Below are 54478 nucleotides of genomic sequence, written 5' to 3' on the forward strand. Positions count from 1 at the left end.
GGGATCTTGACTAATAAATGAACGTGATCTAATTGAACATTTAATTCCACTATTTCTATATGGAGCTGTTCACTCAAAATTCTTATTTGTCTGTACACCTCTTTCCCTACATTATTTTTCAATATTCGGAATCGGCATTTGGGCGTCCAGACTATATGGTATTGACAATGCCATAGCACATGCGATGCTTTTTCGAATCTACTCATGGTTAAATCCTTATCAGTTATGGGGATAACAGATTCGGATTTTCCCATGAGTAGCCTTACTGGCAGAGCCTAAAGTCGATAACCACGTCCATAGGACGTGGTATTCAGTTAGAAATCATAACGTTTCTCGCCAAAACGTTTATTATTTGACAAATAAAGCTCAATTCGTAGAATGCTGTCTTCTAAGTCTATAAGACTCGTAAGCGTTTACGTTAATCAACGCATATAACTACTGTGATACACGCAGTTATATGCTGTTGTGTATCGCAAATAAGGAGTCTTTCCCATGTCGTTCCAAGACAGAAATTACATTTTAGGTATTCCTAAACTTCCTGCCCGAGCTATGATTTTCTTAGTTCCTTTTTTCTTATCGTTTGTAATGAGCGGAATTGTTTCTTTTATCAGTACGGTTAAAGCACTAGGTTTAACACTGATAATGGTATCACCATGGATTAGTTCATGGGGGCTATCGTGGATGATTGCTTTTCCAACTGTCTTATTTGTATTGCCGTTTGCACGTAAGCTTTCATTATTATTCGTGAAGTCTGCATAAGGCCAATAACGTTAGGTAGTGGCCAAAATCTGGCCACTTATTCTTCACAAACTTTAGTTAAAAAGCATACTTCACACCCAAAACAACGCCAGTATTACTATAACCAGCATCACCAAGCTGCTGTGTGACGTTTGTCCAGATATTCAGATGACGGTTCAATTTGCCTTCCATACCCAGCTTTAATTCCCCAATATTACGCGTTCCGTCCTGATAAATATGTAACTCACCCAACTGAGCGCTGGCCTGCTTACTGTTATAAAGCCAGTTAGCCTCAGTATAAACGGTAAATAACTTATCCTGGCCTTTATCCCGTTCACTCACCCCATCCCGCGACAGTTTGATGCCTAAACGCGTTTGAATATTGTCTTTCGCATCAGCTTTAACCCTAGTGCCGTTCAATTCTATATGATTATTCGACGACTGACCGCTCCATGTTGCCTGGGCTTGCGGGGTAATAAAGACCTGACCATTTTGCCCTTGATAGACAGGCAGGCGATAGCCTGATTCAATCGCAGCATTAAAACCATTAATGTTATAGCTTTCGGTCGATAATTGATTACCATTTACGTTGGCATTAAACCAGTTGTACTGTAACCAGCTATCAATATAAACGCCATCGTGGTTTTTAGCATTTTGGTACCAGGTACCGTATACGCCTGCACTATAGCCATTTAAATCACCTTTAGATGATTGACCACTTAAGGTGGACCCAGTATGGCTGCTAATATGACCGTAACCAAACATCACACCGACACCAAGCCGATCGTTTTCAGCCAACCGAGTATCAAAAAGCTCACCACCGCCTTGAATGACGTATTTGTTAGACTGAGTCTTAAGCTGTCCGGAATTATCACGAAAACGGGTATGTGTACCCACTTGGCGTAGCCACATACTGGAGTTTTCTGCCCGCCCCTCGCGATCGGCTAAACGTAGATTAAATAATGAGCTAGCTTCGGTGATATTAGCCAAATAGCTACCGCTTTCAGGTCGTAAAGTGGAACCTTCTTTATTGCCATCAGATAGCGAGGAGCGTAAATACCAATCACCATCTTCAGTACCGAGACTATTTTTATGTAAAAAATACTCATAGGCTCCGGCAACCACGCGATTTTTTAAGGTAAAGGTACCATCGGACTGCCCCTTAACCTCAATAATGTCAATACCGTTAATCGTCTCTGCTCCCTGTCCTCCAACATTGTTGATAATAACATCGGTTTGTCCTGAGGTATCCCCATTCACGATGAGCTTATCTGTAGAAGAAGTATCATCACCAAGCTCGGTATTCAACACCAATATGCCGTGCTTACCAGTATAGTTATTGGTTACTGAGAAGGAGGAGCCTGGCATACCATTAAAGGCAATTGAACCGGCATTCACCAACTCGCCCACTTCTTGATTAAAACCGGCTAAGTCCATACTTCCGTTAGTATTAACCGTATATTGAGAGTTAGGGCTGAAGGTATTGTCATTACCAGCTTTCAAACTGCCACCATCAATGGTTGTCAAGCCACTGTAGGTATTTGGCGCAGTGAACGTGGTTACACCAGAGATAAAATCAATTGATCCATTTCCCGTCACCATAGGAGAAAAGATATAATGCTCATCACTTCCTGCCGTGTGGTTAAAGACAATATTGCCATTACCAGAACCAAACGTGATTTCAGGAGCCACTAAAGTTCCCGGGGCGGAAGCGGATTGATTCGCGGCAGCGCCAATATTCAGAGTTCCGTTAGTATCATCGAGCACAGCGATATTAACGCCAGCTAGGGCTGAAACTGTCGCCCCTTCGGCAATGGTTAAAACACCATCCCCCTGATAACTGATAACAAGTCCATTTGTATTTTCCCAGCGCGATCCTGAACCAGTGACAGTAACATCAGCTGTGGAACCTGTATATGCAGCAATAAATCCGTTATATGAAGAAACATAACCGCCATTATTAATAGTCAGTGTTCCATTACCTGCTGCTCCAATGTATAACTCACCGGAATTGTCCCAGTGCGATCCTAAGCCAGTGACAGTAACATTAGCCGTGGAACCTGAACCCGACGCAATAAACCCCGTTTTATCTTCGAGTTTACCGCCATCGCTAACCGTTAAACTTCCGTTGCCACTGAAGGCTACATTAAGCTCTTCAGCAATAGACCAGCGAGATCCCTGACCACTAATAGTGACTTCACCTTTAGAACCGACATAAGGTGAAATCAGCCCATGTTGAGTAACAATAGTACCTCCGCTGTTAACGGTTAGAATACCATGTCCTCCATAGCCAACATCAATCCCATCCGCGTTGATTATCGCACCATCACTAACCTCGACTATAGAAGTAGTGTCGTGAAAGCTAGCGTTACCACCATAGGCAAGCAGCAGCCATTGTGTAAGGTTTAGGCTCGACCCAGTACCGGTTATGGTTAAATAATCGGTTCCCCCTGGATTATTTGCCCCCATAAAAATAGTTGAAGATTTTGGTACCGCTGATAGCATATTAACGGTGGCGCCGTTCTCAATAGTAAGGGAGCCATTCCCCTCATTACCCAGAAATACGCCATTATTGACGTTCCAAACTGAGCCTCGTCCGCTGACGGTGACTGAGCCATTCTGTCCTTGACTGTTTCCTATGGTGGTAACTCCACCTGTAGTTATTAGTTCACCGCCATTGTGAATAATCAGAGACCCGTTAGCACTATCACCAAGAGATAAATTATTAATTGTAAAGCTGGTACCGCTGATGACTGGCCCCTGACTCCCGCTTTGGTTTATTCTTACAAAATCGAAACTTCCTGGTATCCTTCCTGCGTTCCAATTGACCGCACTGCCCCAATCAGTTGAACCGTTATAGTTCCAGTCAATTGTTGCTGTGGCGCCTATAGAGGGAAACATACATAACCATAAGGTTAGCGCTGAATACGAGATAGTTATTTTGGGTAATGGCTGTCTTATCTTAAATTTCACTTGCAATCCTTGTCGATAAATATAGCTCCGATAAAAGCTAACCTTCTAAAAACATTCTTGATTAAACTAACCTAGATAATGTTGTAAATTTATCCGTAAACCGTGTTTGGTTAGCCTGCTATATAAAACAGCTAACTTTTTTTGTATAAGAATAAACAAATAAAACTATATTTAAATTATAATTAAGTAAGAATATTTTAATTGCTTAACATATAAAATTCTACCTATTTTTAGTTTTTTAAGTATTAAGAGTAAGGCATAAATTACACATCAATATGAAAAAATCACAATAACATGAATTTATTTAATTTAATCACCAAAACCTTCTTAAATATTAATTGATTTTACGATTACTCCAATCAGCTAATAGCGTTGCTCCATGAAACAAAAACATCAAGAAAACCAATTAAAGAATAAAAACCGATAGTTTAAAACGATTATATTGATGAGTGAAGAATTAATTCAAATGAGTGTTTTAAGTCAATTTAGTTTAAAAAATTTATAATGGTTATTATGAATTTTATGATGTCTAATTATCATTAAAAATGAATTGACCAAAAAGGCATAATGAGAACAATTAGCTGCACTATTGTCAGATGTTCTGCACTGGACCTGCTCTACTGGTCTCAAGTTCTCGTTAGTTATCCCTTTTCTCAATGGCCATCAGCAGATAAATTGCTCCTGAATGGCCACCACGAAACTAATTAAACGTCACTAACATCTCAGCCGAAGCCGTCACGGCACCTACCGGTAAACGACTGCCGCCGGAGCACAATCGCCAAGTTAATCGGTTTGATATTGATTTATTACTGTCAGTCGCATTGATATTACCAATCTTGACCGGCGTATTATTAAACGGTAAACCAGTGGTCATGTTACAAGCTCCACCGCCGGTTGTCCCGGTATCCATTTCACCGGTAATGTAACCGCCCCCCTGATTTAACGCTAATCGGGTTGCCTGCCCATTATAAAGACCGGATATCGCTCGAAACTGTAGATTAATATTAGCGCTAATCTTATCGCTAGCTTGACCGCAGTTAACAACAATTGGATAACTCTTTTGACCCAGTTCAGCACCCGGCGTTTTACTATATGTCACCGTACTAAAATCAATATTCGCCGTGGTATTAATCGTGCATTCTAACGTCGAGATTCGTAAGGTGATATTACTCGGAAAAATTTGTACGATCCGGTCACCAGTATAGGTAGACGAATAACTGCTATAATACAGTGGCTCAAGATTTACCTCTGAACTAGTTTGAGTCCCATCGGCAATAATCACCCAAGTACCTACACCACGAGAGGTTCGATTATAAGAGATATCATAGAATTTATTGATCGCTGTCATGCGTGGCGGTAGACACCACTGATAGAGTCCGACCGGATTAGTGATGGTGGTTTTTCCTGCTGTAGCACTGGTGATCGGTAATCCAATGGTACCGTTCAGCGTTTCAACCGTGCCATTATCGGTCTTATAGTTTGCTAAAACCGTTGCTCGAGGAATAATTCCCACCCCTTGCCCAATCGGATAAACTAAGTAGCCATTCACTAATTTTAGCTCGCTTGATGAGATACACGTACTTTTGGAAGTTGAAATACTCGCCAGACCATAGCTTGTTAGCAGTGAAGAACTATCCATGGTACCGGCAAGCTTGACATCGAAAGGCATCCCTTCCCAAACAATACCGCTCCCTTTACCAATGGTGATAGTTTCAGCCTGCAACGGAGCCATCAGTCCGAAGAATAACAAATACATATAAGTAGCACAGACGATTTTTTTATGATTAATCCAATCTGACGATAAAACGTCTTGGCGATAAATAAGGTTCATGGCGTCGCTCCTTCGCACGTAACCTGAGTTTGATGAAGTGGGTTATTTTTTGACGGCACACTATTGGTTAAGTTAAAACGAGCCCGGCATTGCTGATCGATTGCTGGCCCCCATTGTGCCGTCAGACTGCCAGTTTCCGGTAACCCACTGAGATAGACCTGCCCGGCATCGCCAACAATGCTGGTATTTGGCACACTGTTAGCTTCAGGATTGTCAAATCTTGCGATAGCACCAAACGGCACTGGCGTATGATTACTTTGGATCAACGTAATCAGTGCTTGAAAACCAACTCGGGTAGCAAAATTAGCCAATATTACTGCCCCTTTGGTCGGGTAAATATTCAGACTGGATTGCGTCACATCCACATCGTCCGGTAGAGTTGATGGATCAAGGCTGATGTTATTTTTCTGATAGTCTGACAGGTAAGGCACCACGGCTTGCCCCCAATGATTGGTCCGGCTACTACCGTTGCCGACCGCAACCCCACTGGCTCCCGGCGTGCTTACAATAGCCACCGCACTACCCAGAGTTTGGCTTAGCGTCACCCCTTGCGGATGCACCACAACACCACCGGTTGCTCCCATATTGACTGACCGGTAACTATCGCCATAACTATAGCCCCCACTCACCATCCCCTGACTGCCTTGATAGCTGGAACTTAACGTTCCATTAGTCCCCTGGCTTTGATTACCGTAGCCCTGTATCACGCTATAGGCTAAATGGTCCTCCAGCGCTGTACCGGTGATCCCCGCCTGTTGCTGCTGATTACCCTGATTATTATGGCTTATTTGATAACTGGCATACATATTGCGTACCGATTCGGCATTACTAAACAGGTTAAATGGAATCTGTACATTCATGGAAATCTGTCGATTTTCAGGCCAATCGCCCCCACCGTTGCCGCTATTCTGTACACGGTCAATTCGATAGGTCAGACCATAGCTAATCCCCTTATAGCTGCTGTTATATCCGGCCGACACCGAGTTATTAACCCGACCGCTGCCCCAGTAGTTATCACGACTAGCGCTAATGAAAAGTGAGCCCCATGAAGCCATATCTTGGTTAACTTGCAGTTGAATGCTATTGCGTTGCCGCTCTAGCGCCCAAGGCAATTGGTCATCATTCAGTTGATAACCAATATTATTGGCATCTGAAAAACTGTAATAGTTCTGGGTTGAATAACGATAGGCCGCCAGATCGATAGAGGTACCGGTACTGAGTAGGCTTTTAGCATAGCGAACGCGATAAGCGTTCCCGCGTTGACGTTCAGTCAGGCCCTTTATCTGTGCGCTGGCAAGAGTGATATCCGCAGATAAGGCTCCAACATCTCCCAGAGAAACGCCGCTGCCAATCACGGCAGAATAATACTCTTGCGCCACCAGACCACCGCCGTACAGGGTAATATTGTTAGGTAAACCATACATCAGCGTACCCAAACCAAAATTCATCTGTTGAGACCCATCAGTAATACCGCCATGGTAACGACCGGTGGTCACTTCATACTTTATGCCGCCAGTCCGCTGCATTATCGGTAGCGATGAATAAGCTAACGTCTGGGTATGTACGCTACCGTCAGCTTCAGTAATGGTCATGGTCAGATCGCCCGCTTGGCCGGTTTGATACAGATCGCTAATACTGAACGGTCCCGGTGCTACGTAAGTCTGATAAATCACACTGCCGTTTTGGCTGAGGGTAACCCGGGCGTTAGTCGACGCCACACCTGAAACCAGCGGAGCAAATCCTCGCAGGCTATAGGGCAACATCTCATCATTGGAATTCAGCTTAATGCCCCTGAATGGAATGGTGTCAAACACCTCGTTACCGGTACTATTTTCACCAAATAAAATCTCTGAACGCAGAAATTGAATATCCCGCTGAAGATAAGTATTGGTAAATCGGGTATCCGTTTGGCGACTACCGAATTGGTTATTATTGGTGTTTTTCGAATTACTGTAGGTCATGTCGCTTCGCAAGCGCCAAGCATCCAGATTAATTCCACCGCGTAAATTGGCAAATAAGCTGTCCTGTCGGGAATGGCTGTTTTCCCATTGCCCTTCCTGCCAGTTACGGCTACCGTTCAGGTTATAGTTCAGTAATAACGCCGGTACCCCTTGTTCCCATAACGCCGGGTCGACGGAGCCCTGAGCATGAGACTGCATTGCTACCTGAGGAATACTTAAGTCCAACCGTAGCAATGACAAATCAGCCTTGATCTTAGATTCTGGAATCAACGCCGCTAAATCAAATATTGGCTTATCTATCGGCATCCCCGAAAATGCCGGTAATATGGTGGTATTCACCCCCAGATCGTGCAATTGCTTTGGTGTTAACGTCGGTTGAATTTTGCCATCGGAATTTTTTTTAAACTGAATGCTATATTGACCTTGTTCATACTGATTAACATACAGCGTAAAAAAATATTCCCCTTCCGGCAGTTGTCCCGCCGTCTCAAAAGTCGTTAAGTCAACCATCGCCGCCTGTTGCTCGCCGTTCAGCGACAACAGACCAGGGTCAAAATAGTCCCGCCCTAACGCCGGTAGTGCACAAGTCAGCAACAGAGATATCACATTAAAACGCTTACAGAGGCATAGATTGCCGTCATGACTAAGTTTGTTATTTTTCATATCCATTTAACTTTTCATTCGCGAAATTTAATGTGGGGTTAGCGACTGACGTTGGCCGGGCGTGTTCCAGCCCTCTTCATCGATCAATTGCCACTCAACGTCGCCGCGTGTTGCCTGCGGTAAGTGATACTGTTGCTGCCCTTTTGGAGGAACCATCAAGCGCATCTGGTCGTTATTGAGCTTGTAATTGCCAATACTCAAGTGTGAAAACGTTAGCCAGAAAGGCGTTGGGTTATCGGCAATCAGCGTATCTCCTTGCTGACTGAATTTAAGCTGTACCGCCGCTTCCTGAACACCTCGCTTAGGCAATCCTTCCGGCCGGTAAAACAGCTTCATATTAGTCACCACGGTTAAAGTCACACTGGGCGTAATTTGCTTATCTTTCGGAACAGGTTGGCCGGGGATGGCTTTCATTGAGATAAAATAGACCGACTCCCGATCGTTCGGTAACTCAACGCCGGTTCGACGGATACGCAATACCAGTTCTTCCCCGGGCTCAAAACGTTGGAGCGGCGGCGTGATGATAAATGGCATGGCCGTGGAGGTACTGTTTAGCAATCCCACATTACCGGTGTCGGTATCAACCGGTTGTATCCATGACTGCATTAGATACACGCTGGAGGTTTTGTTATAGGCACGCAGAGTAACGCCTCTTTTTTCACTTTCCGGGTATATCACCCTCAGCACATAAAACGAGATGCCAGTGGGATCTTTCTGTTCGGCAGAAACGCTCAGATTGATGGTGCTAAAGGCAAGAACCATAAGCCAGCGGGTTATTGATGGTTTCACGGCGCCTCTCTACGGGTTAATAAGGAAGATTGACAGCGCGCTGAAGCGCCACCGTAGTCAGTGATCAACTGCCAGTAGGCCTGTGATATTGCTTGAGTGATTGGATAATCCTGATAACTCATCGGCGGGATCATTGACGGATAACGTTCGAGATCGACGACTTGATAGCCCAACGTCAATTGGCTAAAGGTCAGAAAATAAGGGCCCGGGTTGGTTATTCGTACCCGATGACCGTTCTGTGACAATTGTAACTGGCAATAGGTTTGCTCTGGTGTAACGCTCAGCCCCTGCGGACGGTAAAACAGCTTGAGCAGAAAGCGCAATCCCATGGATAACCGAGACTGTTCCGCAATGGACACATCACCCGGCAATGAAGGGATGGCTAATACCGACAGATAAAATAACGACTCCCGATCTTCCGGCAGCGGAGTATCTCCCTGTCTTAAAATACGCAGTACATTGCTGCTATTGGCCGCTAATCTGGCCAATGGAGGCGTTACCATAAACGGTGCCGGGTTCGAGTTATCCAGTGACAGCTGCACGCTGGACTGAAGCAGATATAACTGCCCCCCCTGATTACCGATCGTCACATTCTGTATGCTATTCGCCCCCGAATAAATCACACGGGTTTGGTTAAGATGAATGCCACTATCTGCCCGAACTATAAAATTACAGAGCGTACTCAGACAGAGAAATAGCGCTCCCGTCAGGCCGCGTTGAGTGATGTGCATTGGCAAGATCCTCTAGGTTCAGCGATACACAAAATCAAACACGATACGCGCACTAACCCTGCCCGGCCGCATGTTGGCGTCCTGACAGTTTGTGGCTGAACCGCACGCTATACCGGCAAAAAATGTAACGTCTGTGTCCGTCGTTGCAGTTAAATTGAGATAATCCCCGTTGGTAATAGACGCCTGATTATATAGCGGTATCGTGTCGCTCTTAGCCAGCACGATACCAAACCCCTGTGATACGGAATCGGCACTGCTACGAAATAGCCATTTGCCGTCACGCGTCATTCCTTCACCCGTGATTTTAATCGCGGGCGTAAGCCCAGCTTGATAATCACCACAGCTACGGATTTGCAGGGTAAATGGCTGAGCAGAAACAAGTGTGCTCCCACGCATGGCAGACATCTCAACAGTACCTAGATGTAATGCTGTTTTATCCAGACTTATCTGGCAGGTTCCCTGATTAATCGTGGCCGAATAATTCAGAATAATCGCCTGTGCGGTGGTTAACCCCACTCCGTAGGACAGTAATATCAGGCAGGTACTAACGCACCATTTACCGAATCGCTTGTACAAATCCATTTTGAGCTCCCTGATCGGTAATCGTTTTCCAACTTACCTGCCCCCGCTTTAATCGCGTCGGATAGGTATGAGTTCCAAATGGAGCAATCATTGGTACGCCATTTGGCGGCATTAACGATAATTTTTGCCCGCCAACGGTAAGTTCCGCCAGATTGATAAAGTAAGGAGAGGAATTCGTCACTTTGAGCCCATTGCCAACCAGCTCAAATTGTAGATCCCGTTGAGCGTTGTCTGAACTTCCGCTGAGTCCTGCCGGGCGATAGAAGATTTTAATGATATTGCCAACGCCGAATTGAGCCGTTCCGCTGATGTCTTTAGATTGACTCTCTGTCGGTGAAGTCCGACTGGCGGGTATCGCTCGCGCGTTAAAATAGAACACGGATTCTCGATCTTTCGGCAGATGACTGACCTGACCAATAATTCGCATTTGATTAGTGGTATTAGGTTCAAGGCGAAATAGCGGTGGTGTTACGTTAAAAGGAGCAGTCTGTAGATTATCTGGGGCCATTGTCACCATCGCCTGAACCAAATAAGGCTGATCGGACATAGTATTACGTACCGTTACGGTAATGCTATTTACACCTTCAGGATAAATCAGGCGAGTGGTGTTAATACCAAAGCCATCAGCGAGGGCCGTTGTAACCCATACTAAACTACCGGTGACGATCAAAAATACGCGTAGAAATCCTTTCATCGATTAATTTCCGCTGTTTAAAATGGACGAGCCGCCCTCGCGGCTCCCCATAGAGAACGATCAGTTATAGGCAAAGCTAAACATGATTGGCGCACTAACGTGACCAATTTGCGCCTGAGCTGTTGCAGAAGCTAATCCCGCTTCTAACGAAATAACTTTGCCATTAAAGTCAGCGACAGCAGGCGTAGTACCCGCTGTCGCCACAGTTAGCTTATCGTTATTTTTTAAGTAGTTAGAACCACCATTTCCAAGTACTTTCAACATCACGCCCGTTGTTGTACCGGTAGTATTAAAGATATTTGGGCTACCGCCCAGCGTTTGTCCCGTCACAACCAACTTAGCCGAATCACCTGCAGCCAGCGGTGCCAAACAGTTACTCAAACCGACGGTAAATGGTTTTACGCTGGCAGCAACGGGGGTTGCGACAGCCGTAAATTGGTTTGGTGTGTAGTTACCTAAATCTAAACTATTAGCAGACAGGGACACATCACAGGTTGCAGCCACAACATCACCAGTGATGGTTATCTGGGCATTAGTTCCTGCGTTAACAGTAAAAGCTGCGCCCATCACTAACATTGTCGTTAATACGATGTTTTTTAGTTTCATATAAATAAATTCCATATACTTATTAGGATAACTATCAATACTTCATTCGGTTTAATTGCAGGAATGAAATACGATGCTGAAATATAACCAACATTAAGATTTAACTCTTAATGGTTATATTTTATTGGTATAGATTATTGGCCTTTTAATAAATTGCTTTGTCATCATTAACAGATGATGACAACTCAATGAATCTTTTTCACCTTAAAAAATGTTATTAATAAACATTTTTCATATAGGGTTATTACTCTGATTATCTAAATTTCATAAGCGTTGCTTATTATCACCTGCTCGGTGATTTTCAATCACATCATTAATTATCACATTGAGATATATAGTGTTTAACGCCCTCCTTCCCATCTAAGAAAATCAAAAAATAATTATAATTATCCATTTAAGTGATAGATGTATAAAAATCATATCAAGTTATTTTTAAAAATGTAAATCAAGAGGCCAATTCATTGCCAATAGTAGTTTTTTAAAGGTAAAGAACCATTATCAGCATACGTTAATCCATTTTTATTTAGAGGTTATTGATTCATTCATCATGAATATCATTATTCTTTAATGACTATAATGAAGCTATTTATTAATAAAAAGAGGTGGTTTCAAAAAAGTTGAATATATGGAGTAAATAACTTGTTTTTTACATTACAGATAACTTTAACGATACAATAAATTAACATAATAAGTTAATTTGATTTTTTATACCTTTAAAATGGCAATGCCAGTCAAATAACTCACATAGTTTGATTTTTTCAACATAACTAACCAAATCAACCGAAGTGGGAAGTACTCTTATAATATCAAAGTGGATGAGTTGAAGAATTAACGTCTTCAATAGTATTGCGTTAGCATTTTAAAAACTATTCTGGGCCGTCGAAAGACGTTGATATCGACACAAGGTCATGCGGATTGATACTTCCTACCCCTATGACCATTGTGGTCAAGGTTCTTTCAATAGCTAATAGCTATCTTTCTGTTTCGAACCTGATTACATCAAACGAAACTCAATCATGAACAGTTCATTCAGCCCGGGATAAATGTCTGAGATCACCTGTTTTAGCTCGTCCAATGTCATATTTTCCTGATTGGCATGCTGCTGATTTAGGTCTTTAAAGTTCAAAGGCGTCACCGCCAGCACCTGAATATTGCAAAAAAATACCTCATCTTCATAGCGTGAAACTCGTACGACATCCCCAGCAACAAATTGTGCATCGCTGGCTTCCCGCAGAGTAATGGTTTTGCGGCCGGCCAAAATGTCATTTTCAAAACGAGAATAAAATGTGATGTTTTTCATGAGCGTTCCTGCTGGTGCTATCTGATAATCAAATGATGCCTTGGTTAACGTCTGGATAAATATAACTTAAGCCCCTACATAGTATAATATTTATTGATTTCGATATAGCAGTATTAACACAGATTAGCGTTAGTCTTTATTTTTTGATTTTAAATATTAATCGAATAAAATTTATATCCCTTGCATTATGGTTAAAATTAGTCCCTTATGGTCATTACGAATATTAACAACTTGAGGTTACTATGAGTAAAGGATTAAATAAAAAAAGAGACCAAAAGAAAAAGCCATTATTAACCCCAGGAGAAAAGAAAGCAGAAAAAAAAGCCAAGAAAAATGAACGCGAACAACAAAAAGATATTTTTTCTAATCTAACCTCTCATTAATCAAGTCACTTTCATTTCTTTCTGTTTAACCTGTCAAACAGGTTAATTTATTTCTATTCTATTATTTATAATGGATATTTTTGGAGCGTCATCATTATGATAGCCTATCTTATATTAGTACATCGTTATCCTGAGCAATTTAAACGACTATTTTCAGCTATCTATAATAAAGACGATCACTATTTGATCCATGTTGATAAAAAATCAGGTACTGGATTATTGAAAAACATCCGTGATTATTTAACCCACTACCCTAATGCCACCTTATTAGAAAGTGAAAAAGCCGTTTGGGGTGGATTTAGCTTGGTTAATATTGAACTCCGCGGTATGCGAAAATTATTAGAGTCAGGTATTAAATGGACATTCTTTATTAACCTTAGCGGTCAGGATTTCCCGTTAAAATCTTCTCAGTTTATCCATAACTATTTAACCTCTCACATAGGTAAAGATTTTATCAAGTTGTCTGAACAATATAAAACCAGACCAGAGACCCGACACCGCATCGAAGAGTATGTGACAGACTCAGGCAATGAAATTATTGCTAACCCAGAAAAAAAACGAAGCTTTATGCCGGGTGTCATACCGTATATCGGCAATCAATGGTTTATTCTGAGCCGTAAATTCTGTGAATTTTTAACCTATAGCCCTGAAGTGGATCGCTTTATTGATTTTTATCGCCATACCTTGATTGCTGATGAAGGTTTTTTCCAAACGGTGATCATGAATACCAGCTATCAGGCTAGCATTATCAATGATGATAAAAGAGAAATAGACTGGATTCCCATGGGAAAGATCAAATTACGCCCCAGAGATTACACTATATTAGATGCCGATTTACTGCAAAATACGCCTAATCTGTTCGCCAGAAAATTTGATGAGAATATTGACCAAAACATTCTTTCACTATTAGAAAAACATCTTGTATTGGAAAAGCGCACTGCTAGTACAGCTTGATACCCTCTCGATAATACCGTGATTCACGATATTTTGATGTGACTTAATCTTTCACAACATTTTGCATGTATTAACTGAGCACTATGCTGCACATGTTTCTTTGACTGAGATTTTCATCTACTCCGTTAATCGGCATCGCTTATTATTAATACATGCTTTTTTGCAGTCTATTCATAGGGTAAAATCACCGCCTGCTCCATCTCTCCATGATTGATGATAAAAACAAATAACACATTCGAAAAAACAGATTTGATCATTGACAGTAAAAATAATCGTCGTATGATTACCTTTAGTGGAATTCAAGGTGATGATTATGAGCCAACTAACCCCGCTTCAACTATTTAAATGCCTTTCAGATGAAACCCGCTTAACCATTGTTTTGTTGCTAAAAGAAGCACCCGAACTGTGCGTTTGCGAATTATGCGAAATATTGGATCTCCCTCAACCGAAAATCTCTCGACATTTAGCTATGTTAAGAGAAAACGATATCCTGCTGGATCGGCGTTCTGGGAAATGGATTCATTATCGACTGTCCCACAACATACCTATGTGGGCGGGAAATATTATTGAACAAGCTTATCTCAGCCAAGAGATGAATATTAAAATGCTCTCTAAACGTTTAAAAAACGCTGCTGGAATAACAACAATTAGCCCCATGTGCTTATAAAAATTTTACCTTAACATATCTGTTTTTTCGAATTTAATAGTGAATATAAGGAGTTAGCACCATGAAAAAAATCACTGTTTATGATCCTGCCCTTTGCTGTAGTTCTGGCGTTTGTGGGACTGATGTCGATCAATCATTGGTCAATTTTTCTGCCGATATTGATTGGATCAAACAACAGGGCGTAACGTTAACTCGCTTCAACCTTGCTCAACAACCGATGGCTTTTGTTGAAAATGAATTGGTTAAAAACTTTCTTCAAAATTCAGGGGCTGAAAGCTTACCTCTCATTTTTGTTGATGATGCTTTAGTTATGGCTGGCCGTTATCCGACACGAGAGGATATGTCTCGTTGGTGTGGTTTATCGTTAGCGCCGAAAATTAAAACTATTCAAAGTTGTTGCGGTGGCAATAGTTCCTGCTGCTAGAACATAAGGACTATGACAATGAAATTTTTACAGAACGTTCCCCCCTTCCTATTCTTTACAGGTAAAGGTGGCGTAGGAAAAACATCCATCTCTTGCTCGACGGCAATTAGCTTAGCTGATAAAGGCAAACGCGTTCTTTTAGTCAGTACCGATCCTGCCTCCAATGTGGGTCAAGTTTTTCATCAAACAATTGGTAATCACATCACTAAGATAGAATCAGTATCAGGCCTGTCAGCTTTAGAAATCGATCCGCAAGCGGCGGCTCAAGTCTATCGTGAGCGCATCATTGATCCTGTCAGAGGGATTCTACCTGACGACGTTGTTCGCGGTATTGAAGAGCAGCTTTCAGGCGCCTGTACCACTGAAATTGCAGCGTTTGATGAGTTTACCGATCTCCTCACTGATACCCGTTTATTCGCGGATTTCGATCATATCATTTTCGATACCGCTCCGACCGGACACACTATTCGACTGTTACAATTGCCAGGAGCCTGGAGCAGTTTTATTAACGAAAATCCTGAAGGCTCATCCTGTTTAGGTCCCTTATCAGGATTATCAAAACAACGTGAACGCTACGCTCAGGCAGTTGCCGAATTAGGAAATGAGAGTAAAACGCGGCTAATATTGGTTGCCCGAGCACAAAAGTCAACGCTAACCGAAGTTGCCAGAACCTATGATGAATTATTTCAACTCGGTATCAAAAACCAGTATTTAGTGATTAATGGTATATTGCCTGAAAGCGCCATAGACAATGATAAATTAGCTCAGGCTGTTTACCAACGTGAACAATTAGCATTAGCAAATATCCCTTCATCAGTAGCTTCGCTCCCCCAAGATCGCATTATCCTTCAACCCGTAAATTTAGTGGGTATAGATGCAATGCGTCATTTATTTAACACTGATGAAGTACTCATCAGTAAAGAACATCATGATCTGGCGCTCCCTACCATTGCCCCCCTTTCAACACTGGTTGAACAGCTTGCGAAAGATAAGCACGGTTTAATCATGTTAATGGGCAAAGGCGGTGTCGGTAAGACCACGTTAGCTTCAGCAATCGCAGTTAAATTAGCGGAAAAAGGATTAGATGTTCATTTAACCACCTCTGATCCTGCCGCTCATTTAGAGAATACGCTTCACGGTGCATTACCGCATCTTGAAGTAAGCCGTATCGATCCCGAAGCTGAAACCGAACGTTATCGCCAGAGCGTTCTAAAAAGTAAAGGGAAAGACTTGGATGATCAGGGACGTGCTCTACTGGAAGAAGATCTCCGTTCGCCATGTACTGAGGAAATTGCTGTATTTCAGGCATTTTCCCGTGTGATTCGCGATGCCGGTAAACGATTTGTCGTTATGGATACCGCGCCAACCGGACATACTTTACTGCTGCTTGATGCAACAGGGGCTTATCATCGTGAAATTGCCCAAAAAATGGGAAGCAATGGTCACTATGTCACCCCCATGATGCAACTACAAGATCCTCAACGCACCAAAATACTGCTTGTAACACTGCCAGAAACCACACCAGTATTAGAAGCCGGTAATTTGCAAGAAGACTTACGCCGTGCAGGCATTGAACCCTGGGCCTGGCTGATAAATAACAGCCTTGCCACTACCGGTACGACATCCCCTTTGTTACACCACCGAGCTGAACAAGAAATTGAACAGATCAATCTAGTTAAAGCGCAGTATGCCACTCGACTCGCTTTAATTCCGTTACAGAAAGAAGAACCTGTCGGAATTGAACGTTTAAACAAACTGGCAAAGTAATTCAATAACAATAATGGCAGGCGTTATCTCACCTGCCTAAATGGAGGTTTTTATGTGGTTGGCCGGTTCAATTTTTGTTCTGACCATTATTTTGGTTATCTGGCAACCGAAAGGGTTAGGTATTGGCTGGAGTGCGTGCTTTGGTGCCATTTTAGCGCTGTTGTTTGGCGTGGTTCATCTTGGTGATATTCCCGTTGTCTGGCAGATCGTCTGGAATGCCACCGCAGCCTTTATCGCGGTAATTATTATCAGTCTATTACTTGATGAATCAGGCTTTTTTGAGTGGGCTGCATTACATGTTGCCCGTTGGGGAGGAGGAAGCGGACGTAAACTATTTACTTACATTGTCCTACTCGGTGCAGCAGTAGCGGCCCTCTTTGCTAATGATGGTGCAGCATTAATTTTAACCCCTATCGTCATGGCCATGTTACTCGCTTTAGGTTTTAGTCGAGGGGCAACGCTGGCATTTGTGATGGCTGCGGGATTCATTGCTGATACGGCAAGTTTGCCATTGGTTGTCTCCAATCTGGTTAATATCGTTTCGGCAGATTTCTTTAACATCGGCTTTACTGATTATGCCGCAATTATGATCCCAGTGGACATTGCCGCAATCTGTGCAACCCTTGTCATGCTTCATCTATTCTTTCGCAAAGATATTCCACAAACCTATGAGATAGGATTGCTGAAATCGCCAAAAGAAGCCATACGCGATATATCAACGTTCAAGGCCGGATGGATTGTGCTGGTATTACTCCTCGTCGGCTTTTTTGGCCTCAATCATCTTGGCGTCCCCGTTAGTTTAGTGGCGGCCGTTGGTGCAATTATTCTGTATATCGTGGCTAAAAAAGGTCGTGTCATCGATACCAAAAAGGTGATACGCGGTGCACCATGGCAAATCGTTATTTTTTCCTTAGGCATGTATTTAGTGGTCTATGGCTTACGCAATGCAGGATTAACCCACTTTCTTTCTCAAATTCTGAATTACCTTGCAGAGCAAGGTCTATGGGCCGCCACTCTGGGTACCGGATTCCTCACCGCTATTCTGTCATCTATTATGAACAATATGCCTACAGTGTTGGTTGGCGCATTGTCTATTGATGGGAGCAACGCTACTGGACTAATCAAAGAAGCGATGGTTTATGCTAACGTTATTGGTAGCGATCTTGGGCCTAAAATCACGCCAATTGGCAGTCTTGCCACCTTATTATGGCTACATGTTCTGGCTCAGAAAAATTTGACCATTACCTGGGGTTATTACTTTAAGGTCGGGATCGTCATGACGCTTCCGGTGTTATTTGTCACGTTAGTCGCGTTAGCTTTGCGATTATCATTTACCGTATAAACAAATAAATACATAGACGGCAGGATTAACACTGCCGTTCTTGATTATTCAGAGGTGAACATGCATTCAGTAACTATTTATCATAATCCTGCTTGTGGTACGTCCCGTAATACACTTGAATTGATTCGCAACAGCGGTATTGAGCCAACCGTGATCCATTATTTAGACACCCCGCCAAGCCGTGAAGAACTGATCAAACTTATTGCGGATATGGGGATAACGACACGGGCATTACTGCGTAAAAATGTTGAACCCTATGAAACGCTGCAATTGGATGACGACCAATGGAATGATGAGCAATTAATAGATTTCATGCTCAAGTACCCTATTCTGATTAATCGTCCAATTGTGGTGACTGAATTAGGTACCAAGCTTTGCCGGCCTTCGGAAGTCGTGTTAGATATCTTGCCTGCCGCGCAGAAAGGGACATTTACCAAAGAAGATGGCGAACAGGTTATTGATGCTAATGGTAAACGAATTATCAAATAACTGAATCAGCGAAGTAGACAATTCAAGCCCAGGCAGTCCGTCACTGTCGGACTGCCTGGCAAACGTGCAAATAACGATTAATCTTGCAAATTAACGATGACTCGACCTCTGACTTTCCCATCCATTAATTTAGCGATAGTTGGAATCACTTGAGTCAACGGAATTTCAGCGCTGATTTTTTCCAGCAGAGATGCGTCAACGATGTTGGCTAGACGTTCCCAGGCACTTACCCTATCAGCATAAGGACGCATCACGCTATCAATTCCAGCCAAAGTAACGCCGCGTAAAATAAATGGCGCAACGCTACAGTTCAAATCCATACCTTGCGCTAATCCACAGGCCGCAACGGTTCCACCATAGGCAGTGCTCGCACACACATTGGCTAAAGTATAACTGCCAACGCTATCAACAGCACCCGCCCAACGTTCTTTCATCAGCGGTTTACCTGGCTCAGACAGCTCTTTACGGTCAATAACTTCTGCTGCACCAAGTTGATGAATTAAATACTCTGACTCTTCAGGACGACCGGTTGAAGCAATAACCTGATAACCTAATCGGGATAGTATGGCGATAGCAAAGCTCCCCACGCCACCATTTGCCCCGGTGACCAATATCTTTCCACTTTGTGGTGCGATGCCATTTTTTTCTAACGCCATCACGGCGAGCATCGCGGTATAGCCAGCAGTACCAATTGCCATGGCCTGCTTTGGTGTTAAACCTTTAGGTAATGGAATTAACCATTGGCTATTAAGACGAGCAATTTGTGCTAATCCTCCCCAATGTTTTTCCCCAACGCCCCATCCATTAAGGACAACGTGATCGCCAACGTTATATTTTGAGGTAGCGCTCTCTATTACTGTCCCCGCCAGATCGATGCCCGGAACCATTGGAAATTGACGTACTACCGGGCTTTTACCGGAAATGGCTAAGCCATCCTTATAATTTAATGAAGAATAGTTAACCTGAACAGTTACATCACCTTCTGGCAGTTGTGATTCATCTATTTGAGAGATATTGGCGTGATAACCGTTTTCATCTTTTTGAATTAAAATACCGTTAAACATCTATTTTCCTTATTAAAATTAGTTATAAATCAGGATTGATAGTCTATCTGTAAAGTAAAAAATCATTTAACCTTTTGAAATTAATTAAAATAGTTGGCACTTTGATTTAGCGTGTTTATCTATAAAAGTAGAAAAATTGCCGTAACACATGGTAAGCAATTTAATCTTTTAAACATAAAAAGTAGGGAATTTTATCACCAGAAAATACATATCCCTCCTGACCTTGTGGATAAATATGCATATTTATCCCTCGATTACGGATCAAGAAAAAATCAGGTAATAACTGATTTAGCAATGTAATGTCTTGTTGATTAGGATTGGTATTCTCTGAAATGAGGAACATCTTATCGCCATCTTGATGATAGGAAAATTTAATATGGATCTTGATTGGTCTGGCGGGTTCACCATTATAAGGAATAAACTCCCCCTGACTTTCAACTAACCCCACTCCTGCGTTAAAGCGATAATGAACATTAAGATCTAAAACATCACGGTTATTTTTTATATAAAACCGCCCATCACAAGAAAAATTATCTTTTTGATATAACATGTAGCCGTAATAGCCCACAAGAGCAAGAGACGCTAGCGTCAAAACTAAGAGATACGCTCGAGCAATCTTATTTTTCATTTTGTCCTCGAAAGTAAAACTCTGAATCACACTGAGTATCATTGGAAATAGCGGCACTATCACATCGAATGATTGAAGTATATTCGGCAGATTTATCCATCGTAATAAATAGCGTATTCATTCGACTACCAAGACAGGTGATGTTGTTTTTTTGTAAAAACTCGACATAGCGAATCAGATTCTTATCTTTCTTGGGCGTGTAAACCTGACATCCATTCATCTCGCTATCGAGTTTATAGCTATCAAGATACTTCTCTTGTTGTTTAACAAAAAAAGGATAGCTCATTAAAAGACTCAAAAAAATGATGCTGATAACAAACATCCCTATTTTATAGCGATAACTTAGATTAAATACGCGGGTTATTCCCTTCTCTTCCTTCTCTTCCTTCTGTAAGCCAGGGGTTATCAACGGCGTAGACGCTGGTTTTTCTGATTGGCTTGCAGTCGTTGCCTGAAAAGATGGAACATATAATTCTACTTTAACGTCCCCTGATAACATCAGACCTTTTTTAGGTACTGTTTTTATGATCTCTTCCGATAATCCTGCACTTTTTAAGCCCTTACGTAATAACGATATATTTTGATAAAACGTATTCGCGGTGACATAAGTCCCTCGCTGCATCCAAGCTTTATCAAAAAAATCATCCTTACTCACAATAGAATTCTGATGTTCGATAAGCAGCAACAAACACCGGCTTACAGGAAGGTTCAATGAAGTTTCCACACCACTATGATTACCTACAGGAACGAGGCGATGCTCATCAGGGTAGAAAACAACTCTATTATCAATGAGATAGTTTTTAGTCATATATTCATATGTTAAAAATAAAAGTTCAGGCGTTAATTCCACTTAATGCAACAAGTCTATCTTATGCCAACGATTAAGGCCAAATTAAGATAATAATTAACGATTCTTTCTTATTAAGATTTTTATGGCAAACGACCAATATCATTTAAATTCCATAGAAATCAATGAATTAAAAATAAAACTTAACATATTGAATAACATTTCCTTATTTAGTTATTAATAAGTTGAAATTGAGTAACGTAAATAACAGAACATCGTTAATCTTACTACCAACACAGGATTGCAGTGCGAGAAGAAGTCAATCACGTTAATGTTAACAATACATAATGCGTAACTATCATAAAGGGCAATTATGTCATACAAATGATATTTGCATAAAAATCAATGTGTAAGTTATACATTAACGATTTATAGTCGATATGAACCACAACTTAATTGGGTTAAAGTTTTAATGGTTGTTAAAAACATAGATTATTAAACTATATAAATACACATTATGGTTTTTTATGTTGATGATAAAATGATATGGCGTTTATGGTTGTTACTGCTGCCAATCCTGTTTACTTGATTTTATGAATGGTTATATAAATAAAAAACAACACATTGTATTGTGAATATGTCTTGATAACATCGTTAACTGATTTTATTGATACATTGAAATCAATTTTTTGTTAATTATAATTGTTGCAACTTATTTATATGACTCCAGTAATAGTGATTATATACCGCAATTACGGATGATGGCTGGTGGAGAAGTTATGAATATGAAACTACACGGTTTTTTAATTGGCTCAGATATTCAAGTGGATATTGATAATAAAAGATTAATTAGAATATCGTCTGAAAATTCATATAAAATCCTAAACCTTAGCGCGGTTGTTCTTAAAGACACCGTAATGAAGTTATTAATATTTCTTTTAACACATGCTAGCGATCACATTGTTAGCAATGAAGAAATATTGCAAAAAGTTTGGGAAGAAAACAATTTAAGCTCATCTAATCAACGCTTATGGCAAGTTGTTACTGAGTTAAAAGAAAAGCTATCTTTAATCGGCATGCCACAAGATTTCATCATCAATAGGCGGGGTGAAGGATATAAAATAAACTCTACACGTATAACACCATTATATTATAAGCAATAGTGGATTTATCTGATAATAACTAATACTTATTAATAGTATTTTCGACCAAGTAACTACTCGAATAGTAAAATAATATTTTTAATTTAACGGACTATAATATGAAAATAACTTACTCAAAAAATGCTGCTTGCCAGTTTTGTGGTAGTACCGAATTTATACGTAAGCATGGTAAATCAAAAATAGGCATTCAGCGATTTTGGTGTTTGTCTTGTAATAAGACATATCAAAGAAACTATATTTACAAAACTTATGATAGTTATATGCAGGCCATCATAAAAAACTTATTAAGTAAAGGACTGGAATCTGATGGGATAGCAAAGGCTTTAGCTCTTCCATCAGGAAGAGTAGATAAAATCATTTTCAGTCTTGACCAAAATAAAAAATAATAATTTATTTAATAATATCTAAATTCGTTATTTCACAACGCTAATGATATTACGCTGATAAAACTGTAAAAATAAATAAACACAAACAGGGAATTTCATTTGTGTTTATTTATTTCTACGTTAATAACAATGCTAGAAGTAAATTACTATAAACCAAATCAGTTTATGTCTCTTATTTAAAATGTAACTCCAGAGGAATTTATGTCTGTTAAACAAAAGCTATTTTTAGCACCTATCGCAGCATTAGTTATGACCTCTTGTTCTACCCAAGCAGCGACTAACGCACAAATTACCATTACCGGCCAAATTTCATCAGCCACTTGCGACCTCAATGTCACGCAAAGCAATATTGACTTGGGTACCGTAATTTCTGGTGATGTTGCTACTGCTGGTGCAATTGCCAGTACCAGTAAAGACTTTACCTTAAACCTGACTAATTGTAGTGCCGATCAAGGTGAGTCTTCTGTCATGAGTCTCTTTGCAAAAGGCACTCCGTTAGCGGCTAATACAAGCTACTTTAATAATATTGACGGTGGAACTGTCGGTGTTCAATTAACCGCAGCAGGTCAACCCGTTAAGCCAAATAGCAATACCGCATTAACCAGCCTTACTGGGTTAAAAACAGGTGATAGCGCACAGGTTCTGATGAATGCTCAATTATATTCAACCGTTCGTAATCCGGCTTCTCAGCAAATCGAAGCCCCTATTACCTTTTCTTTAGCTTATAACTAATCAATTCGAGCAACCTCTAATGAGGTTGCTTGATAACCCATTTTTGAGAACAGTATGTTACTTCATAAAAAATTATTTTACAGAACGTTAGTTGCCTTTTTAGGCATCGGTTTTCTATCCCAATGCTTCGCTTCAGGTGTAGGTATCAATGCCACGCGCGTTATTTTTACAGAGGGAAATGAATCGGCATCAGTGACAATTAGAAATAAGAGCACTGACGAATCTTATTTGGTGCAATCTTATATGACCAGTGCTCAACAAAACGGTTCAGCACCTTTTGAAGTACTGCCACCAATGTTTCGATTAGGGCCAGACAGTCGTAATGAAGTTCGTATTGTTGAAAAGAACCATCAATTACCGAAAGATCGAGAATCCGTTTTTTATTTTCATGCGCGAGCGATTCCCGCAAGTAATGGCAAAACGGATGGAAAAGAAAATAACGGTGTTATAAAAATAGCTTTAGAGAATGTGATTAAAGTTTTTTATCGCCCTAAAAATTTACCATCATCCCCAGAAAAGGCCCAAAGTGGTTTAGTCTTTGAATCGGTTTCTGGTGGATTTAAAGTTAAGAATCCATCTCCTTATTATATTAACTTAGCCAAAATGTCAGTGAATAATAAATCTATTCCACTGAGCATTGAAAAAAACAATGCCATGATTATGCCATTTGGCGAAATTTTTTATGCAACACCTAGCAATAAGGGACAAGTAACGTGGAGCACCATTAATGATTTAGGTGGGCATAATGAATACAATCAGAAAATTTAGTTTTCTAACCATCATTACGATTTTACTTACTCTACCTACAACACATTTAATGGCTGCCGATAATAATGCAGTAGCTTTAACAGCGCAAATTGGCAAAGGTTCTTGTTCATTTTCAACGAGTACCGATACGGTTGAGTTTAAAAACTATATTGTTAACGATTTTAAGTCTGGGGATGCAGTAGGTATTTTACCCCTTAAACTTTTATATCAATGCGAAGGCTATGACGATGGACTCAAAGCAACAGTTTCAGTAAGCGGTATGACCCCACAAGATACTCGAGTTTTTCTTTCAGGGTCTTCAACCGCATCGGGCGTTGGATTCATGTTAAAAGATGGCAACATTACGGAAACCACGGGTTTTTATAACGCAGGAACAACATTGATCAATGGAAAGTTATTTTCGGTCAACGCTGTTGCTCAAGGCGAGCACATTATTTCCATTGGATTTGTTAAACAAAATACGGCCTCAAATGTAACGTCAGGTAATGCTAATGCAGCGGTAACCTTTACCTTTGAGTTCCTTTGAGACTATATCAATATGTTTTTGCATGAAAAAATTATTTTTTTATTATTTTGCGGGCTCTTTTCCCCGCTCGGTTTAAGCGCAACTAATTCCGTTAATGTGACATTTGAAGCAAGTTTTTATTCCCGAACCTGCAAAGTCTCGGTGTCAGAACCAGAAATAAACTATGGTTATGTTCAGGCTAATAACATAGTTAAAAATGATGCTGGGGTCACAAATATGTTAAATCGAGACATTATATTAACGCTCAGCGAATGTACTGGAACAGGGAATTTAGGAAATAGTAGTACTGTCGTTGTTTCAGGTAACTCCACGACGATCAATGGTAAAAAACTATTTAAAGACAGCGGTAGTTCAAGCGGTGTTGGTATCAAACTTATCTCCGATGGCTTGGCTAAAACGGCCGGAGATAGTGTTTGGACATTAACCAGCAGTTCAACAGAAAACGATCAACATACTGTAACCGCCGCCCTTTCCTGCGGAGGGTGTCAAAATACAACCGGTATTGGTGCTGGTGATTTTAAAGCTTCAATAACGTTTACCGTTGTAACAAATTAAATATAAGGTTTTAATCACAATGCGAAAAATAACGAAGCTTAATACGCGGCAGCGCGTTTTTTTGATCCCTCTATTTTTATTACCGCTTACTTCTCAAGCTAATATCAGTTTGGATCAAAGCCGAGTTATTTTTGAATCATCACAAAAAAGCCAAATGATAACGATTCAAAATGACAGTGAAAAAACATACCTGATCCAAGCCAGAGTTCAGAATAATAATATTGATGGACCAAATTCTGATTCTTTTTTAATTGTACCGCCTCTATTTCGTCTTGAGGCGAATAGCCAACATGCGATGAAATTAATACCGCAGGATACTCAGTCATTACCCAAGGATCGTGAGTCAGTATTTTATTTTAGCGCGACCGCAATCCCGGCGACCAAACAACCTACAGAGCAGTCTCAAGATACGGCAAAACTATCCATTGCAACACGTTTAGTGATCAAGCTTTTTTATCGCCCGCAAGGTCTAACCATGTCCTATGAACAAGCGGTAAGCCAGTTGCAATTCACTGCATCGCCACAGGGAACTTGCTTTATTAATCCCACGCCTTATTACATCACAGTGAATAAAGCCTGGAGCAATGGCGTCCCCCTTTCTAATATCAGCGGATTAATGCTGGCGCCTAAAAGTGCGCAGCTCATCAAAAGCACGATAAAGAGTAAGCAGATAAATCTGCAGGCCATTAATGACTATGGCGGCATAACTCAACATTACCAATATTCCATTGTTTCAGGAGAAAAAACATGCCGTTTCGTCGATTAATCACCATTATCGTCTTTTTGGTGTTAAACCAGGCTTTACCCGTTTATGCAAAAGATGCAGGCGGTTTTAAATTTTCAAATATGCGCATCGTATTTTTGGAAAAGGATAAAGCGGGCGCCTTTGTTGAATTGGAAAATGGCAACGCCTCGCCTTTTCTTATTCAAAGCTGGATTGTACCTACCGATGCACAATCTGGTTTACCTACAGAGAAAAACGCATCAGCAGTAAATCAACCCTTTGTTATAACGCCACCTCTACATCGATTAGAGTCAGGTGAGCGCTATCGTTGGAGAATCCAACAAGTCAGCAAAACCGGATTAACCACAGATCGAGAGTCCGTTTTTTATGTTGCCTTAAAAGCCATACCGGCAACGGACAAGCAGTCCGAAAATAAAGGGGAATTTGTTTTGAGTCCGATCATTTATCAAAAACTCCTTTATCGCCCATCAGCATTAGAAATGCTACGTACTGATATGATCGCAGATCAAGCAACCTTCCGGCGTGAAGGGGAGCAATTGATTGTCAGTAATCCTTCCCCGCTCTATATGACATTTGCCACCCTACAAGTCGGCAATTATACCGTGGCGGATGATGAGCTTTACAAAATGGTTCCTCCTTTTGGCGAACAACGTTATTCCTTACCTAAAAATGTCACAGGTAACGTTATGTGGCGTCTGTTGAATGAATATGCCCTTGCCACTAAAGCAGAACTAAGACCTCTTTAATTTGCGTAATAATGAAAAAATCATCATGAAAAAGTTAACGGCACCGTTATATATTTCTCAGGGAGACTTTCCCAATGCCAAGCTTCCCTATCGGATATCGCTGATTGCTTTATTGATGGGTACCGTCTCATTAGCATATGCAGAAGATTATTTTGATCCGAGTTTGCTTAATTTGCCGCAGGGTACCGATCCAAGTCAGGTTGATCTGTCGTCTTTTACCAAACGAGAGCACACGCCAGCTGGACGTTACATGGTGACATTACTTATCAATCAACAAGATTCAGGTAACAGAGAGATTCAGTTTACGCCAGATCCGCAAGGTAATGTGGTTCCAGAGATAACCCCTAAATTATTGGCAGATTTAGGGGTCAATATTGATGCATTCCCGGCGTTAAAAGCCTTGCCGCCTGATGCACATATTATGGATTTAGCCTCATACATTACTGATGCCAAAATCACTTTTGATATGCCAAAACTGCGTTTAAATCTCAGCATTCCGCAGCTTGCCATGAAGCCAGATCACCTCGGATATGTCGATCCCAGCTTACTCGATCAGGGGATTCCCGCGTTACTACTGAATTATCAATTAAGCGGCGGCAAGCAATGGCTGAAAAGCGAGAATGGGACGCCTAACACTGAGAACAATAATCTTTTTGCCAGTGTCCGGGGCGGCGCTAATCTTTCAGCCTGGCGCCTGCGTAGCAATATGACTTACAACTACTCATCTTCTCAACATCAAGGGAATACCTATAGAACGGATAAAACCAATTTCTCAAATACTTATTTAATGCGTGATATCCAACCCTGGAAGTCTGAAATTCTGGTTGGTGAAAACAGTACTCAAAATGATGTATTAGACAGTATTCCTTTCAAAGGCGTTAGGTTGGCATCGAATGAACAGATGCTACCTACTAGCCTGCGTGGATTTGCCCCGCAAATTAACGGCATTGCTCAATCGAATGCCAGGATCACCATTCGCCAAAATGGCAATATCGTCTATCAAACTTATGTGGCTCCTGGCGCATTCAGTATTAAAGATCTCTATCCTACCGGTACAGCTGGCGATCTTGAGGTCACCATTACTGAAGAAGATGGTACGGTACGCACCTTTACTCAATCATTTTCTACCCTTCCCGTGATGTTACGTTCAGGGAGTGTCAAGTATGAAGTAACGGCCGGGCGCTATGATGGTGGAATCACGACGGATTCTAAACAGTCGGAGTTTTTACAAGGCTCGCTAATTTATGGCCTTCCCCATTCTGTAACCTTATATGGCGGAGGCATTGCAGCAAAAGATTATTGGGCTGGGGTGGCGGGTGCCGGCGTTTCATTAGGCGCATTTGGTGCTTTATCATCAGACGTGACCCATGCAACAGCAACCATTAATGATGAAAAACAAGTCGGTCAATCTTACCGAGTACGTTATTCAAAAAATTTACTTACCACAGGCACATCCGTTGACTTGACGGCACTACGCTACTCGACAAAAAATTATTACAACTTTACTGAGTTTAATAATAGTGGCTATAGCCTAAAAGAAGATGTTTCTCCTTGGTTAAACGAACGTCAACGGAATAGTTTTCAAACCTCGATTAACCAATCTTTAGGCGGTTGGGGTTCCATTTATATACAGGGTTCCCGCAATGATTATTGGGGGAAAAACGAAACGATTACCAACCTCTCTTTGGGGTATAACGGCAGTCTTAAGGAAATAAGTTATAACCTAAACTACGGTATTAACCGAACAAAGGGTGATGGCGACTGGCCAGAAAATCGCCAGATTATGTTCAGTGTTAACGTGCCATTGAGTGTATTCAGTCCGGCGAAAACGTGGCAAAACATCAGTAGCAACTATCAAATCACGCATGATAATCAGGGCGGAAATAGTCAACAGCTCGGCGTTAATGGTTATGCGATGGATAACAAATTCACCTATAACCTGACACAAAGTCATGACAATCAGGATCAGGGCAATAATGGCACGGTTAACATTGGCTATATGGGAGACTACGGCGATGTTGGCGGTGGTTATAGCTATGGGCGCAATACTCGATCCATTAATATGAATACCAATGGCGGGATGGTAGCCCATTCCGGCGGTTTAACCTTAAGTCGTTATTTAGGCAATAGCATTGCTCTGATTGAAGCTCCTGATGCGGATGGTACCACCTTAAGTAATGGCAATGCCGCAATCAACCAATTTGGCTATGCTGTTAGCCCCTATTTGATTGACTATAATAAGAATACTGTCAGTTTGAATCTCAATACATTGCCTGAAAATGTCATGCCGGACAAAACCTCAGTCAATCTGTATCCAACAAAAGGTGCTGTGGTTAAGGCAAAATTTGATACTCGTAAAGGCTATCAGGCTTTAATCAATTTACAAACCGATCGACCATTACCATTAGGTGCCATTGCTTCAATTAAAAACCCTAAAAACCCGAAGGATATCAATAGCAGCATTGTGGGTGAAAATGGCCAAACTTATTTTAGTGGTATGCCTGAAACAGGTCGAATTGATGTAACGTGGGGAGCTGATGCTTACCAATCCTGCGTAGCTGATTTTGATTTTGCCAATATCCCTGAAAATCAGTATTCATCCGTGCGTCAATTCACCCTAACTTGTCATTCAATCACAGATAAATAATGACCTGATTGTAGCCTGGCAACAGGCTACACATTCGTGCTATCACGTTCCATGATTTTACCCGCCGCGATTATTTAAAATGGAGTCGTTAACGGAATATCCACACACATTCCGTTTAACCGAGATGTGGCAATACAAAAAATTACCACTTTCAGTTACACTGTCACTTATATCTTATGCGGGGGAACGTCCGATCTCCCCGATTGTTCTTTTATTTAAATGGAAAAGCATCTGTTACTCCATCAAATACATCAATAAGTTTAACAAAAACTTCTAATTAGCTTATCATTATGTTGTTTATTTCATAACAAACAGACCATCGGTTGACCCGAAAGATACTTTGGTCACAACAAATAACTGATGTTCATACTCGTCTAAACATTTAGTTGCCACAGACAAACTATGACGGTTTGACATTGATAACCTCGGCCAGTGCCAAGAGGTTTATTATTTTAGGATTAAATAATCATGGGCATAACCCGCAGAGATTTTCTTAATGGTGTTGCTTTAAGCGTAGTAGCTGGAATGGCACCCATACAAATGCTAAAAGCCTCTCCCGATCTGGCAAACAAGGCGCTTCTTTACTATCCTCCTGAATTAACAGGATTACGTGGTAATCATAACGGTTCTTTTGAGAGCGCTCACGCTATCGCCCGCAGCGGCAAAAAATATGATTATGTCGATATCCCCGTAGAGGAAGAGTACGATCTGGTGGTAGTCGGTGCTGGTATTAGTGGCTTAGCTGCCGCTTTCTTCTACCAGCAACAAATGGGTAAAGATAAAAAAATATTATTACTTGATAACCATGATGATTTTGGCGGACACGCCAAACGTAATGAATTTACCACCCCTGAAGGTACCGTGCTGGGATACGGCGGCAGTGAATCACTGCAATCACCAAAATCCATTTATAGTAAAGTCGCTATGGGACTTATCGAAGCCCTTGGTGTTGATGTCGATGGTTTAGGTAACAGCTTTCAACAAACATTTTATCCCGATCTGGGATTAAGCCGCGGCGTATATTTTGATCGTGAAAACTTTGGCATCAATAAAGTGGTTGCCGGCGATCCGGGGCGTAACGTAGCTGATGATATTCCTCCCAATCGATTAAATGGCCGCAGCTATCGAGAGTTTATCTCCGACTTTCCATTACCGGAGGCGGATAAAGAAGCACTGATTACCCTACATGAAGAAACCGTCGATTACCTGAGTGGTATGTCTCAGGATGAGAAAGTTGAATATATCGCCAGCCATAGTTATACCCACTACTTACGCGATAAAGTTAAACTTAGTCCAAAAGCCATCAAATTCTTCCAGCAAAAAACCAATGATTTCCAGGCTGTAGGCATTGACTCAACGTCATGTGAAGATGCCAGACTCTGTGCTTTACCGGGTTTTGGTGCTCTGAATCTTCCGCCACTCGATGCTGAAGAACAATCGGAGTTGGACGATCCTTATATTTATCACTTCCCTGATGGAAATGCCGGACTGACCCGATTGCTGGTTCGCCGTCTGATTCCTGCCGTTGCGCCAGGCCATGACATGTACGATGTGGTACAGGCAAAATTTGATTACTCACAGCTTGATAAACCAGACTCAGCCGTACGATTACGCCTGAATTCGGCAGTATTACATACGGAAAACGTAGCCAATAATAAGGTAGACGTAACTTACCTGTTTGAAAATATCAAACTCAGAAAAATTCGCGCCGATAAAGTCATTATGGCCGGTTATAACATGATGATTCCTTATTTGGTGCCATCCATGCCGGATGTCCAGAAGAATGCGTTAAGACAAAATGTGAAGGCACCACTGGTTTATACCAAAGTGGTGATTAAAAATTGGCAGCCGTTTGTGAAATTAGGGGTTCATGAAGTTTACTCCCCTGCGGCACCGTACAGTCGTGTGAAACTCGATTATCCGGTAAGTATGGGGGGATATGAACACGCCAAGTCACCCGATTCCCCAATGTGCCTACATATGGTCTATGTTCCGACCATGCCGGGCAGTGCATTATCGCCACGTGAGCAATCAAGAATGGGCCGAACCACGCTGTTAGCGATGCCGTTCTCTGCCCATGAAAAAATGATTCGCGAGCAGTTGCAAGGAATGTTAGGTGACGCTGGTTTCAATCATGAAAGCGATATTTTGGCAATTACCGTCAACCGCTGGTCACATGGTTACTCTTATACGGTGAATTCATTATTTGATGATGAGAATGAGGCCGAAACAATCATTCAAACCGCGCGGAAACCGTTTGGCAATATTTTCATAGCCAACTCTGATGCCGACTGGAGCCCTTATGCCCATTCCGCTATCGATCAGGGATGGCGAGCAGTCGAAGAAATTGTTGCCACAATAACCACAACCAAATCTGCTGGAGGTGCCGCATGAAGCGTACTCTCTTAACTATCCTGCTGTGCGGTGGATTACAGTTTCAGGTTCAAGCACAAGATGTAACCAAAGGCGAATATCTGGCTCGTGCTGGAGACTGTGTGGCGTGTCATACCGCCGCTGGCGGTAAAGACTTTGCCGGTGGTAGACCCATGGAGACGCCTATTGGCATGATTTACTCCACCAATATCACACCAGACCCAGAGTTTGGTATTGGCAATTACAGCTTTGATGATTTTGATCTGGCAATGCGCGAGGGAAAAACCAAAGATGGTCGTCATCTCTATCCCGCCATGCCCTACACCGCCTACGCCAAGCTTAGCGAAGAAGACATGCGGGCACTGTATGACTATTTTATGCAGGGTGTCACGCCAGAAAAAGTAGCTAATCGTGAAAGTGATATTCCTTGGCCACTCAGTATGCGTTGGCCATTAGGTCTCTGGAACGGTATGTTCCACGAAAACCAACGTTTTGTCGCAGACAGCCAGCGTGATGCAGATTGGAATCGCGGTGCTTATCTGGTGCAGGGACTTGGTCACTGCGGCGCCTGCCATACGCCGAGGGGACTGGCATTTCAAGAAAAAGCCATGACTCAAACAGCGCCCGAGTTTCTTTCCGGCGCCGAAATTGACGGTTGGTATGCCCCGGATATTCGCGGAAATAAACTGAGTCAATCGGAATTGGTTGATCTGCTAAAAACCGGCAGTAGTCAGCATCAATCGCTAGCAGGGCCAATGGCAGAAGTCGTCACCTACAGTACCCAATACCTTTCGGATGCTGATTTACAAAGTATTGCCGTCTATCTCAACGCGTTGCCCGGTGACAAAGCGCCTGAGGCCAAACCAGCAGCAACGTTAGCGAATTATGATGAAGCTCAAGGTTTATATCAGACTTACTGCTCAACCTGTCATGGTCTGGATGGTAAAGGGGTTGCCAATGTGATTCCATCGCTGGCTAATAATCCAGCCATTGTACGGGATAATGCGCTGAATTTGATTCACGTTGTTTATTCAGGCGCTGACACACCGCGTACTGAAGGGCATATCTCTTATAAAATGCCGGGATATAAAGGCGTTATCAGCAATCAGGAAATGACGGATGTCTTGAACTATATCCGTAACTCATGGGGAAACAGTGCGCCATTGGTGACTTTATCTGAGGTTAATCAAGCCACCAAAGATAAGTAATATTTTCTGGCAACATCTCAACATCCGGGGTCTCGAAGACCCCGGTTCCCATCGGTGATCCACCGCCCAACGTCTCTATCTTCTTTGCTTTTAATCACCTGAAATTTTTAAAACTAGAAAGCAAGAAACAGATAGTGAGCGAATAAGCTTTATTTTTAGAATATGAAAAACTATTTACCCTGATTGAAGGGAAGTGACATGTTTCTAATAAATAATAACTTTAAAAAAATTTCTTGGTCTAATTTATTTGCTCAGTTTGCTGAACAAATCGCGCTGTCCGCAGCCCCCCTTGTCGCAGTATTGTTACTTTCAGCAACCGCCAGTGAAACAGCCTGGATACAAACCAGTCAAACACTCCCTTTCCTACTGTTATCAATTCCTGCAGGTCTCATTGTCGACCGTATTTCAAAGCGGAATTTAATGATAGGCGCGGAAATAATGAGGGCAATATCTCTAATTACTCTATTTTTACTTTTAATCTCAAGCTCAATGTCCCTGATACTCTTATCTTTACTCGGTTTTATCGGGGCTATCGGTACCGTTTGTTATAACGTTGCCTCGCCAGCTTATGTTCCTACCCTTATTCCTAAGAGTCGTTTAATCTCAGCTAATCGTTGGCTTGAACTGAGCAGAAGTATCGCTTATTCGGGTGGCCCAGCACTCGGTGGAGCTATTGTCGGTTATATTGGAGCACCCGTCGCTTATATTGTGGCGACTACGTTGTCGATTCTGGCATTTATGCTGTTGATGTCTTTACCTAAAGAAGCACCTCAAGCCAAAGTAAACCGACATATCTTGCAAGACCTTGCTGAAAGTGCTGGTTTTATCATTCACCACAGATATCTTCGCCCTATTTTGCTCACTGCGGTGTTTTTCAATATTTCATGGTTTATTGTGCAAGGCATTTACGTGGCATATGCGGCAACCCGTCTTGAGTTGAATGCAGCTCAAATAGGTTTCACCATTGGTATTTATGGGATGGGAATGATCGCAGGTGCATTTAGCTTAAAATACTTGGTACCGATTATGCCTTATGGCCTGATGATTGTTTTAGGCCCTCTGGGAGGATTAATCGCTGCCATCATGATGCTATTAACAATTTGTTTTCCTTATGTTTATTTGGCTGGTTTCAGTTATTTCTTATTTGGTGCCGGCCCAACAATTTGGACCATCATAACCGTATCTTTAAGACAATCCGTTACGCCTGAAAATATGATGGGCAGAGTTTCAGCCTTTTTTCTCACCACAACGTTTGGAGCCAGGCCGATCGGTTCCGCCATTGCAGCGCTACTCGCCGTTAATTATGGCGTGGAAAGCTGTTTATGGGTTGCCGTTATTGGCTTCGTCATACAGCTTATTATTCTACTTATATCGGAAGTACCACGGCTTCATCACTTAAATGAGGCGGTATAAATCGCGTGATAAGATAGCGCTATGAGCGGTTCCGATTCTGAATAATTCGTTTAGTCATTGAGGTACCTGATTAATGGTCAGAAGAAAAAATAATATTCCATCGTTCGAAAACGATCCTCGTTGGTTGGACGTAAAAAACAAAAATCCAAATTCAGATGGCCATTTTGTCTATGGCATTCAAACGACTGGAATATACTGTCGGCCAACCTGCCCAGCCAGAACACCCGATCCTGATTATATTGAATTTTTCGATAGCTGTGAGCTCGCTGAACGTCATCATTACCGAGCATGTAAACGATGCAAGCCCAATGGTGAATCTAATCAGGAAAGAGACTCCCGCCTGATAACCAAGGCATGCCGGATCATTGAACAAATGGATGGGGCTATAAATTTAGAAGAGCTCTCGAAACGGGTAGCTATGAGCCCCTCATTTTTCCATCGGAAATTTAAAAAAATTACCGGGGTCACACCAAAGCAGTTTAGTACCGCTATTCGAATTAAGAATATGCAACATGAGCTGGTTAAACAGAATGAAAGCATAACCGATGCGATATATAACTCCGGCTTTAACTCTGGCAGCCGGTTCTATGCCGCAACGGATCGTTCTTTAGGTATGACGCCGGGTGCATATCGTGAAGGTGGCAAAAATACAAAAATTCAATTTGCTATCGCTGAATGTTCATTAGGCAGTATTTTAGTCGCCCGATCACCAAAAGGCATTTGCGCCATCTCATTTGGTAATGATCCGACGGAACTGCTAAATAACCTACAAGACAAATTTCCCAACGCTGATTTAATCGGTGGCGATACTGAATTTGAACATATTGTTGCCAGAGTAATTGAGTTTGTTGAAAATCCGAATACTGCGCTCGATTTGCCGTTAGATATTCAAGGTACCGCCTTTCAACAACGCGTCTGGAAAATGCTGCTCACCATACCGGCTGGGACAACCGTCAGTTATACTGAGTTAGCTGAAATGATCGGCAGTCCGCGTTCTGTTCGTGCCGTGGCAAATGCCTGCGGTCAAAACTCAATTGCCGTCGCCATTCCTTGCCATCGCGTTGTGAAACTGGACGGTAACCTTTCAGGATATCGTTGGGGCATTGAGCGAAAACGTCAGTTACTTGATAGAGAAACGGAAAAGTGAAAATGATTTACTCGTTGATTAATCACTCACGACCAACGAACAGCATTGTTTAAATACGGTCAATCATCTGAAAAGCCTACCCTATCGTTTACTCCGATAAGATAAGCTAGTCTTAAGACGATAATTAATTTTTAGAACAGGCAACTAGATACAAATCATGAACAGGCATGCTTTCATCAAAACCACGAAGGCGCTCAGAATTATCAATAGCTGGAGCAGCAAATTCCTGTGCAAGCTCTTCAGCGTTTTCCACGCTAAATGATGCATCTATCATTTTACCGCACTGGAAATACGTTCCCATTAATACCATTTTCCCTGGTGTCATATAGCTTTCTTGTTTATTAACCAAAGCAACAACACCATCCGCACGTTTAGCCGCGATAACATAGTTTTCTTGTGAGCGGTCAAAAACGTAATTATCATTATCTGGATAGGTTTGCCATATGCTGGATTTTTCAGCGAACAGTTCCGATAAACTAATAACTGGTTTTAATGCTGCTGATTCAGAGGCGGTAGCAAATACTGATGTCACGCTGCCAACATAACCAGCTAATGATACAACTAAAAAAGGCACTATTTTTTTCATTGGTTAAAATCCTTTAAAATCAATCATAACTATATAAAATATGATGAAATCCCCAAGAACGTTCTTGATTCATATTATATTTAAACCAACCAAATATAGGTATTATATTTACTCACCCCTAAGGATTAGCAATTGAAAAACACCCATTTCGATCCTATATCTTATTTTTATCAAACTCAATATGAATTTTAAATCACATATTATTAACATTTATAAATTTATTTAATAACTCCTTTGCTTTTAGAAAATATGAAATTAAATTCATTTTAATATGACTGGAATATATTTTAATAATCTGGTGAATCAATTTATTTAGGAATGAATTTTATTAATCAACATCACTTTTATCGATATATATTAAAAGATGGTTTTATATAATTTCTAATTACACCAGACTTATAATGATATATTAATTGCCTAACTTGCCATGTTTTTTATAGGTAGTATATATTAACTCAACTTGATATCACTCAATACAACGTTTTTCAGTCGAAACAATACAGCAACCTATATTTTAATGTGACGAGTTTCTCTAAATGGAAAATATAATGGCTTATCTTATCGCTTCAGGTAACTTAATGTTTCACCAAGGTTTACCCCCATGTATAATATTTAAGGATTATAGTCGCTCGCCCGTATTAAATGCGTTGCTTTCCATCAAATAAGCCCTATCTCGCCTTAGAAACCACTAAACACGGGCCAGAGCTAGATTAATACCAGAATCTAAAGTGTAAATTTGTTGGTGACATATAAGACATGATGGCGGCAAATAATTATAGAGATATTCTAATAAATTTTAAGGGAATTAAAATAGAAAAATGAATATATATCCATACTGCTCTTTAAATAAATCACTACTCGCTGTTAGCATTTTAGCCTGCTTTACCCTACCCACTCTGGCTACCACTTCAGACACTATCGAAATGACTGATTCAGCAACGCTAGGTGGCAGTTACTCTTCCGCTTCATTAATGTCTGCCGACGGCACGGTCATTATCGGAGATTCTGAAACCTCAACCGGTGCAAACCATGCTTTTAAATATACAGCGGCTACGGGGATGGTTGATCTCGGTACCTTAGGTGGCAGTGCTAATGTCTCCTTAATATCCACTGATGGTCAGGTCATTGTTGGTCAATCAGATACTCTCATCGGAGATAACCATGTTTTCAAGCATACTGATGCTTCCGGTATGGTTGATCTGGGTACCTTAGGCGGTAGGTATTCTAACGTTAACGCGATGTCTGCCGATGGTGGCGTCATCACCGGTTCTGCCGATATCGCAACCGGTGAAAACCGCGCTTTTAAGCATACCGATGCGACGGGTATGGTCGATCTGGGCACGTTAGGTGGAACTAACTCAAGTGCTATCGCCGTATCGGCAGATGGTCGTGTTATTGTCGGTCAGGCAGATATCGCAGGTGGTGGTTATCTGGCCTTTAAGCATACCGATGCTACCGGTATGCTGGATTTAGGCAGTTTAGGTGGAGACTACTCTCATGCTTCTTTAACCTCTGCCAATGGTAGTGTCACTGCGGGTTACTCGGATACCGTATCTGGTGAGCGTCATGCTTTTAAACATACTGACGCTTCCGGTATGGTTGATTTGGGTACCTTAGGTGGTTCAGACTCTTATGCTGACTTGATGTCTGCTGATGGTTCCGTGATTGCTGGTCAATCAGAAACTGCCAGCGGAGATTTCAATGCCTTTAAGCATACTGATGCTAGCGGTATGGTTGATCTGGGGAACTTAGGTGGCGGGAACTCTTCCGTTTCCCTCATGTCTGCCGACGGCCGTGTAATTGCTGGCCAGTCATATCTTTCAACCGATGACGAGCGCGGTTATAAACACACTGATGCCACCGGTATGGTTGATCTGGGGACTTTAGGTGGAATGGCCTCTACTGTCAACGCGATGTCTGCCGATGGTAGTGTGATTGTTGGTCAGGCCAATATTGCTACCGGTGAAGAACATGCCTTTAAACATACCGATACCTTGGGCATGATTGATTTAGGGACGCTAGGCGGTAGCAACTCAAGTGCCCTCGCTATATCTGCCGATGGCAGTGTGATTGCCGGTCAGTCTGATACCTCAACCGGAGAGCAACACGCGGTTATTTGGAAAATCATTAAAGCTGAAGACCCTAATCAAGGTGGTGGTACGGGCAATGGCAATGGTAACGGAAATGGCAATTCTGGTGGTGAAGAAGTGATTGCTATTGATGTTGATAATACCCGCACGGCGATGAATCAAAGTGCTAGTCGCGCTCAAAAAATATTGGATATCCAGTCCCTTCGTCTGGATAAATTAGCGGCACAAGAATGTCTTTATACCCAAGGTAATGCCTGTGTTGGTGCCTATACTGGCTATCGTCGAGCCAAGAAACTCGATCAGGCTAATGTCGGGGTGACGTTTGGCCTTAAACTCAATCAACAGCTGCGGATCGGCGCCACATTAGATCACAACTATCATAGTGATTTGGGTTCAAACTATCAGGTATCCGGTAATTCTCGCCCGGGGATGGGTATCTTTGTCGGTTACCGTGAAAATATTGATGAATCGGGCTGGAATGGTCGTTTAAGTGCCGCCTATCTCCGCGACAAAATCGATATCCGCCGAGAAATACTCAGCCATACCGAAGCCGGCAAGGGACGTTCTGAATTGAAAGGATATAAAGTAGGTGCAGAACTCGGTTACACACTCGCATTAGATAACACTTTAGTGACGCCTTACGGTAGCTTGGAATACCACAAAATTGAACGTAGTGCCTATCGTGAAACTCAGGGAGCTGTCTTTGCTGCACAATATGACCGGATGGGTGAAACTCGAACCAGCTTGGGTATGGGGAGTCGCCTGACTCAACCATTATCTTCTTCATTGAATTTTGAAGGTGATGTTGGCTTGCGTCATGACTTAAATAACCAACGTGACGGATATGTCGCCCGCATGGAGTATTTAGGGGTTTACGATTATGGTAAGGGTAACAAGAGCCGGACGCGACCTTATGCTGGGGTTGGATTAAGCTATCAAGCCACCACCAATATGAAGGTACGGATCACTACGTCTTGGGAAAAACAATCGTATGGCTCAAATGGCTTTGACAGCCAATTAAGCATGGGCTTTTCATTCTAAATTTAAAAGTGGTAAAAACGATGAAACAGAAGGTCGGCCGGGCTTACTGCTTGTCCGCCCCTTCTGCTTTTTATTGATAAAATCCGAGATGATTAAAACATATACTTAAACCCAGCGGTTACCATGTAGTTACTGTGTTCAATACCGGCTGAGTCTTTCTCGCTACCCTGCTCACCTTCTCCGTAATCATTCATTGATGTATCCCCTTTAGCATTAAGCATCCGGCTCCATGAACCTTCGACTAATACTTTGACGTTATTGGTAACGTAATAACCGGCATCAGCAGAGAAAGAATAGAACTTTTGATTTTTTACCTTCTCTTTAAATGTTGTCGTCCTTAAATAATGCTCGTCGTTATCTGTAGCTTTACCCCAGTTACTAAATTTAAATACCCCATTCACTTCATATTTTTCATAGCGATAACGGCTTGTGAGACCGACATAAGGCAATTTAAATTTCTGACTATAGCCAATAACACTGACACCTGGCTCAAACTCACCAATATCCGTCCCATTTTCATAATTAAAGCTGCCGCCTTTCGCCGTCCAGCTAAACTTACTTTGCTGATAACCCGCGATTAAACCTAAACGATAATTGGGTTCATTTAATATCCAGCCCGCTAAATTCACGTCAAATTGATTGGCATAATTCAGTTTCGTATTCGGATGGCTGCTGTGATCTGTCCAGCGTTCTTGTTCCGGACTCTCCCAGTCGTAGTCATCCATGTGTCCACTTCTGCTTCCCAGCGTTGTCCAGCCCCCAGCCCCCATCGATACCCACGGCATAACATCCCACTCTAAATTACCTTTTATGATTGCCGCATTTTTATACTTCCAGTTGAGCTGGCTTATTTTACGACCACCGTCATCCGGGTCATAAACTCGTTCTTTAGCCTCCCCGCTCAGAGACCCCATAGAAAGTCCGATAGATATTTTCTCAGGGGTAAAATAAACGCTATTAGCCAACGCTGAAAAAGCAAAGGGAATGGTAATGATTGGTACGATTATGTTTAATTTACGCATGGTCATGTCCTTATCTTTTGTTGTCCTAAATATTCCTTTCTTTTATTCCAAAGAAAAAGTTATCAGATATGATTTGATAAAGTACATATATTTTGGTGATTTTTATATAATCAATTAGGAGGATCGCATTATAAAAAGTGAGTCAAAGAACACTAACCTGGCATTTCATCAAAGCTACCTATTAATCATTAATCTGGAATTAGAAACTAAAACAATACTTGCCGTTAACCTGATATTGGTCAAATCGTTTGCCCATGAAGTTGTCTATATCCAGATAAGCGAATATTGTTAGTTAAATAGATACTTTCAACTTCAATAATTAAACATCATTAATGGGAAAAATTATTCATTTCCCTTCATTTACTTACCAAAAAGTTATAACAAAAACTTATCTACGAATTGACGCCTTGAAAAGAGTGCGGGTTTCGCATAACCCACACGTAATAAAATTTGTGGCGCTTCTTGTGCAATCGGTAGGGTTTTGCTCATCTCTTCCCGTAAAAAGGTAACTTCGCAAGGTTGGTTGATATAGGCGTGTGCCATGCCATGATACACGCTCGCTAATACTTTTATCTGCCGACTCAAATTTCTTAATCTCTGAATGACGTTGGATTTACATTGGTAACTTGACCTAATTCCATCGTTTTATGCCCTTTTGCCAGTAGTGCTGCCAATGTTTAGACATTACTCTGATCGACATACAGTAATGAATATCACTAATATCAGGAGATACCCATGAATATAACTCAAATCCGTAACGCTACTCTGTTGATTAACTATGGCAATAAAAGATTTTTAGTCGATCCGATGTTGGCTGACAAACATGCTTATTCGGGTTTTCCTGGCACAGTGCGCTCAGAACTTCGTAATCCAATGGTGGCGCTGCCCGTCAGTTTGGAAACCCTTTTGGATGTGGATGCGATTATTGTTACCCATACACATCCGGATCACTGGGATGATGCCGCCGCTCATCTCATTCCTAAAGATAAGCTAATTTTCGTACAAAATAAAAATGATGAAAAAATCTTGCTATCTCAGGGGTTTACTAACCTAAACGTACTAACAGAATTAACCACTTTTGATGGCGTTTCACTGATAAAAACCCAATGCCAACATGGTTCAGATGAAGCCTATGCTAATCCTCAGATGGCGGCTAGACTCGGTGATGCCATTGGCGTGGTGTTTAAACATCCGAATGAAAAAACATTGTATCTGGTTGGTGATAGTATCTGGACTCGTGCCGTGGAAGAGAATTTACACATATATAACCCAGGCGTGGTAATTCTTAATGCTGGATGGGCACACGTACTCGAATTTGGTCCAATCATAATGGGCTGTGAGGATATTTTGAAAACCCATCATATCTTACCGCAAGCGAAAATCATCGCGACACATATGGAAGCGATAAACCACTGTATCCTGACCCGTCAGCAACTAAAGGATTATGTTATTGTTAATCAGTTCAGTGATGCTGTGAATATACCTGAAGATGGCGAAACGATAATTTGTTAATGATCATAATTTTTGTGGAGTGATAACATGTCAGTACTCAACGTAGCTATCGTGGTTACTCCACATTTTAGCCCGTTTCATCTCTCAGTTCCGAGTATTCTGTTTGGCGATCGCATCTCGGGAAAAAAGCTATTCGACATTAAAATGTGTGCGGAAATACCGGGTGTGGTGGTATCAGACTCGGGCTTTTCATTAGTTGCCGATGCCGGGTTTGATGCGTTACCGCTGGCAGATATTATTGTCGTACCTTTTTGGCACAGTGTTTATGAACGGCCATCGGCTATCTTGCTGGACAGTTTGAATAGTGCATACCATAACGGAGCAAAAATCGTAGGACTGTGTTTAGGGGCATTTGTATTAGGATATGCGGGGTTGCTCAGTGGTAAGCGAGCTGCTACCCATTGGGAGTATGAAAAAGATTTTCAAAAACTGTTTCCTGATGCCAGTCTGGATATTAATACGTTATATGTTGAGGATCAAAACATCCTCACTTCAGCCGGCACCGCTGCTGCTCTGGATTGCTGTCTCTATATTATTCGCCAGCACTTTGGCAGTCTTATTGCCAATCAAATAGCCCGGCGGATGATTGTCCCACCTCACCGAGAAGGTGGGCAAGCACAGTTTATTGAACACCCCGTTCCACAGGATACGGCTGATGTTCGCATTAATACCCTGCTTGACTATCTACGGCGCAACATCAATCAGCCATATGATATCGAGCAATTAGCGCAGTTCGTCTCAATGAGCCGCCGAACGTTAACCCGGCATTTTATTAAGGCTACCGGCCAGACGGTGGCTAATTGGATTACTACAGAGCGACTTCGCCGCAGTCAGATACTGCTAGAAACCAGTAATCTACCCATTGAACAAATTGCCGATCATATTGGTTTTCAGTCCGCTGTCACTTTTCGCCAACAGTTTAAATCCCATTTCAATACCAGTCCCAGTGAATGGCGTAAGACGTTTCAGGGAATTAATGGGCTATCTTGATATCATTTTTTACCTATTTGTAACTAAGCTAAAATTGGCAGATAAAACGATAACTCATCGTTAATGGACAAAAAGGTTATAACAAGACCTTATCTACGGATTGACGTCTTGAAAAGAGTGCAGGTTTCGCATAACCCACACGTAATAAAATTTGTGGGGATTCTTGTGCAATCGGTAGAGTTTTGCTCATCTCTTCCCGTAAAAAGGTAACTTCGCAAGGTTGGTTGATATAGGCGTGAGCAATGCCATCTTGTGTGGTTCTCAGTAAAAAACGTTGTAGATAGCGCCCGGTGTGAATCCAATTAACAATGGTGTCGTCGCTAGAGGTTAGTAATATCAGATGGGAGGATGAATCTATTTTCTTTATATCGCTTGAATTTTGGCTTTTATCGTTTAAAAAGAAGTTAATAATCCGCTTTGAAATACATCTGGGTAAGCTGGGAGCCCCAAAGATAGCGTAACTTAACCCATCATTGTTTACTTCTACTTCTTTTTTGTTAAAGCGCATCCACTGGATTAATTCATTCTTAAAATCTGGGTCTCGCATCTGAGCGGTATTCCCTCTTAATACCAACTCGCTGATTTTTTTGAATACAATTGAATCCTTTTCCCAAAAATAGAGTTTTATACCAGCAATCGCATCAATATCTGAAACACACTGTATTAATGTCGAATCAGAAATCATCTTATATTCGTAAATATTTTTATTGGTTTGACGCTGGTGAACTTGATCGAATAAGTCATTATTTGAAGCTCGAGTATTTTTACTCAAAGCGATGGTAATAATTCCTTCTGGGCTAATGCTAACTTCAGAATCATATTGCATGGCCGATGCAGCGATACATAGGTTTTCCGTCGCACATCCCAGACTGATAAACAATTCTCTATTATGTTTATCAACAACAGGCAGTTTCTTGTCGAAGTCTGGATATATCTCTATTTTGTTATCGAATGGTTTGAACTTCCAAGGCTGGGTGTTATGTCCTGAGGGTGCTTTAGTGGCAAACTCGATCAATTGCTTAAAGCAATCATTTTGCTCCTGCATAAATATACTCCCTGATTTTGTGGCTCCATCAGGAGCCACAAGTATTTATAATGAATTAATTAGCATTGTTTTCGGCTACAGCGCCCTTCTGAACCTCATCCTTTTTCTTGAAGATTAAGTCGGTATCTTTGAACAGAATAAAGAACATCACCGAAACTACCGCAGCAACACCTGCCGGGTAATACCAAAACTCATGCCACTGGGTCAGAGCAATTTCCGGCGTTTTATCTGTGACGGTATTATTGAAGAGATAACCACAAATCGAAGAAGCAAACATCAGGCCTACGCCATTGGAAATAACAAAACGTAAGCTTTGTGCCTGAGCCTTAATATGCGGGCCGGCTTTATGGTCAACGTAGATATCACCAGAAGTAAAAAAGAAGTCCCAGCAAATTCCCTGTAGCATCAATGCAATAACAATCCACATCACGTTATCATCAATGGCTGAGTAAGAGAACAACAATGAACGGATAATCCACACTATTGCGCCACACAGAATGATCTTTTTAAAGCCAAAGCGCATTAAGAAGAACGACAACACAAACATAAATACCACTTCGGTAGCAATACCGATTTGCATCATGGTTGCCGCATTGTCGTAACCTAATGCCTTCAAGAATACCGGAACATAGGCGCTATAGGCGGTTTTTGGAATCATCAAGAATACGGTACAGATCATAAAGACGCTAAAGTTACGATCCTTAAACAGGGATAAAGCATCCAGACACAGCAGATCGCGCATCGAGAATTTTTTACCTTTAGCGTTTGGTGGCGTACTTGGCAATGTAAAGCAGTACAAACCAAGAACAATCGCAGAACCAGCGGCAATTTCGTAGGTTACGGTACTACCGGAGAAACCCATCTGCCCCATAATAAAACCGATACACATAAAACCGAAAGTACCGAATACTCGGATAACCGGGAACAGTTTTACCCCGTTGATGTGCCTGAAGCTGATGCTGTTGGCCAATGCAGTTGTCGGATAGAACAGAATACCCACGACAAACAGTAGCATCAGAAACATCGTACCGTTCTGTGCTTCAATAAAAGCAGGAATACTGAATAGCACACAAGCATTAATCAGGTGCAAAGCACCCATAATCTTCTGTGAAGAGATAAAGCGATCAGCAATCATACCAACAAACAGCGGAGAAATAATGGTCGCTAATCCAAGCAAAGCGTAAGAAGTACCAATAATCGATGACAGGCCAAAGGTACTTAAAACCAGCCCCATAGTCATATTCCATGAACCTTGTACAAAGTACTGCAGGAACATCATGATTAAGAGCCGTGGCGTTTTATTTTGCATTATTATTATTCCTTCAGATTAATTTAATTAATCCGTCATAGGCAACTTCAATAGAATGCGGCTCAAAAATGCTAACGAGATCTTCGTGCATAAAGCCGCTACTGTGGGATAAATGGGAAACAACCAACTGACTGGCGGAATGATAAGTACCATCAGCAATCATCTTTTCTTTGGTGGCGATAACGGTCTCAATACTCATATGTCCGTCAGTGCGAGGATTTTGGTTATAGCCGTAGGTGCACTCCAGCACCACCAGATCCAGCTTTTTATCTTGCAGCCATTGCCAGGTCAGTTCAGGGAACCAGCCGGAATCATGACCATAAAGCATGGTCTTGCCTTCTTTCTCAATAAAATAGATATAGCAAAATTCCCACTTGGCATGGTTCGCCAACAACGGCGTGACTTTTGCGCCGGAGCTGGTTTCAACGGTAACAAACGGCACCAAACAATTAAATTTGAACCTGTCTTTGCTATAACCTGGCAAAACGTCCAGACAACCATTTATCGCAATGTCATTACCAAACACTTCAAGTGGATGAGTGATTTCAAATCCGTACCCTTCCATACGGCTGAACAGATCCCCAACGTTAAAATGGTCTGGGTGGGTATGGGTAAACAATAAGTCCTGAATTTTGGTGACATCAACATTGTCACGCATTACCTGATAACTAAATTCAGGGGACATATCAATTTGCATGACATCATCAATCACAGCGGCTGAACGGGTTCTTATATTTTTACCTTTCGTTATCCGCGCACGCTGACAAATCTCACATTTACAATAAGGATTAGGGATACCCTCTGATGCTGACGACCCCAAAAAATGGAGCTTCATAATTTTTCCTCTCAAATATTACCAAATCGACCATGCAACGATGCGTTACCAGACAATCATCACTTAGCCATTTATCACTCATGATGATAATTGGAACGTGTCAATTATGATAGTCAGTTAAGAATGTGCGATGCAATCAAAGCGGGTTGATATAGTGATAGAGTTCATACAATTATCATTCCCAAGGTATTGTGAATTTAATTAATACAATAAAATCAATGAGGTAAATTAATATCAACATCAATGGTACGTTCCAAAAGATAGCGCGTTCACTAATTGGATACGCAGATTACTATCATCTGCATGAAATCATTGATGAAAACAAAAATTGATAGGCTATTGCACGCCCGCCAGATAGTCGTTGATTGAGGTTAACTCATCTCAAGTGCTAGAATTCAATGCAAAGATTAGCCAGGATAAATTTATGCCGACTATCAAAGATATTGCAAAAATGGCGGGGGTCTCTCATGGAACCGTTTCCAACGTTTTAAACGGCCGAGGAAATGTCAGCGTAGAGAAAATTAAAGCGGTTGAGCGCGCCGCCATGCAAGTCGGCTACCAGTTAAATGCTCAGGCAAAATCTTTGAGGGCTGGTCATACTAATACCATATCCGTCATTTTACCGGATATGACGACGACCCATTACAATAAGCTCTATCTCGGCTTGCACAATCTCTTATCCCGCCAAGGGTATGAAATAGAACTGTATATTACTAACGACCAACAACAGAACGAACTTCAGTTTATCCCCAAAATTGCCGCTAAGCGAAACTACGCAGTCATTACCGTTTCCTGCCTGGAAGACGCCAATGAGTATTACAATCAATTAAAGATTGAGCCGGAAAAAATCGTTTTTGCCTACAGAAATATTCCACATGCGCAGCAATATCTGTCATTAGATTTTCAGTTGGCTGGCCAGCAAATAGCCGAAGAAATTAAAAATAAGGGCCTTAAACATATTGGTTTATATACCGATTTAGGTAAATACAGCTGTACCAGCGAATTTAAGCAGGGGTTTGAACAATACTGGTTATCTCAACACGCTGAACGGCAGCTCACCCATATTCAAACCTTCCCTTCTCGGGCTTATAATGATGCATTCAATTTTTTTACTGATGCTGTTCCCGAGGCTATTATTACCAGCGATATCGAAAAAGCTCGCTACATTAAAAATGCGGATTTTTTAGGTAACCTTGGCAATAAACCGCTAATTTATAGCCTGTCTGATGCGGAGTTTATCGTTGAAGAACGGATACATCAGTACCACATGAATTATGAACTCTTGGGTAAACGTATTGCCGAGCTACTGCTTCATAATCCAGACCAGCCAAGCCAGCCTGAGATAAATATTAAAAACCGCGGGTTTATGTTTCGAAACCAGCCCGAGATCTTATCATCGGTTACCACCACTCGAAGCCTGAATCTACTGACTTTACCTAGCCCATCAACGAATGCGTTGAAAAAACTGTTACCTCACTTCAAGCATCAAAGCGGTATTGATGTTCGGTTAAACGTGCACCAATTTAACGATATTTATGAAATTCTGACTAATCTTGAGCATCATCAATATTACGATATTATTCGTATTGATATGGCCGGGCTCCCCTGGTTTGCCAAGTCCACGCTCAAGCCATTGAAAGAGTTAGGCAGCGACGTTTATCAGTTGCTAACAAACTACTCTCAGCAAATCGTTAAACGTTATAGTCAGGTTAACAATCAGTTTTACGCTATCCCGTTTGATCCCAGCATTCAAATGCTGTTTTATCGCAAAGATTTATTTAATGATGCCAAAATAAAACGAATGTTTTATGAAGAATATAAGCGAGAACTGGCACCGCCGACTACCTTTGCAGAATTCGACATCATTACCCGCTTCTTTTCCCGAGCCCTTAATCCACAATCGCCGTTAGAATACGGTTCTTGTGCCAGTCTTGGTAATACTGAAATTGTCGCCTCAGAGTTTCTCCTGCGTTATTACTCCTTGGGTGGACGCTTACGCCAAGAAGACTGTAGCCTAAAACTGGATCCAGTACTCGGTACACAGGCTATTCAGCAATACGTAGACAGTCTGAGCGTGGTCAAAAAGCTATCGGCGACCTGGTGGAATGAGTCGGTTTCTTTATTTGAAAGCGGCAGCGTCGCCATGATTATTGTGTATATGAATCTGTTTTCTCATACCCAGCATAGTGCTATCTCCCCGCTTGTTGGCGTAGATAACGTTCCGGATAGCAAGGCCTTGATTGGTGGTGGCTCATTAGGCATGTCAAAATTCAGTCAAAAAGAAGCTGAGGTAGCAGAATTTTTCAAATGGGTATTCTCTGATGAAATAGCAGAACAATTAGTCTTATTAGGAGGTACCTCCGCAAACAACTGCGTCTATGATAATCCGGACATTATGGAATATTACCCATGGCTGGATATACCGCATAAAACGGGTTACAACGGAGTGAGAGAAACATTTTTTCAGGACGGCAGCAGTTTGAATTTAAGAATGGTAGAAAAGGCTATTGGTCAAGCCATTGGTAACCGGATAAATGGTATTATGACCACCGAAGAAACGGTGCAATACATTAATACCCGTTTAACCGATAATGAGTTTCGAGGTTAAAACACGATCACCAAGAAAAAATAGCCCCCAATATCATCATCGGGAGGCCAGATGCTGTTAGATAAAATTCTTGGTAAATAAGGCGTCTTGCAGGTCCTCAGCCAAGAATAAATACTCTTCTTTTATACATCGAACTTTATATTCTCCGCTCTCATCAATATCAATGCCTTGTAATTCATGCTCAAAGCCCGGAAAACGTTTACCAAATTCTTCTACAGCCATCAGATAATCAATAATCGCCGATGACTCCTCATTAATGGACTCCCCGGGCATCACTAAAGGAATACCCGGCGGATAAGGTGTTACCATAACCCCAATAGTTCGATCTTTAATATTATAAAGGTCAACCAGCTCGGTATTATCATCGATCAGGCAATCATAAGCTTGTGAAGGTGTTAATACTTGCAGCGTTTCTACGGCACAAGCTAATTCCGAGAGTTTGGTGATATTTAATTCAATATTCGTTTGGTGGATAGCTTTACACAGATCGGCTAATCCCATGCCTTCATAGATAAATGAGTGTGAATAAATATCAGGAAGAATCGCTTTTATTGGTGTGTTGTTATCATGATGACGTTTAAATATCATCAGTAAATCCACCAAGCTACCCCATTTCTCTTGAGTTGCGCCTAAAGCAAACAAGATAAGAATATTATAATCGCCATTCCTGGCCGGCGTTATACGCTGTGCCTCCAGATATTTTGTGACGATTTGAGCTGGTATACCAAACTCACTCATTTCCCCCTGTACATTTAAGCCTGGGCAAATTATGGTAACTTTAATCGGATCGAGCATGGCATATCCATCGGGCATTTTTTTAAATCCATGCCAGGTATCCTTTTCATTCAACTTCCATAATGTCGAATCATGAGCGAGTACAGAGTTTGGGACATCAATAAAAGGCACGAGTTTCCCCTTCTGAAGTACGGTCTCAGGCTGCCAAATACTAAAAAACCAATCGGTTGAGTTTTCTTCAACAATCTTATTCTTTATCGTCATCATGATTTTTCTAAAATTAATTGCATCATCAATAGCCGCTGCAATTAAGGCTTTGCCATCCGTCATGGCTGTCGCGACATCGATAGAGGCGATAATAGGATAAAATGGTGAGACGGTTTCATGCATCGTAAAAGCTTCATTAAATACGGCATAATTAACCGGTGCCCGTTCAGAATTACGGATATGAATCATTGAGGTAGAGCATAATGCCGACAATATTTTGTGGGTTGACTGGACTGCATATAAAGTTGGCTGATGAGGATCGTTTTTTGGCATATCCATCGCAAAACGCTTGGTATAAATAGGATGGAATTTTGCATAAGCATACCCTGCCTCATCAAATTTAATTCTGGGCGTTGAGTTGGCTAAGTTTTTAGTAATGAGCTCTACATTATAAATAAGGCCATCATAGGTACAATTGGTAATAATGGCATAAACCGGATTGTGATTTTCCACCTGATAACTGAATAAGCTATTTTTTATTTTCTGGCGAATATTCATTTCGTTAAATTGATCGGGAGAAATTAAGCCAATGATCCCAAGACCATTTCTCGATGGCCGAAAATATATCGGATTAGCTTGCGTTATGGTCAACTCATGAGTCACGGACTGATGGCAGCTTCTATCAACTAACGTAATATTTCCTTTTAGTGGAATTGAGTGCCCTACGATCTGATTTGACTGTGAAGCACCGCCAATGACATAGAATGTTTTATCTGCGCCAAAAAGAACAGCGGCCCTTTGCTCTGATTCCCCTGGCGCTCCCTTATTCTCAAACCAATTATCTATTTCAGGTGTAACCCCCTCCACATCAGCACTTGAAATATTTTCGTCGAAAAAATTCAGAAACTCACTGCCGATTGGGTGGTTATAATAATCCACCGTCCCCTGATGCCAAGAGTTATCCCAATAACAAGGTTTATCTTCCGTATAATTTTTTAACACTCTAAAATAAGGCGGAAGTAAATTATCAAGATATTGATGTATTGCTAAATGAATACGGCCCGCAATAAAACCGGATGTATCATCATTAATATTGATACATTCATGAATCTCTTTAACTACGTCGATCGGCATCTCAGCTAAAATAGGTGATGGAGATGAAAGAAATATAGGCAAATTATTATTTTCAGAGCGTATCTCTTCAATAATTTTCTTAATGAAAACATTACAAAAATCTCGCCTCAACGAACTACAAATATTAATAATAACACAGGCGATTTCAGATTCTTGATGAATTAAAGATATTGCCTGTTCATATCTTTCTGCGTGAACAAAAATATAGTTCTGCAAAATTCCTTCTGATTTAATCTGATTTAAATTATTGCCAATATCTAATCCATTATCACTTATCGAGATAATAACAACCAACGTGTGTCTACCATTAGAGTCACTCATACTCGTCTCCATGCTATAGTTTATTTAATATAAATTCAGCTAGATGTAATTTTATAAGCTGATAATCAATAGCATACACGTGGCAGAGTGCTAATTAACTGTACTAAAAGTACAGTTAATTAAATAATAAATCACATATAAAAAACAGGAAAGATAATAATGAGATAAGAAGATAAAAATATGTTAATTATGCAACATTTTCCTTTTTTATTATATATTGTATTTTAGCAAATATAGGTGGGACATAAAACTGCCACTTATTTTGTCTGGCAAAAATGATAAAATCTCTGGTAGTCGTACATTTTGTCTTTTGTAAAATATTACTCTTATGAAATTTCACTGTGCGTATTGTTCTATTAACTTTTTTGGCAATCTCTTTTTCAGATAATCCCACTATAATAAGAAAAGCAATCTCCCATTCTTTATCAGATAACATTTCTGATGGTTTGTTAAAGGTAAACTCACCGATATCATTATTAAATAAAAAAATTTGGTGTGATCGCGTTCAATGTGCCGATATGACTAATAATACCCGACACTTTAGCGTTTCTATTATAGAAAGGCATTCGTTCACAAAAAAATGCTCTTAGTTCCTTACCATCATGTAGCGCTAAAACCCCTACCGCCTCGACCTTAAGTCCTTTAAGTCTAACCATATTGTCATGATCTTTTATGATCTCCCTGAAGGGCCTTAAAGATGACTCTTTTTTAAGGCTAATTGGGGTAATTAAGTCATGATACGATTTATTGACGTAGATGATAGTGCCATCAATACTTTTAAGGCACCATGCATCCTCACTCGCCTCCCATAATGCCAGAACTTCTATTGGCATCTTAACCGTCAAAGATTTCAGTTTCTTAGCCAAAATATCTAAATCCATACTTTCCATATCAAACTCCAAATCAACTTAATTATTAAAAAACGTTAAGGAGCAAGCTTTCCTGATGACATAAAAAATTTAATGACCAGTATTAAAATTTATCTTAAGGGAATAGATAACCTTAAGATATATATATAATTATGATTGGAGCCCAAATTATTGTCTAGACCGTAATTATTGGGTGGAATGTGATTAATCCATCCGTCACTGTTATTTGAAATATTTTTAGTATTGCATTAGACCGACCGGTCTAGTAGAGTTGATGGCATGAAACCGTATACTGAACACGATACACGTGAACACCTGCTTGCCACTGGTGCCAAACTCTGTCTCAATTTGGGTTTCACCGGCATGGGGTTAAGTGAATTATTACGCACCGCTGAAGTACCTAAAGGTTCTTTCTACCACTATTTTCGATCCAAAGAAGCCTTTGGTGTCGCTATGTTAGAACGCCATTACGAACTTTATGATCAGCAATTACAGCAGCATTTTAATCAGAAAGAGACGACTCATCGTGAACGCTTGCTTAGCTGGTTTCAGCAAAGCCTGAATTATTTTTGCCAGCACCGCCAGATGGTTAACTGCCTTATCGTCAAGCTTTCAGCAGAAGTTTGTGATCTTTCTGAAGATATGCGTAATGCGCTGGATAAAGGCGCAGCTCAGGTTATCAATCACCTGACCTCAGCTCTCCAAAAAGGGAGAGATGAAAAATGTCTGGATTTCCCAGGAGAAGCACAGGCTCAAGCACATATGATGTATGCACTTTGGCTTGGCGCCAACCTGCAAGCCAAGATTTCACGTAATGCAGTTCCACTTGAATCTGCTTTTGCCCACGTAACAAAAATTTTAGCGGAGCCTGTCTCCTGACAGGCTTTTTTATTTACCTTAATACTAGACGACCGGTCTACTCAAGGATTGCATATGCCAGCACGAAAATTGTTTACCCCACTAAAAATGGGTGCTGTTACCGTACCAAATCGTATTTTTATGGCGCCATTGACACGTCTGCGTAGTATTGAACCTGGCGATATTCCTACCCCATTAATGGGTGAATACTACCGCCAACGTGCCAGTGCAGGACTGGTTATTAGCGAAGCAACTCAAATCTCAGCACAGGCAAAAGGTTATGCAGGGGCTCCCGGTCTACATAGTCCGGAGCAAATTGCCGCCTGGAAAAAAATTACTGCCGGTGTACATGCAGAACAAGGTCATATGGCCGTGCAACTCTGGCATACCGGGCGTATTTCTCATAGTAGCTTACAACCAAGCCAACAGGCTCCGGTTGCACCGTCAGCTATCAGCGCCGAAACCCGTACCACCTTGCGAGATGAAAATGGTAAAGCGATTCGCGTTGATACTTCATTGCCTCGTGCACTAGAAACGGCAGAAATCCCGGGCATCGTAAATGACTTTCGTCAGGCTGTAACTAACGCGCATGAAGCGGGATTTGATTTGGTCGAACTACATTCTGCACATGGTTATCTGTTGCACCAGTTTCTCTCCTCCAATTCTAATCATCGTACCGATCAATACGGTGGTAGCCTTGAAAACCGTGCTCGTTTGGTGTTGGAAGTGGTTGATGCGGCGAGTAAAGCATGGAGTGCCGATCGTATCGGGATCCGTATATCCCCTATCGGAGACTTTCAGGGCGTAGTGAATGATGAAAATGCAGAAGCTGAAGCACTTTATCTGATTGAGGAATTAGGTAAACGTGGCATGGCTTATCTACACCTATCCGAACCAGACTGGGCGGGCGGTCAGCCTTATAGTGATGAGTTCCGTCAAAAAGTACGTGAACGCTTTAGCGGCGTAATTATCGGCTCCGGTGCTTACACTGCCGAAAAAGCCGAAGCACTTATCGAAAAAGGCTATATTGATGCCGTTGCCTTTGGTAGAAAATATATCGCTAATCCAGACTTAGTTGAGCGCCTGAAGCATCATGCAGAGCTTAACGAGCAACGCCCTGAATCATTTTATGGTGGTGATGCTGAAGGCTATACTGATTATCCAACGTTATAAGCATGTCTTCATTAGTAAAAATCCGCCTTCATAGAAGGCGGCATTGCTTTGGCGCCCCTGAGGGGCGTACTAAGCTCGAACCCATAGGGCCCTCGCTTCACATCCCTTTTAAGCTTAATTGATTATCTTCAAGTTCATGTTTCTCTTGATACTTAACATACTTACGAATCATTTCTGCATTTACACCTACGGTATCTACACAATAGCCCTTCGCCCAAAAATGGTTGCCCCACAGCTTTTTCTTTCTTAAATAGGGAAATTTATTAAACAGCCTTATCGCTGTTCTTCCTTTCAAGTGCCCCATTACCTCTGACACTGAGAGCTTTGGTGGGATCTTGACTAATAAATGAACGTGATCTAA

The 54478-nt window shown here is 41.4% G+C and carries 49 protein-coding genes; 27 read left to right on the forward strand and 22 right to left on the reverse strand.

Going from position 1 to position 54478, the window contains the following annotated elements:
- On the reverse strand, positions 1-206 hold a 206-nt coding region (gene tnpA, locus BMZ28_RS16120; RefSeq protein WP_139211632.1), incomplete at its 3' end, for an IS200/IS605 family transposase.
- Between the two features lie 286 nt (positions 207-492).
- Here tnpA (BMZ28_RS16120) and BMZ28_RS16125 point away from each other — a divergent pair.
- A complete protein-coding gene (locus BMZ28_RS16125; protein ID WP_074824815.1) occupies positions 493-759 on the forward strand; it encodes a DUF2798 domain-containing protein in 267 nt (88 codons plus the stop codon).
- A gap of 57 nt (positions 760-816) precedes the next feature.
- Here BMZ28_RS16125 and BMZ28_RS16130 read toward each other — a convergent pair whose 3' ends face one another.
- From BMZ28_RS16130 to yqfB, 9 genes are all read right to left on the reverse strand, one after another.
- Positions 817-3639, reverse strand: a complete 2823-nt coding sequence (locus BMZ28_RS16130; RefSeq protein ID WP_074824819.1) for an autotransporter family protein — start codon at positions 3637-3639, stop codon at positions 817-819.
- Positions 3640-4411: 772 nt separating this feature from the next.
- Positions 4412-5542: a hypothetical protein gene (locus tag BMZ28_RS16135; protein WP_248296116.1), complete on the reverse strand. Its 1131-nt coding sequence runs from the start codon at positions 5540-5542 to the stop codon at positions 4412-4414.
- Entirely contained in the window at positions 5539-8166 is a 2628-nt protein-coding gene (locus BMZ28_RS16140) for a fimbria/pilus outer membrane usher protein (protein WP_136655912.1), read from the reverse strand. Before BMZ28_RS16140 ends, BMZ28_RS16135 begins: the two co-directional genes overlap by 4 nt.
- A 27-nt stretch (positions 8167-8193) precedes the next feature.
- Positions 8194-8955 carry a fimbrial biogenesis chaperone gene (locus BMZ28_RS16145; protein WP_248296115.1) on the reverse strand — a complete coding sequence of 254 codons (762 nt, stop codon included), beginning with the start codon at positions 8953-8955 and terminating at the stop codon, positions 8194-8196.
- Positions 8952-9686, reverse strand: a complete 735-nt coding sequence (locus BMZ28_RS16150; protein WP_053007584.1) for a fimbrial biogenesis chaperone — start codon at positions 9684-9686, stop codon at positions 8952-8954. The genes BMZ28_RS16145 and BMZ28_RS16150 overlap by 4 nt, the downstream gene beginning before the upstream one ends.
- An 18-nt stretch (positions 9687-9704) precedes the next feature.
- A complete protein-coding gene (locus tag BMZ28_RS16155) occupies positions 9705-10268 on the reverse strand; it encodes a fimbrial protein (RefSeq protein WP_074824821.1) in 564 nt (187 codons plus the stop codon).
- On the reverse strand, positions 10243-10962 hold the full coding sequence (locus BMZ28_RS16160; RefSeq protein ID WP_074824823.1) for a fimbrial biogenesis chaperone: 720 nt from the start codon (positions 10960-10962) through the stop codon (positions 10243-10245). Before BMZ28_RS16160 ends, BMZ28_RS16155 begins: the two co-directional genes overlap by 26 nt.
- Positions 10963-11022: 60 nt before the next feature.
- Complete coding sequence (locus BMZ28_RS16165; RefSeq protein WP_053007585.1) at positions 11023-11568, reverse strand: fimbrial protein; 546 nt, start codon at positions 11566-11568, stop codon at positions 11023-11025.
- Between the two features lie 994 nt (positions 11569-12562).
- Positions 12563-12868 (reverse strand): N(4)-acetylcytidine aminohydrolase, encoded by a 306-nt coding sequence (yqfB, locus tag BMZ28_RS16170; RefSeq protein ID WP_047781033.1) that lies wholly within the window; start codon positions 12866-12868, stop codon positions 12563-12565.
- 242 nt (positions 12869-13110) lie between these two features.
- On the opposite strand from yqfB, the gene BMZ28_RS17550 reads away from it, so the two are divergent.
- From BMZ28_RS17550 to arsC, 7 genes are all read left to right on the forward strand, one after another.
- Complete coding sequence (locus tag BMZ28_RS17550) at positions 13111-13251, forward strand: hypothetical protein (RefSeq protein WP_164720449.1); 141 nt, start codon at positions 13111-13113, stop codon at positions 13249-13251.
- A gap of 96 nt (positions 13252-13347) precedes the next feature.
- On the forward strand, positions 13348-14205 hold the full coding sequence (locus BMZ28_RS16175) for a beta-1,6-N-acetylglucosaminyltransferase (protein WP_053007586.1): 858 nt from the start codon (positions 13348-13350) through the stop codon (positions 14203-14205).
- A gap of 313 nt (positions 14206-14518) precedes the next feature.
- Positions 14519-14872 (forward strand): metalloregulator ArsR/SmtB family transcription factor, encoded by a 354-nt coding sequence (locus BMZ28_RS16180; protein WP_074824826.1) that lies wholly within the window; start codon positions 14519-14521, stop codon positions 14870-14872.
- A gap of 61 nt (positions 14873-14933) precedes the next feature.
- The gene (gene arsD / locus BMZ28_RS16185) at positions 14934-15296 is read left to right on the forward strand and encodes an arsenite efflux transporter metallochaperone ArsD (RefSeq protein WP_074824830.1); all 363 of its coding nucleotides are present in this window, start codon (positions 14934-14936) and stop codon (positions 15294-15296) included.
- A gap of 18 nt (positions 15297-15314) precedes the next feature.
- A complete protein-coding gene (gene arsA / locus BMZ28_RS16190) occupies positions 15315-17063 on the forward strand; it encodes an arsenical pump-driving ATPase (RefSeq protein ID WP_074824833.1) in 1749 nt (582 codons plus the stop codon).
- A 52-nt stretch (positions 17064-17115) separates the two neighbouring features.
- A complete protein-coding gene (locus BMZ28_RS16195) occupies positions 17116-18405 on the forward strand; it encodes an arsenic transporter (RefSeq protein WP_074824836.1) in 1290 nt (429 codons plus the stop codon).
- A 60-nt stretch (positions 18406-18465) separates the two neighbouring features.
- Positions 18466-18894, forward strand: coding sequence for a glutaredoxin-dependent arsenate reductase (gene arsC, locus BMZ28_RS16200; RefSeq protein ID WP_074824840.1), 429 nt, complete (start codon positions 18466-18468; stop codon positions 18892-18894).
- 77 nt (positions 18895-18971) lie between these two features.
- On the opposite strand, the gene acuI is transcribed toward arsC, so the two are convergent.
- From acuI to BMZ28_RS16215, 3 genes are all read right to left on the reverse strand, one after another.
- Positions 18972-19958, reverse strand: coding sequence for an acrylyl-CoA reductase (NADPH) (gene acuI, locus BMZ28_RS16205; protein WP_074824844.1), 987 nt, complete (start codon positions 19956-19958; stop codon positions 18972-18974).
- A gap of 160 nt (positions 19959-20118) precedes the next feature.
- Positions 20119-20586 (reverse strand): YqeJ family protein, encoded by a 468-nt coding sequence (locus BMZ28_RS16210; RefSeq protein ID WP_047781041.1) that lies wholly within the window; start codon positions 20584-20586, stop codon positions 20119-20121.
- A complete protein-coding gene (locus tag BMZ28_RS16215; RefSeq protein ID WP_126467581.1) occupies positions 20576-21436 on the reverse strand; it encodes a winged helix-turn-helix domain-containing protein in 861 nt (286 codons plus the stop codon). Before BMZ28_RS16215 ends, BMZ28_RS16210 begins: the two co-directional genes overlap by 11 nt.
- 716 nt (positions 21437-22152) lie before the next feature.
- On the opposite strand from BMZ28_RS16215, the gene BMZ28_RS16220 reads away from it, so the two are divergent.
- From BMZ28_RS16220 to ada, 13 genes are all read left to right on the forward strand, one after another.
- A complete protein-coding gene (locus BMZ28_RS16220; RefSeq protein ID WP_074824849.1) occupies positions 22153-22536 on the forward strand; it encodes a winged helix-turn-helix domain-containing protein in 384 nt (127 codons plus the stop codon).
- Positions 22537-22634: 98 nt separating this feature from the next.
- Positions 22635-22922 (forward strand): IS1/IS1595 family N-terminal zinc-binding domain-containing protein, encoded by a 288-nt coding sequence (locus BMZ28_RS16225; RefSeq protein WP_074824852.1) that lies wholly within the window; start codon positions 22635-22637, stop codon positions 22920-22922.
- Positions 22923-23123: 201 nt separating this feature from the next.
- Positions 23124-23654: a fimbrial protein gene (locus tag BMZ28_RS16230; RefSeq protein WP_074824855.1), complete on the forward strand. Its 531-nt coding sequence runs from the start codon at positions 23124-23126 to the stop codon at positions 23652-23654.
- A 54-nt stretch (positions 23655-23708) separates the two neighbouring features.
- Positions 23709-24422 (forward strand): fimbrial biogenesis chaperone, encoded by a 714-nt coding sequence (locus tag BMZ28_RS16235; RefSeq protein ID WP_074824858.1) that lies wholly within the window; start codon positions 23709-23711, stop codon positions 24420-24422.
- Positions 24400-24948: a fimbrial protein gene (locus BMZ28_RS16240; RefSeq protein ID WP_074824861.1), complete on the forward strand. Its 549-nt coding sequence runs from the start codon at positions 24400-24402 to the stop codon at positions 24946-24948. Before BMZ28_RS16235 ends, BMZ28_RS16240 begins: the two co-directional genes overlap by 23 nt.
- 12 nt (positions 24949-24960) lie before the next feature.
- The gene (locus tag BMZ28_RS16245; protein ID WP_074824863.1) at positions 24961-25503 is read left to right on the forward strand and encodes a fimbrial protein; all 543 of its coding nucleotides are present in this window, start codon (positions 24961-24963) and stop codon (positions 25501-25503) included.
- Between the two features lie 19 nt (positions 25504-25522).
- Positions 25523-26269 carry a fimbrial biogenesis chaperone gene (locus tag BMZ28_RS16250; protein WP_074824865.1) on the forward strand — a complete coding sequence of 249 codons (747 nt, stop codon included), beginning with the start codon at positions 25523-25525 and terminating at the stop codon, positions 26267-26269.
- The gene (locus BMZ28_RS16255) at positions 26251-26994 is read left to right on the forward strand and encodes a fimbrial biogenesis chaperone (protein WP_074824866.1); all 744 of its coding nucleotides are present in this window, start codon (positions 26251-26253) and stop codon (positions 26992-26994) included. Before BMZ28_RS16250 ends, BMZ28_RS16255 begins: the two co-directional genes overlap by 19 nt.
- Positions 26995-27019: 25 nt before the next feature.
- On the forward strand, positions 27020-29641 hold the full coding sequence (locus BMZ28_RS16260; RefSeq protein WP_083399710.1) for a fimbria/pilus outer membrane usher protein: 2622 nt from the start codon (positions 27020-27022) through the stop codon (positions 29639-29641).
- Between the two features lie 468 nt (positions 29642-30109).
- Entirely contained in the window at positions 30110-32035 is a 1926-nt protein-coding gene (locus tag BMZ28_RS16265; protein WP_074824868.1) for an NAD(P)/FAD-dependent oxidoreductase, read from the forward strand.
- The gene (locus tag BMZ28_RS16270) at positions 32032-33222 is read left to right on the forward strand and encodes a cytochrome c (protein ID WP_074824871.1); all 1191 of its coding nucleotides are present in this window, start codon (positions 32032-32034) and stop codon (positions 33220-33222) included. The genes BMZ28_RS16265 and BMZ28_RS16270 overlap by 4 nt, the downstream gene beginning before the upstream one ends.
- 198 nt (positions 33223-33420) lie before the next feature.
- A complete protein-coding gene (locus tag BMZ28_RS16275; protein ID WP_074824874.1) occupies positions 33421-34635 on the forward strand; it encodes an MFS transporter in 1215 nt (404 codons plus the stop codon).
- A gap of 73 nt (positions 34636-34708) precedes the next feature.
- On the forward strand, positions 34709-35782 hold the full coding sequence (gene ada / locus BMZ28_RS16280) for a bifunctional DNA-binding transcriptional regulator/O6-methylguanine-DNA methyltransferase Ada (protein WP_074824878.1): 1074 nt from the start codon (positions 34709-34711) through the stop codon (positions 35780-35782).
- Positions 35783-35906: 124 nt separating this feature from the next.
- Here ada and BMZ28_RS16285 read toward each other — a convergent pair whose 3' ends face one another.
- On the reverse strand, positions 35907-36368 hold the full coding sequence (locus BMZ28_RS16285; RefSeq protein WP_074824881.1) for a hypothetical protein: 462 nt from the start codon (positions 36366-36368) through the stop codon (positions 35907-35909).
- An 818-nt stretch (positions 36369-37186) separates the two neighbouring features.
- On the opposite strand from BMZ28_RS16285, the gene BMZ28_RS16290 reads away from it, so the two are divergent.
- The gene (locus tag BMZ28_RS16290) at positions 37187-39499 is read left to right on the forward strand and encodes an HAF repeat-containing protein (RefSeq protein WP_074824885.1); all 2313 of its coding nucleotides are present in this window, start codon (positions 37187-37189) and stop codon (positions 39497-39499) included.
- A gap of 92 nt (positions 39500-39591) precedes the next feature.
- Here BMZ28_RS16290 and BMZ28_RS16295 read toward each other — a convergent pair whose 3' ends face one another.
- Positions 39592-40521, reverse strand: a complete 930-nt coding sequence (locus tag BMZ28_RS16295) for an omptin family outer membrane protease (protein WP_232036547.1) — start codon at positions 40519-40521, stop codon at positions 39592-39594.
- A gap of 735 nt (positions 40522-41256) precedes the next feature.
- On the opposite strand from BMZ28_RS16295, the gene BMZ28_RS16300 reads away from it, so the two are divergent.
- Positions 41257-42033, forward strand: a complete 777-nt coding sequence (locus tag BMZ28_RS16300) for an MBL fold metallo-hydrolase (protein ID WP_074824892.1) — start codon at positions 41257-41259, stop codon at positions 42031-42033.
- A gap of 27 nt (positions 42034-42060) precedes the next feature.
- A complete protein-coding gene (locus BMZ28_RS16305; protein ID WP_074824898.1) occupies positions 42061-43023 on the forward strand; it encodes a GlxA family transcriptional regulator in 963 nt (320 codons plus the stop codon).
- 76 nt (positions 43024-43099) lie between these two features.
- Here the strand turns inward: BMZ28_RS16305 and BMZ28_RS16310 are convergent, their stop codons facing one another.
- The 3 genes from BMZ28_RS16310 to BMZ28_RS16320 are packed head-to-tail and all read right to left on the reverse strand — an operon-like array spanning position 43100 to position 46212.
- The gene (locus BMZ28_RS16310; protein ID WP_074824904.1) at positions 43100-44068 is read right to left on the reverse strand and encodes an Acg family FMN-binding oxidoreductase; all 969 of its coding nucleotides are present in this window, start codon (positions 44066-44068) and stop codon (positions 43100-43102) included.
- A gap of 55 nt (positions 44069-44123) precedes the next feature.
- The gene (locus BMZ28_RS16315) at positions 44124-45377 is read right to left on the reverse strand and encodes an MFS transporter (protein WP_047781056.1); all 1254 of its coding nucleotides are present in this window, start codon (positions 45375-45377) and stop codon (positions 44124-44126) included.
- A gap of 13 nt (positions 45378-45390) precedes the next feature.
- Positions 45391-46212 carry an MBL fold metallo-hydrolase gene (locus BMZ28_RS16320; RefSeq protein WP_074824909.1) on the reverse strand — a complete coding sequence of 274 codons (822 nt, stop codon included), beginning with the start codon at positions 46210-46212 and terminating at the stop codon, positions 45391-45393.
- Positions 46213-46636: 424 nt separating this feature from the next.
- On the opposite strand from BMZ28_RS16320, the gene BMZ28_RS16325 reads away from it, so the two are divergent.
- Complete coding sequence (locus BMZ28_RS16325) at positions 46637-48820, forward strand: extracellular solute-binding protein (RefSeq protein ID WP_074824912.1); 2184 nt, start codon at positions 46637-46639, stop codon at positions 48818-48820.
- A gap of 57 nt (positions 48821-48877) precedes the next feature.
- Here the strand turns inward: BMZ28_RS16325 and BMZ28_RS16330 are convergent, their stop codons facing one another.
- From BMZ28_RS16330 to BMZ28_RS17265, 3 genes are all read right to left on the reverse strand, one after another.
- Entirely contained in the window at positions 48878-51217 is a 2340-nt protein-coding gene (locus BMZ28_RS16330) for an Orn/Lys/Arg family decarboxylase (RefSeq protein ID WP_074824915.1), read from the reverse strand.
- Positions 51218-51404: 187 nt separating this feature from the next.
- Entirely contained in the window at positions 51405-51653 is a 249-nt protein-coding gene (locus BMZ28_RS17695) for a helix-turn-helix transcriptional regulator (protein ID WP_053007591.1), read from the reverse strand.
- 40 nt (positions 51654-51693) lie between these two features.
- Positions 51694-52107 (reverse strand): PAS domain-containing protein, encoded by a 414-nt coding sequence (locus BMZ28_RS17265; protein WP_053007592.1) that lies wholly within the window; start codon positions 52105-52107, stop codon positions 51694-51696.
- A 258-nt stretch (positions 52108-52365) separates the two neighbouring features.
- On the opposite strand from BMZ28_RS17265, the gene BMZ28_RS16340 reads away from it, so the two are divergent.
- Positions 52366-52965, forward strand: a complete 600-nt coding sequence (locus BMZ28_RS16340; protein WP_047781060.1) for a TetR/AcrR family transcriptional regulator — start codon at positions 52366-52368, stop codon at positions 52963-52965.
- A gap of 54 nt (positions 52966-53019) precedes the next feature.
- Positions 53020-54117, forward strand: coding sequence for an alkene reductase (locus tag BMZ28_RS16345; protein WP_074824918.1), 1098 nt, complete (start codon positions 53020-53022; stop codon positions 54115-54117).
- Between the two features lie 97 nt (positions 54118-54214).
- On the opposite strand, the gene tnpA (BMZ28_RS16350) is transcribed toward BMZ28_RS16345, so the two are convergent.
- A partial coding sequence (gene tnpA, locus BMZ28_RS16350) for an IS200/IS605 family transposase (RefSeq protein WP_074824920.1) occupies positions 54215-54478 on the reverse strand: 264 nt, incomplete at its 5' end.

It is taken from the genome of Pragia fontium DSM 5563 = ATCC 49100 (assembly GCF_900112475.1).
Lineage (GTDB): Bacteria > Pseudomonadota > Gammaproteobacteria > Enterobacterales > Enterobacteriaceae > Pragia > Pragia fontium.

Bases quoted from the DNA above. Each gene is read 5' to 3' on its own strand.
- BMZ28_RS16125 (WP_074824815.1), top strand. From the start codon at position 493: ATGTCGTTCCAAGACAGAAATTACATTTTAGGTATTCCTAAACTTCCT.
- BMZ28_RS16130 (WP_074824819.1), bottom strand. From the start codon at position 3,639: ATGTTTCCCTCTATAGGCGCCACAGCAACAATTGACTGGAACTATAAC.
- BMZ28_RS16135 (WP_248296116.1), bottom strand. From the start codon at position 5,542: ATGAACCTTATTTATCGCCAAGACGTTTTATCGTCAGATTGGATTAAT.
- BMZ28_RS16140 (WP_136655912.1), bottom strand. From the start codon at position 8,166: ATGAAAAATAACAAACTTAGTCATGACGGCAATCTATGCCTCTGTAAG.
- BMZ28_RS16150 (WP_053007584.1), bottom strand. From the start codon at position 9,686: ATGCACATCACTCAACGCGGCCTGACGGGAGCGCTATTTCTCTGTCTG.
- BMZ28_RS16155 (WP_074824821.1), bottom strand. From the start codon at position 10,268: ATGGATTTGTACAAGCGATTCGGTAAATGGTGCGTTAGTACCTGCCTG.
- BMZ28_RS16160 (WP_074824823.1), bottom strand. From the start codon at position 10,962: ATGAAAGGATTTCTACGCGTATTTTTGATCGTCACCGGTAGTTTAGTA.
- BMZ28_RS16165 (WP_053007585.1), bottom strand. From the start codon at position 11,568: ATGAAACTAAAAAACATCGTATTAACGACAATGTTAGTGATGGGCGCA.
- yqfB (WP_047781033.1), bottom strand. From the start codon at position 12,868: ATGAAAAACATCACATTTTATTCTCGTTTTGAAAATGACATTTTGGCC.
- BMZ28_RS17550 (WP_164720449.1), top strand. From the start codon at position 13,111: ATGAGTAAAGGATTAAATAAAAAAAGAGACCAAAAGAAAAAGCCATTA.
- BMZ28_RS16175 (WP_053007586.1), top strand. From the start codon at position 13,348: ATGATAGCCTATCTTATATTAGTACATCGTTATCCTGAGCAATTTAAA.
- BMZ28_RS16180 (WP_074824826.1), top strand. From the start codon at position 14,519: ATGAGCCAACTAACCCCGCTTCAACTATTTAAATGCCTTTCAGATGAA.
- arsD (WP_074824830.1), top strand. From the start codon at position 14,934: ATGAAAAAAATCACTGTTTATGATCCTGCCCTTTGCTGTAGTTCTGGC.
- arsA (WP_074824833.1), top strand. From the start codon at position 15,315: ATGAAATTTTTACAGAACGTTCCCCCCTTCCTATTCTTTACAGGTAAA.
- BMZ28_RS16195 (WP_074824836.1), top strand. From the start codon at position 17,116: ATGTGGTTGGCCGGTTCAATTTTTGTTCTGACCATTATTTTGGTTATC.
- arsC (WP_074824840.1), top strand. From the start codon at position 18,466: ATGCATTCAGTAACTATTTATCATAATCCTGCTTGTGGTACGTCCCGT.
- acuI (WP_074824844.1), bottom strand. From the start codon at position 19,958: ATGTTTAACGGTATTTTAATTCAAAAAGATGAAAACGGTTATCACGCC.
- BMZ28_RS16210 (WP_047781041.1), bottom strand. From the start codon at position 20,586: ATGAAAAATAAGATTGCTCGAGCGTATCTCTTAGTTTTGACGCTAGCG.
- BMZ28_RS16220 (WP_074824849.1), top strand. From the start codon at position 22,153: ATGAATATGAAACTACACGGTTTTTTAATTGGCTCAGATATTCAAGTG.
- BMZ28_RS16225 (WP_074824852.1), top strand. From the start codon at position 22,635: ATGAAAATAACTTACTCAAAAAATGCTGCTTGCCAGTTTTGTGGTAGT.
- BMZ28_RS16230 (WP_074824855.1), top strand. From the start codon at position 23,124: ATGTCTGTTAAACAAAAGCTATTTTTAGCACCTATCGCAGCATTAGTT.
- BMZ28_RS16235 (WP_074824858.1), top strand. From the start codon at position 23,709: ATGTTACTTCATAAAAAATTATTTTACAGAACGTTAGTTGCCTTTTTA.
- BMZ28_RS16240 (WP_074824861.1), top strand. From the start codon at position 24,400: ATGAATACAATCAGAAAATTTAGTTTTCTAACCATCATTACGATTTTA.
- BMZ28_RS16245 (WP_074824863.1), top strand. From the start codon at position 24,961: ATGTTTTTGCATGAAAAAATTATTTTTTTATTATTTTGCGGGCTCTTT.
- BMZ28_RS16250 (WP_074824865.1), top strand. From the start codon at position 25,523: ATGCGAAAAATAACGAAGCTTAATACGCGGCAGCGCGTTTTTTTGATC.
- BMZ28_RS16255 (WP_074824866.1), top strand. From the start codon at position 26,251: ATGCCGTTTCGTCGATTAATCACCATTATCGTCTTTTTGGTGTTAAAC.
- BMZ28_RS16260 (WP_083399710.1), top strand. From the start codon at position 27,020: ATGAAAAAGTTAACGGCACCGTTATATATTTCTCAGGGAGACTTTCCC.
- BMZ28_RS16265 (WP_074824868.1), top strand. From the start codon at position 30,110: ATGGGCATAACCCGCAGAGATTTTCTTAATGGTGTTGCTTTAAGCGTA.
- BMZ28_RS16270 (WP_074824871.1), top strand. From the start codon at position 32,032: ATGAAGCGTACTCTCTTAACTATCCTGCTGTGCGGTGGATTACAGTTT.
- BMZ28_RS16275 (WP_074824874.1), top strand. From the start codon at position 33,421: ATGTTTCTAATAAATAATAACTTTAAAAAAATTTCTTGGTCTAATTTA.
- ada (WP_074824878.1), top strand. From the start codon at position 34,709: ATGGTCAGAAGAAAAAATAATATTCCATCGTTCGAAAACGATCCTCGT.
- BMZ28_RS16285 (WP_074824881.1), bottom strand. From the start codon at position 36,368: ATGAAAAAAATAGTGCCTTTTTTAGTTGTATCATTAGCTGGTTATGTT.
- BMZ28_RS16290 (WP_074824885.1), top strand. From the start codon at position 37,187: ATGAATATATATCCATACTGCTCTTTAAATAAATCACTACTCGCTGTT.
- BMZ28_RS16295 (WP_232036547.1), bottom strand. From the start codon at position 40,521: ATGCGTAAATTAAACATAATCGTACCAATCATTACCATTCCCTTTGCT.
- BMZ28_RS16300 (WP_074824892.1), top strand. From the start codon at position 41,257: ATGAATATAACTCAAATCCGTAACGCTACTCTGTTGATTAACTATGGC.
- BMZ28_RS16305 (WP_074824898.1), top strand. From the start codon at position 42,061: ATGTCAGTACTCAACGTAGCTATCGTGGTTACTCCACATTTTAGCCCG.
- BMZ28_RS16310 (WP_074824904.1), bottom strand. From the start codon at position 44,068: ATGCAGGAGCAAAATGATTGCTTTAAGCAATTGATCGAGTTTGCCACT.
- BMZ28_RS16315 (WP_047781056.1), bottom strand. From the start codon at position 45,377: ATGCAAAATAAAACGCCACGGCTCTTAATCATGATGTTCCTGCAGTAC.
- BMZ28_RS16320 (WP_074824909.1), bottom strand. From the start codon at position 46,212: ATGAAGCTCCATTTTTTGGGGTCGTCAGCATCAGAGGGTATCCCTAAT.
- BMZ28_RS16325 (WP_074824912.1), top strand. From the start codon at position 46,637: ATGCCGACTATCAAAGATATTGCAAAAATGGCGGGGGTCTCTCATGGA.
- BMZ28_RS16330 (WP_074824915.1), bottom strand. From the start codon at position 51,217: ATGAGTGACTCTAATGGTAGACACACGTTGGTTGTTATTATCTCGATA.
- BMZ28_RS17695 (WP_053007591.1), bottom strand. From the start codon at position 51,653: ATGTTATCTGATAAAGAATGGGAGATTGCTTTTCTTATTATAGTGGGA.
- BMZ28_RS17265 (WP_053007592.1), bottom strand. From the start codon at position 52,107: ATGGAAAGTATGGATTTAGATATTTTGGCTAAGAAACTGAAATCTTTG.
- BMZ28_RS16340 (WP_047781060.1), top strand. From the start codon at position 52,366: ATGAAACCGTATACTGAACACGATACACGTGAACACCTGCTTGCCACT.
- BMZ28_RS16345 (WP_074824918.1), top strand. From the start codon at position 53,020: ATGCCAGCACGAAAATTGTTTACCCCACTAAAAATGGGTGCTGTTACC.